This window comes from Pseudonocardia alaniniphila (assembly GCF_022524485.1).
In the GTDB taxonomy this organism is placed as follows: domain Bacteria; phylum Actinomycetota; class Actinomycetes; order Mycobacteriales; family Pseudonocardiaceae; genus Pseudonocardia; species Pseudonocardia alaniniphila.
Genome location: NZ_JAKXMK010000003.1, coordinates 228,387 through 284,994 on the forward strand (window position 1 = coordinate 228,387; position 56,608 = coordinate 284,994).

The following is a 56,608-nucleotide window of genomic DNA, read 5'->3' on the forward strand; positions in this document are numbered from 1 at the left end:
CCGAGTACAAGGTCACGGCCGTCCAGGTCGGCCTCACACCGGAGCAGGCCGCCGTGCGCGAGGATCTGGCGCAGCGACCGGTCGTCACGGCAGGAGACTGATCGATGTCCATCAGCACAGTCCCTCCGCACGTCCGGCTGGCCAACGAGGTCGCGGAGCAGTTCGGCCACAAGCCGCTCGAGGTGGCCGCCGCCGAGGTCGCCGCGCACCTGCGGGACTTCTGGGAGCCGCGCATGAAGAGGGCGCTCCGGGAGCACGTGGCGGAGGGCGGCGACGGGCTCGACCCGGTGGCGCTCCGCGCGGCCGAACTGCTCGGCCGGGCGAGCTCATGAGCACCGCGTTCGCGCCGCCGACTACGTCCCTCGCCTGGGACGCGGCCCGCGAGCGCGCTCACGCTGCCGGGCAGCCCCTGCCCGCCCGGTCGGTCCCCCTCGCCTCTGCCGTCGGCACGGTCCTCGCCGCCCCTGTGGTGGCGCCGGCGAACGTGCCGCCGGTGGACCGCTCGGCCATGGACGGCTACGCCGTGTGCGGTTCGGCCCCATGGACGATCGTGGGCCGGATCGACGTCGACGGCGTGCCGTCCGTGCACCTGCGCGACGGCGAGGCGTGCGCCGTGGTCACCGGCACCGCCGTCCCGTCGGGCACCACGGCGGTGCTGCCCGACGAGGACGCCGTCCTTGACGGGCACCTGCTCGCCGGCGCGCTCAGACCGGGCGCAAACGTGCGACGTGCGGGTGAGGAGTGCTCGGCCGGTGAGGAGCTGCTGCCGGCCGGCACGCTCGTACGCCCCGCTGTGCTCGGGCTCGTCGCCACGCTGGGCCTGGGCCGCTTGCCGGTCCGGCCGCGCCCACGAGTCGCGGCCATCATCACGGGCAACGAGCTGGTCACCGAGGGTGCACCGGGCCCCGGCCGCGTGCGCGACGCCATCGGCCCGATGCTGCCCGGTCTCCTGGCACGGGCCGGTGCCGACGCGATGCCCGACGTCCGGCTGCCCGACTCCCGCGCTCTGCTTCTCGAAGCGCTGGCCGGCACCGACGCCGACCTCGTGCTCATCTCGGGGTCGTCGTCGGCAGGTCCGGCCGACCACCTGCGTCCGGCGCTCGACGCGCTCGACGCGGAACTCCTCGTTGACGGCGTGTCCTGCAGGCCCGGCCATCCACAGGCGCTCGCCCAGCTGCCCGACGGCCGGCTGGTCGTCGGGCTGCCCGGCAACCCGTTCGCCGCGCTCGTCGCGTTCCTCACCCTCGCGCTCCCGGCCATCACCGCGATGCGCGGGGAGCCGCTGCCTGCGCTGGTCGCGGCGCCCGTCCCGGGCGGTCTTCCCCGCCATGCGATGAGCACCCGGCTGGTCCCGGTGCTCGTCGGCCCGCAAGGCGCCGTTCCCGTCGGGCACGCCGGATCGGCGATGCTGCGCGGAGCCGCGGTCGCCGACGCGCTCGCCGTGATCGACCCTGGTCCGGCCGCGGCAATCGCCGCGCGCCTCCTTCCTCTCGACCCGGGAGCCCGCCCATGGGGCGTCTGATCGCTCGTCGTCCGGTACTCCGCGTGACGGCGAAAGGGGCCGTGCGACGGCCCGACTCCATCGCCGTCGAGGAGCCACTGGAGCTGCGGGTCGGTGGCCGCGCTCTGGCGGTCACGATGCGCACGCCGGGCCACGACGTCGAGCTCGCCCACGGCTTCCTGCTCACGGAGGGCGTGATCGGGAGCGCCGCCGACATCCGCGACGCGCGCTACTGCGACTCCGTCGACGACGAGGGCCGCAACACCTACAACGTCCTCGACGTCGGCCTCGCGCCGGGCGTGCCCACCCCGGACCCCGGCGTGGAGCGCAACTTCTACACCACGTCCTCGTGCGGTGTGTGCGGCAAGGCGTCGCTCGACGCCGTGCGCCTGCGCTCCCGGTACTCCCCGATCGCCGACGAGACGCGAGTGGCCGCCGAGGTGCTCGCCGACCTGCCCGACGAGCTGCGCCGGCGCCAGCAGGTGTTCGACCGCACAGGCGGGCTGCACGCTGCGGGGCTGTTCAGCGCGACGGGTGAGCTCCTCGTCGTGCGCGAGGACGTCGGTCGGCACAACGCCGTGGACAAGGTGCTCGGGTGGGCGCTGCTGCAGGGCCGGGTGCCGGCGAGCGGCCTCGTGCTCACCGTCTCCGGACGCACGTCGTTCGAGCTGGCCCAGAAGGCCGTCATGGCGGGCGTGCCGGTCATCGCGGCCGTGTCGGCGCCCTCGTCCCTCGCCATCGAGCTGGCTGAGGAGTGCGGCCTGACGATGGTCGGCTTCATCCGCAACGGCTCGATGAACATCTACACACACAGCGACCGGGTCCTACTGCCCGAGAGCGCCCCGGAGCCCGCGCGCAACCCGGTCCTCAGCACGTCCTAGCCGACCCCGCCGATCGACGACATCGCCAGGGCCCGCCGGGGAAGCACTCGATGTCACCGCCAGGGACCCACAACCCTCCGGACACGCGGGCCCCAGGGCCCTGGCTACCTCGGTAGGCCGTACATGGCGGCGACCGCCACCTCGACGGCTTCCATCTGTTCCGGGGTCGCCGTGCCGACGTGCTCGACGAGCCGCCGGCGCATCACCGCCTCGGAGGACATCGCTGACGCCCACCCGTGTGGGTCGATCCGGGCGGACAGCAGCCCGCCGGGATCGGTGGCGTTGATGTGGAGCCCGCGGACGGTCGGTGTGGTCTCGTCACGGTTGATCCCGTCCGCGGAGACGATCAGGCGGAGCGTGGACTGGCCAGGACGTTCGAGGACGGGCCGATAGACCCAGATTTCGCCGCGCAGCACGGCGGCGATCGTGTCAGGCCGACAGGGAAGCGATCCGCTCGGCCTCGGCGTCCTCGATGTACGTGGGGTGCTCGGCGTACCAGGCGGCGTGCTGGCGCACGGAGTCGGCAAGCGCCAGCTCGTGCAGCTGGCGGGCCGCAGCCTCGGCCATGGAGCCCCCGCGCGTGCGGGCGCAGGTGCGCAGCCAGCGCGCGGTGGCCGCGTCGACCTCGACCTCGATGCGCTCCACTTCGTGTGCCATGAGCGCGAGGATACGGCACTCGGCGCTTCAGGCAGATCGCTCACGAGGCGTTCGGAGCAGGAACCGACCGACGCCGCACCGTGACGCGAGCGACCGGCTACCTCGACTGGACGGCCACGCCCTGGGCGACCGGCACGTCCTGGGGGAACTCCTCGTCGAACACCTGCGCCTTGCGCATCCCCCACTTGCCCGTGGTCACGACGCCGATCACGAACATCGCCACACCCGCTCCGGCCATGATCAGCCAGCCCAGATGGGCGGCGGCGACGAAGCCGGTCGACAGCGGTCCGACGATCCGCGCGGTCACCACCGAACCGAGCACCGCCACGCCGAGCGTGGCCCCCACCTGCCGGCTCGTTGATGCCACCGCCGCCGCGACCCCCGCCTGCGAGGCGGGCATCCCCGAGACGGCCGCGTTGGAGACCGGCGGGTTGATGAAGCCGAACCCGATGCCGAACACGGTGTAGGCGAGGACGACCTCCACCACCGACGACTGTGCCGTGAGCACCGAGAGCAGCAGCGAGCCCGCTGTGATCGCCACGGCTCCGGCCGCCAGCGGGATCCGTGGACCGTGGGTTCCGACGAGCCGGCCCGACAGCGGCGCGAGCACCCCGGTCATCACCGCCATCGGCAACGTGAGCAGTCCTGCGTGCAGCGGCGAGTACCCACGCACTTCCTGCAGGTACAGGGCGTTGAGGAAGAGGAACCCGGACATCACGGCGAACGATCCGATCGCGATGAGCGTGGCGCCCGTGAACGGCGGGCTCGCGAAGAAACGCATGTTCAGCAGCGGCTCGTCCACTCGCCTCTCGTAGCCGACGAACGCGATGGCGGACGCGACCGCCACCAGGAAGCTCGCGATGATCCACGGCGACTCGATGCCCTGGCCGGGCGCCTCGATGATCCCGTACGTCAGGGTGGCCAGCAGCACGATCAGCAGCAGCTGTCCGACCGGGTCGATCGGCCGGGGCCGGGCCGAGCGGGACTCCGGGACGAACCGGGCGACGAGCAGCACGGCGGCCAGGCCGATCGGAACGTTGATCCAGAAGACCGACCGCCAGCCGATGCTGTCCACCAGGAGGCCGCCGAGCACCGGCCCGAGCGCCCAGCTCAGACCGACGACCGCACCCCAGACACCGATGGCCTTGGCGCGCTCACGACGGTCCATGAAGACGTTCGTGATGATCGACAATGCGACCGGGTTCAGCATCGACCCGCCCACCGCCTGCAGCATCCGGAACACGATCAGCAGTCCGATTCCGGGGGCGATGCTGCACAGCAGTGATCCGAGGCTGAAGAGCACCAGGCCCGTCTGGAAGACCCGCTTCCTGCCGATCCGGTCGCCCGTCGAGCCGGCCAGCATGAGGAAGCTCGCGAGCACCACCGTGTAGGCGTCGATCACCCATTGCAAGCTCGACACGGAGGCCTGCAGCTCGTTGCCGATCGAGGGCAGGGCCAGGTTGACGATGGTGTTGTCCAGCCCGACGATGAACAGCCCCATGCAGCAGATCGCCAAGACCGCCATCTTGCGGCGCTGGTCAAGTTCGGGCATGCCCACCCCAAAAAATCGCGGATAGTTAGCACGCTACAACGACTTTCCCAGCGCAGACCGTCTCAAGCTGGGATGTCCGTCACCCCGCGACGCGGTTGCGCAAGATCCGTTTTTTGCCCTGCCCGCGCCGTCAGCGGGACGAATCACCCGTGCTCCGGCCTGCCTGTTCGACCGGTACGGACGGCGCACCGTTCGCGCGCGCGGCCCCACGGCCGAGCTCGACGAGCATCTCGGGGGCGTCGGAGGGATCCAGAACCGCTTCGATGAGCACCAGCCGGTCCGTGCACTCCCGGGCCTCGACGAGCGCCTCGGCGAGCTCCGCTCGGGTACGGACCGTACTGGTGAGCGAGGGCACGCCAGGTGCGAGCACGGACGGCAGGGCCGACCAGTCCCACGGGGTGATGTCCTGGTACACCGCTTTGGGGCTCTGGATCGCGCGTTCGATCGTGTACCCGGCGTTGTTGATGAGCACGATGATCGGGGTGTGGCCGCGGTGCAGGATCGTGGCCAGCTCCTGCACCGTCAGCTGGGCGGCACCGTCGCCGATGAACAGCAGGCTGCGGCTCTCCGGCCTGGCCAGGCAGATCCCGAGGGTCGCCGGCAGGGTGTAGCCGATCGAGGACCAGATCGGCTGCGCGAGCAGGTCGCTGTCGTGCGACATCTGCAAGCCCAGCGCGCCGTACAGGGCGGTGCCCGCGTCGGCGATCGCGGTCACCCCGTCCGGCATCCACTGCTGGATCTCCGCCCAGAGCTGAGCCTGCGTCAGCGCGTCCGACGCCGGTCCCTCCGCGACCTCCGGCCTGGTCAGCGGCGGAAGCGGAGGCAACGGAGCGAAGTCCCGCTCGGCGGCCGTCTCGTGCAGGATCCGGACGGCGTCCTCCATCCGCACGCCGTGGAAGAGGGAGGCGCCGATCCGGGCGGTCTCGAAACCGAGCTCGACGGCGTCCTCGGGCGTGAACCGGTGGGTGAAGAGCCCCGTGAGGACGTCGCTCAGCGTCGTGCCGGCCAGCACCAGCAGCGGCGCGAAGTCGACGGCGTCCCTGGTGATCTCCGACCTGGTCATGCCTCCCATGTAGGTGCCGAGGCTCGCGGGATGCGCCTCGTCGAGCATCGCCTTCGCGCCGGCCTGCGTCGCGATGCGCACGCCGGGAAGGTCGGCCAGGGCGGCGAGCTCACCCTCCAGCCGCCGCCGGTGCACCCGCGGACCGGCGAGGACCGTCAGTGAGGGGTGCTGGGCGAGCAGCGCCGTCAGTGCGTCGCGGAACTGCTGCACGGAGGTCGGGTCGCTGGGCGAGCGGCGCAGCGGGAGGGCCAGGTTCGCAGCCGGGACGCGCGCCACCGCGACGTCGGCCGGAATGCCGAGGTAGACGGGCTTGCACTCGTTGATCGCGGTCAGCAGCATCCGGTCGATCTCGGCCACCGCTGTTGCGGCACGCAGGACGGCGCCCGCCGCGGTCACCTCCCTGTAGGCGCGGACGAAGTGGTCGTGGTCGCCGTCCACCAGGGTGTGGTGCAGCAGGAGCCCGTCGGCCCGTGCGCGACTCGGCGGCATCCCCGACACGAGCACCACCGGCACGTCCTCGGCGTAGCTTCCGGCCACGCCGTTCATCGCCGACAGCTCGCCGACGCCGTAGGTGGTGAGCACCGCAGCGACGCCACGGCGGGCCCTGGCGTAGGCGTCGGCGGCGTACGCCGCGTTGAGCTCGTTGGTGCAGCCGACCCACTCGACGCCTGGGACCGTGAGCATCTCGTCGAGCATGCTGAGACTGAAGTCTCCGGGGAGACCGAAGACGTGATGGCCGTCGAGCTGGCACAGGCGGGTGGCCAGGTACGCGCTCACGGTGACCGTTTCACCCTGGTTCGGAACTGCGGCCACGGTGGTGTCGGGCATGGTTCCCCTCGGCTCTGTCATTACCGCGGGATTCCGCGTACAGACGAGCCTGGCCGATCGGAGAGCTCCTGTCGTCCGACCGTGACGACGGTCGCCCCGTACAGCCGCCCGAGCCGGGGGCGGTTGATCACGACAAATACCTGCCCATATGATCAGTCGATCAACTGTCGCGCAGGGTGCGGTTGCGGGAGCGGGAGGCATACCAGGTGACGGGCGTACGCGTTCGGGGCCGCCTGAGGACGCCCGCCGTGCTTGCCGTGCTCACCGTCCTGCTCGTCGTGGCGGCGATCCTCTCCGCCGGTGTAGGGGCCGAGACCCTGCCGCCCGGTGCGGTGCTGGATGTCCTGCACTCCCGGTTCACCGGCGGCGTGCCGCGGGATCTCGCCGAGGACACGATCGTCTGGGACCTGCGGGCACCGCGCTCGCTGCTGGCGATCATCGTCGGGGCCGGGCTCGCGATCGCGGGCGCGGGGATCCAGACGCTGGTCCGCAACCCGCTCGCCGACCCCTACGTGCTCGGGGTGTCCTCGGGCGCCGCTGTCGGCGCCACGGCGGTCATCACGTCAGGAGCGCTGGCGGCGGCCGGCACCTGGTCGCTCTCGGCCGGTGCGCTGCTCGGAGCGCTGGCCGCGGCGCTGCTCGTGTACGCCGTCGCACTGGCGCAGGGCGGGTTGACGCCGCTGCGGCTCGTCCTCACCGGCACCGTTCTGGGCTCCGCGTTCTCGGCGGTGGCGAGCTTCCTGGTGTTTCGCAGCGCCGACCGCGCCGCCGCCGAATCGGTGCTGTTCTGGCTGCTCGGGAGCCTGTCGGGGGCCGCGTGGGACGAGCTGTGGCTGCCCCTCGCCACGGTGGTGGTGCTCGGTGGGCTGCTGCTCGCAGGCAGCGGATGGCTCGACGCCCTCGCCGCGGGCTCGGACACGGCGGCCGCGTTGGGTGTTCCGGTCCGGGCGGTCCGCAACGTGCTGTTCGTGCTGCTCGCCGCGCTCGTCGGCGTGCTCGTGGCCGTCTCCGGCGGCATCGGCTTCGTCGGGCTCGTCCTGCCGCACGTCGCGCGGCTCCTGGTCGGCGCGCGCCACCGCGCGATGCTGCCCGTGGCCGCCCTCGCCGGAGCCGTCTTCCTCCTGCTGGTGGACATCGCGGCCCGGGTGCTGGTGCGCCCCGTCGAGGTCCCGCTGAGCGTCGTGACCGGCCTGATCGGTGCTCCGGTCTTCCTCGTGCTGATGGGGCGGCGCCGCTACCGCTTCGGCTCGACGTCATGACGCCCCACCTGAGCGCGAGCGCCGTGTCGTGTGCGATCGGGCGCCGTACGGTCCTCCGCGACGTCGATCTCGACGTCGCCCCCGGCGAGACGATCGGCATCGTCGGCCCGAACGGCAGCGGGAAGTCCACCCTGCTGCGCGTCCTCGCCGGCATCCGGCCCGCCACGGCCGGTGAGGTCCGGCTCGACGGCACGCCCGTGCACCGGCTGACGGCCCGGGCCCGGGCGCGCTCGATCGCCTTCGTCGGCCAGGAGGAGGAGCTTCCCGCCGATCTCCTCGTCGGGGAGTTCGTGGCCCTCGGCCGGGTGCCCCACCGCTCACCGTGGGCGGGTGGCGACACCGCCGAGCGCGAGGCAGTCGGCCGGGCGTTGCGTGCGGTCGAGATGGCCGACGCCGTGGAGCGACCCGTCGAGCAGCTCTCCGGCGGGGAGCGCAGACGGGTCGTGCTGGCCCGCGGTCTCGCCCAGGACGCCGCCCTCCTGCTGCTCGACGAGCCGACCAACCACCTCGACGTGCGCCATCAGTTCGCCCTGCTGCACCTCGTGCGACGGCTCGGCCGGACCGTCGTGCTGGCCATGCACGACCTGAACCTGGCTGCCGACCACTGCGACCGCATCCTCGTGCTCCACAACGGCAGAGCCTGCCCGGCAGCCGCGCCGCACGACGCCCTCACCCCCGAAACCGTGCGGACGGTGTTCGGGGTCGACGCGACCCGCGTCACCCACCCCGTCACCGGCGCCACCCATCTGCTGCTGCAGCCCCACACCTGGAGGAACGATGCCTCGACGACCCCGCCTCCGGACGGTGCTGGTGTCGGTCTGCTCGATGGTCGCGCTGGCGGCGTGCGGAAGCGGTGAGACCACCGCGCCCGCCGGCGCTCCCCCGGACGGCACCGTGACCGTCACGAACTGCGGGGCGCCCGCGGAGTTCCCCGCACCGGCGTCGCGGATGTTCGTCAACGACGGCAACCTGATCTCGATGGTGCTCGCGATCGGGGCGCAGGACCGCGTCGCTGCGGTCTCGAGCATCCAGCGCGACGCCGACACGCTGCGCCGTCACTACGGCGCGCCGGCGGTCGACGGGCTGCACGACGTCTCGCCGCAGTCGTACCCGGGGCGTGAGACGGTGCTGGCCCAGCGCCCGGACGTGATGGTGGCCGGCTGGAACTACGGCTACGCCGAGGACGACGGCCTCACCCCGAACTGGCTGCGGGCCCAGGGCATCGCCCCGTACGTCCTCACCGAGAGCTGCCGCTCCGGGGACACCGGGGCCCGCGGAATCGTCGACCCGTGGACGGCGCTGCGCGACGATCTCACGAACCTGGGCACGATCACCGGCCGGGAAGCCGAGGCACGAAAGGTCGTGGACGACATCAGTGCCCGCCTCGCCGCCCTGCGGCAGGCCCCGCAGGCCGGCACCCCGCCGACGATCTTCCTGTTCGACAGCGGCACCGACACCGTCTACTCCAGCGGTCGCTTCGGCGCGCCCCAGGGGATCATCACGGCCGCGGGCGGCCGCAACGCACTCGACGACGTCGCCGACACCTGGACCTCGGTGTCCTGGGAGCGCATCGCGGCGAGCCGGCCCGACGCGTTCCTCTTCGTGGACTACCCCCCGCAGTCCTACAGCGAGAAGGTCGCCGTGCTCCGCGCCCGTGACGGGATCAAGGACCTGCCCGCGGTGCAGCAGAACCGGTTCCTCAACCTGCCCTACGGCCTCTGGACGTCGGGCCCCTTGAACATCGACGCCGCCGAGCAGGTACGCAAGGCGCTCGAAGGATGGGGCCTGGTGCCGCCATCGGCGCTGCAACCGGCATTCGACGACACCGCTCCCTGAGGCCCCGGCCGCCCGGACCTCAGTTCACGCTGACGGCCGCCCTGGGCTTCGCGACGAGGGACAGGGCGGAGTGCAGCGGATGACCGACCACCGCGGCGAGCAGATCGCGGGCCTCCGCCAGCTTCACCGGGTCGATCCCGGTGTGCACACCCTCGCGGTGGAAGAAGTGCACGAGGTCGTCGGTGGCGATGTTGCCCGACGCGCCGGGAGCGAAGGGGCATCCGCCGATTCCGCCGAGCGCCGCGTCGAAACGCCTGATCCCGAGCCCGAAAGCGGCCCACGCGTTCGCCGAGGCCATGCCGTAGGTGTTGTGGAGATGCAGGCCGAGTGGCACCTCGGGCACCGCATCGCGGGCGGCCATGACGCCGCGGGTGATCGCGCCCGGGTGTGCCGCACCGATGGTGTCGGCGAGATGCACGACCTCGGCACCGAGCTGGACCAGCCGCTTCGCCGTGCTCGCGACCTGCGCCGGCGGCGTGTCGCCGTCGAACGGGCACACGAACGCGGTCGCGATGGACGCCTCGATCCTCACGCCTGCGTCCTGCAGCACCTCGGCGGCCGGAGCGAGACGGTCGAGCGCGACGTCGGTGGTGACCCCGGCGTTCGCCCGGCTGTGGCCGTCGGTCGCCGAGACCACGAACCGGACGGAACGGGCCCCGGCCTCGACCGCCTGCTGGGCGCCGAACTCCGTGAACACCAGGGTGTGCAGCGCAGCCGCGGCATCCCGTGCGAGGACTTGCAGCACCGCGTCGGTTCCGGTCATCTGCGGAACCTTGCGCGTGCTCACGAATGCGCCGATCTCCAGGGAGCCGAGACCGGCGGCGAGCAACAAGCGGCCGAGCCGAACGCGGTCCTCGGCAGCCACTATGGTCGGTTCGTCCTGCAATCCGTCACGGAGCACGACGTCGGTGATCAGCACGTCACGGTCGGGTTCCATGTCAGATCACCCCCTCTGCGCGCAGCCGCTCGCGCTCCGCGGCATCGATCCCGATGGCGCCGAGCACCTCGTCGGTGTCGGCACCGAGCTCAGGACCGAGCCATCGAGTCTGGCCAGGACGGTGTTCGAGACGCGGTACGACACCGGGGAACACGACGTCCCGCTCGTCGTCGGCGGCGATACGCACATGGTGGCGCTCGTGCATCCCGCGCTCGGTGAAGTGCGGGTCCTTGGCGATCTCCTCCGCCGTGAGAATGGGACCGTTCGGCACGTCGGCCGCGACGAGCACCGAGGCGACCTCGTCCTGGCTGTGGGCCGCGGTCCACGTGCCGATCGCCGCGTCGAGCTCGTCGGAGTGGGCAACCCGGCCTGCGTTGTCGGCCAGCCGCGGGTCGGTGGCGAGATCGGGCCGCCCGATGGCGTGCATGAGCCTGACGAAGATGCCGTCGCCGTTGCCGCTGATGACGATGTAGCGGCCGTCGGAGCAGCGGTAGGTGTTCGACGGTGCGATGCCGGGAAGTCCGGAACCCGCCTGCTCGCGCACGACGCCGAATGCGTCGTAGTCGGGCACGAGTGACTCCATGAGGGAGTACACGGCCTCGTAGAGCGCGACGTCGACGACCTCGCCGCCCGCCCGCTCACGAGCCAGCAGGCCCATCAGCGCCCCGATCACCGCGTAGAGACCGGCCACGGAGTCGGCGAGGCTGATGCCGACCCGGGTGGGAGGCAGGCCGGGATTGCCGGTGAGGGCGCGCAGGCCGCCGATCGCCTCGGCGACCCCGCCGAACCCCGGCCGGTCCCGGTACGGCCCGGACTGCCCGTACCCGGAGACCCGCACGACCACCAGCTGCGGGTTCTGCTCGCGCAGCCGGTCGGGGCCAAGACCCCAGCGCTCGAGTGTGCCCGGCCGGAAGTTCTCGAGGACGACGTCCGATTGCGCGGCCAGCCGCAGGACGATGTCACGGCCTTCGCTGCTGCGCATGTCGACGGTCACCGATCGCTTGTTGCGCCCCAGCGTGCGGAACAGCAGGGATGTCTCCCCACCGTGCAGGCGCCATCGACGCAGCTCGTCGCCACTACCGGGACGCTCGATCTTCACGACTTCCGCGCCGAAGTCGCCGAGCAGCCGCCCGGCAGTCGGTGCGGCGATGAAGTTCCCGAGCTCGAGGACGCGGATTCCGGCCAGGGGGCCCGCGCTCGCAGTGCCGGTCGCGTCGAGCTTCGCCTCAGCGATCGTCATACGACCATCTCCCATCGCCCACTTCATGAAGGTTCGAACCAGAATGTGAGTCTACGGTCTGGTCGTCAAGCGACAGGTCGATACGATGCGGGAGGTCACACTCGGGACAGGAGGTGGAGGCATGGCGGAGGATGACAGCCGCGCGTCGGTGGTGCCCGTACTGGTGCTTCGCAAGATCACGCAGATTCTGCGGTCTTTCAGCGTCGACCAGCCGGAACTGACGCTGCAGCAGATCATCCGCACGACCGGCCTCCCCGCGAGCACCTGCCAGCGGCTCGTCCGCAACCTGGTGGTCGAGGGGTTCCTGGATCGCGAGGACGACCATTACCGCATCGGGCTGGACTTCGTGCAATGGGCGGCGCCCGGCACCTTCGGGCTCGACCTCGTCCGGCTCACCCGGCCCGCGCTGCAGGCCTTGCGTGACCGCACCGGGGAGACGGCCTGCCTCTACGTTCGCCACGGCCCGTTCCGCACCGTGGTCTCGCTCGCCGAGTCCCGCCACCCCGTGATCCGCCTGTTCGTGGTCGGGATGGTCATGCCGCTGCACGCAGGATCCGCAGGTAAAGTGCTCCTTGCCTGGGATCCGACCGCGCGCCAGGAAGCGGTTCGTCACGGTTTGGGCAGATTCACCGATCACACCGTGGTCGACATCGACGAACTCACCGACCAGCTCGCCGCCATCCGGCGGGCCGGCTTCTCGGCCAGCTTCGAGGAGCGCGACGCGGGCGCGGCGTCCATCAGCGCTCCGGTATTCGGACTCAACGGCGAACTCGTCGCCGCCCTCGGGATCGGGGCACCGCTGCAGCGGGTGAGCCCGGCCGACGTCGAACGGTTGGCGCCGATCGTCATGGAACTCGCCCGCGACGCCTCCCGCCGCATCGGCTTCCGCGCCGATGCCCCCTTCGCGGTCCGCTCCGCCACAGAGCTCTGACCGACGCCGCGCAGACCCGTCGCCGCGGCCGGCCCCGGGCGCGCACACCGATCCCGCGAAGCTTCTGCACCGGCTCGTCCCTTGTGTCCGGTGTGCTTTCCGCAATGCCGGGCAACGCCCTTGACGGTCGTGATCCCTCACCCGCAGCATGAAAGACAGCGTTCACATCGTGGTTCTAACAACCAGCGCTGTGTCCGACTGTCCGACCGTTCAAGGAGGATCGATGCCCGAGACACGTGGGACGCAGAGGCTGCCTGAGTCTCCGCTGCTGACGACCGGGGATGTCGCAGAGCGGATCGACCAGCTGCCCGTCACTCCCACACAGCGGCGCGCCACGATCGCCGTGGGTCTCGGCCTATTCTTCGAGTTCTACGAGGTCTTCCTCACCGGCGTGCTCACCAGCGTGCTCGTCGGCGAGTTCGGGCTCACCAAGGCGGAGCTCCCGCTGGTCCTCGCGTCCACGTTCATCGGGATGTTCATCGGCGCGCTCGTGCTGGGCCGGCTCGCCGACCGTCTGGGCCGGCGCGGAGCGTTCCTGCTCAACCTCGCGGTCTACTCGGTCTTCTCGCTGCTCGGGGCGTTCAGCATGAACGCGGCATGGCTCGTGGTCACCCGGTTCCTCGCCGGAGTCGGGCTCGGGGCCGAGCTGCCGCTCGCCGACACCTACCTCACCGACCTGCTGCCGGCGCGGCGACGCGGCAAGTACATCGCCTGCGCCTACACGATCGGATTCATCGGAGTGCCGGTCGTGGGTTTCGTCGCCCACTCCCTCACGGCGACGACCTGGATCGGCATCGAAGGCTGGCGCTGGATGTTCGTGATCGGCGGAGTGGGCGGCTTCATCGTGCTCCTCCTGCAGCGTGGACTGCCGGAGTCACCGCGGTGGCTCGAGTCGGTGGGACGCACCAAGGAGGCCGATCGGATCGTCTCCCGGCTCGAGGCGGAGGCGGGGGGCGCGGCCGAGCCGCCCCTGCCTGCCACGGAGACCGTGACCACCGAGGCGCCGCCGGCGCGAGTAGCCGCACCGCGGCGGACGGGAGCACGAGCGCTGCTGGTACCGCCCTACAACAAGCGCACGGCCATGATGCTCGTCTTCCACGTGTTCCAGACGATCGGCTACTACGGCTTCGGCACGATGGTGCCGCTGGTACTCGCGGCGAAGGGGTACCCGGTCTCGGAGTCGCTGCTCTTCACCGGGCTGACCTACCTCGGCTATCCGATCGGATCGGCGCTGTCGCTCCCCCTCGTGGAACGGTTCGAGCGCAAGTACCTGGTGGTGGCCGCCGGGCTCGCGATGGCGGTGTTCGGCGTCGCCTTCGGGTTCTCGAACACGATGGTGCTGATCCTCGTGTTCGGATTCCTCTACACAGCGGTCAGCAACGTGTTCTCGAACGCGTACCACATCTACCAGGCGGAGATCTTCCCGACGCATCTGCGCTCGACGGCATCGAGCGGGACGTACGCCCTGTCCCGCCTGGTGACGGCGGCCATGCCGTTCGTACTCGTCCCCGTGCTCGCCGGGGCGGGCGTCGGTGCGCTCTTCGCGATCGTGTGCGCGGCGATGGTCGTGGTCGCCGTGGACGTCACCGCGCTCGGGCCACGCACCACGGGCCTTCGCCTCGAAGCGGTCAACAACGAGTCTTTCGTGGGTCACTGAGCCCCCGACGGCGACGAGAGACCGGCCCGCACCCCTCCCGGCTGCCCTCCGGGAGGGGTGCATCTCACCCTCCCCACCGTCGTCAACGCTCCTAACGTGGCTGGCGAGGAATCGGTCAGCGTCGATCCCAGGTCCTCGGTTCGGTCTCGAGGAGAACAAACGACGTGAAACCTGTCGACGCGACCGCGGCCACGACAAAGGCCCCGACTGAACGGGATGGGGCGCCCGGCATGCGGCGGGCGCCCCTGTCCCGTGGCCTCGTGCTGCTGATGGCCCTCGCCAGCGGGGCGGCCGTCGGCAACCTGTACTACACCCAGCCGCTGCTGGACGTGATCGCCCGCGATCTGCACATCGGCCAGGGCACGGCGGGCCTGCTGGTGACCACGACCCAGGTCGGGTACGCCCTGGGGATCATGTTCATCGTCCCGCTCGGGGACATCCGCAACCGCCGGCGCCTGGCACCGGCGATGATGCTGCTCTCGGCGGTGTGCCTGGCCGCCTGCGCCGTGGCTCCGGGCATCGTGATCCTGCTCCTCGCTCTCGTCGCGGTGGGCGCCACGTCGGTGGCCGGGCAGATCTTCATCACGTTCGCCAGTGATCTGGCCGACAACGCCCGGCGCGGCGAGGTGGTCGGGATCGTGCTCAGCGGAGTCCTCACCGGCATCCTGGCCGCCCGTGTGGTCAGCGGGCTCATCGCGGGTGCGCTGGGCTGGCGGGCCGTGTTCGTCATCGCGGCGGTGCTCATGCTGGTGCTCGGCCTGGTGGTGGCCCGGCTGCTCCCGCACGACATCCCGCACGCCCACCAGCCCTACGGGGCGCTGCTGCGCTCGATCTTCGGGTTGGTCCGCCGCGACACGTCCCTGCAGATCGTGATGATCTACGGAGCGATCAGCTTCGGCTCGTTCTCGCTCTTCTGGACCGGCCTGACGTTCCTGCTCAGCGGTCCGCCCTACGGCTACTCGACGTTCGTCATCGGGCTCTTCGGCCTCGCCGGGCTCCTCGGCGCACTCGCCGCGCAGGGTTCCGGGCGACTACACGACCGGGGCTGGTCCACCCGGGCGACGGGACTGTCCTGGCTGCTCGTGATCGTGTCCTGGGCGATCTGCGACCTCGGCAGGCTCTCCCTCCCGTGGCTGTTGATCGGGATCGTCCTGCTCGACGTCGCCACCCAGTCCCAGCGCATCCTCAACCAGGCCCAGATCTTCGCCGGGTCGCCGGAGGCCCGCAGCCGCGTCAACACTGCCTACGTCACCACCAACTTCGTCGGCGGTGCGATCGGGTCCGTCGTCGCCTCCGTGCTGTGGGCCTCCGGCGGGTGGAGCGCGGTCTGCCTCGTCGGCGGCGTGCTGTGTGCCGCCGCGTTCGTACTCTGGCTGGTGACCGTCCTCCGGTCCCGGGCGGTGGCGGCCCGCGTCTGACCCCTACGTCCCACGCACGACCTGCTCGCCACATCTCAGAAAGGTGCACTGCGATGAGGAACGCCTCCATCGGCGACCTGTCCGTCTCGGCCCTCGGCCTCGGCTGCATGGGGATGTCCGGCATCTATACCGGGGCCGGAACGGATGACAACGAGTCGATCCGCACGATCCACCGGGCCATCGACCTCGGCATCACCCTGATCGACACCGCCGACGTCTACGGCCCCCACATCAACGAGGAGCTCGTCGGCCGCGCCCTCGCCGGCCGCCGTGACGAGGTCGTACTCGCCACCAAGTTCGGCCAGCTCTCCTACCGCGAGGCGCCCGCCCGGGTACGCAGGTTCGACAGCAGCCCGGAGAACATCCGACTCGCCGTGGAAGGGTCGCTGCGGCGCCTCGGCACCGACCACATCGATCTTTACTACCAGCACCGGGTCGACCCCGAGACCCCGATCGAGGACACCGTGGGCGCGCTCGCGGAGCTCGTGACGGCGGGCAAGGTCCGCTACATCGGGCTCTCCGAGGCCGCCCCCGCCACGATCCAGCGCGCCCACGCCGTGCATCCGATCACCGCCCTGCAGTCGGAGTACTCGCTGTGGACGCGCGACCCGGAGGCCGAGGTCCTGCCGCTGGTGCGCGATCTCGGCATCGGGTTCGTGCCCTACTCCCCGCTCGGGCGCGGCTTCCTCACCGGGCAGATCCGCTCGATGGAGCAGATGGCCCAGGACGACTTCCGCCGGACCATGCCGCGGTTCGCCGAGGAGGCGTTCGCCCAGAACCTGCGGATCGTCGACGCGGTCGAAGCCGTGGCCAAGGAACTCGGGGCGACACCGGCCCAGGTGGCGCTCGCCTGGCTCCTGGCGCAGGGCGACGACATCGCCCCGATCCCCGGCACCAAGAGGGTGCAACGCCTCGAGGAGAACGCGAAGGCGGCGGACATCCGGCTCAGCGCCGAGCAGCGCGACCGCCTCGGATCCGTGCAGCCCCCTGTCGGTGCCCGCTACGCCGACATGACTCCCATCGGACGCTGATCGGCCACCCGTCACGACCAGGCGTTTTCGTGCCGCAGGCCGGCTGGGGCACGTACGTTGGCCTGATGGCAACGACAGCATCGGCCCCGGCCGCGGCGGCGGTGTCGGCCGCCCGCGAACTGCGCGCGGGATACCACCAGGACCTCGGGCCGGGCGAACGATCCACGTTGATCTCCTGGCTGGCCTTCACCGCCACGTTCACCGCCGTGCGGGTGATCACCTACAGCATCCGCGACGGGGTGGGGCCGTTCCGCAACGTGAGCCTCGGTGGGGCGCACATCCACCACTACATGTGGGGAATCGCGGGGCTCAGCGCCGTCGGCGCCGTGGCCGTGCGGGGTGATGACCGGCTGCGCCGCCACCCGCTGCTCGCGGGGACCTACGGCTCGGCGCTGGCCCTGATCGTGGACGAGCTCGCGCTGCTCCTGGACCTGCAGGACGTGTACTGGGCCAAGCAGGGGCGGCTGTCGGTGGACATCGGCGTCGGAGCGGTCGCGGTGGGCGGCGTCGGCTTCGCGGCTCTGCCGCTCCTGCGACGCGTCGCCCGCCGCTGCTTCGGTCGCTGAGGCGCGACCTCAGCTCCCGTTGAGCGCTGCCCGGAGGAATGCGACCGCCTCCGGCGGCGCCGTCCGCGGCGAGCCGCTGTCGAACGGCGGCTCGGGGTCGTACTCGATCGCGAGCTGGATCGTCCTGGCCGTCATCTCGCCGAACAGCGTGGCGGCCAGGGTGAGACCCATGTCGATGCCGGCGGACACACCGGCGGCGGTGATCACGTTGCCGTCCACCACGACGCGGTCGTTGCAGACGACGGCGCCATCGGCGGCCAGCGTGTCCACCACCGCCCAGTGGGAGGTGGCACGGCGCCCGGCGAGGATGCCCGCCTTCGCCAGCAGCGTCGACCCGCTGCAGACGGACGTGGTCCAGGTGGCGGTCTTGTGCACCGAGGCCAGCCACGCGATGAGCACCTCGTCGTCGAGCGCGCTGCGCCACTGCGAACTGCCGGGCACGACGATCAGATCAGGCGCGGGCACGTCGTCGAACGCGAAGTCGGCATGCAGAGTCAGGCCGTTGTCGCAGCGGACCTTTCCCGCCCGGGCCGCGACGAAATGCGGCGTCACCTCCGAGTGGCCTGCCAGCACTTCGTAGGGCCCGACGATGTCGAGCGCGGTCAGGTTGTCGTACAGCACGAACGCGGCGTTCACGACCGTCCTCGTTGCTCGCTCCGGCAGGACATGCACCCAGCATGGCCGCGCGCGGCGGCGGCAGCCATGACGCGCACCCCTCTGATCAGGACGCGCTCCATGCGTCGGGCTCGCCTGGCGGCGACACGGTCGACGCCAGGTCGCGCAGGTGGTCGCCGTCGAGGCGCAGGATCTCGATCTCGTCGAGGCTACGCGCGTGCAGGCGGCGGTAGAAGCGCAGGGCGTGCTCGTTGGTGCGCAGCACCCACCACTCCAGCCGGCCGCAGCCGCGCTGAACCGCGAGCTTCGCGAGATGGGCGAGCAGCGCCTGCCCGATGCCTGCACCCCGATGCTCGGGCGCGACGTAGAGATCTTCGAGGTGGATCCCGCGGCGGCCCAGGATGGTGCTGTAGGTCGGATAGAACAGCGCGAACCCGGCCGGCGCGCCGTCGATCGTCGCGACGACGGCCTCCGCCACGGGCCGGGCGCCGAACAGAGCCTCGGCAACGTCCTGCGGCCGGGCAGAGACCTGCCCGGGAAACTGCTCCACCTCGGCGAGCTCGACGATGAACCGGTGCAGGACGTCGACGTCCCCGGGCTCGGCCGCCCGGATGACGAGCGGCGCGGTCACCGATGCCGCCGTCGCAGCCGGACGCCACAGTGGATCACCGGATCAGGGTAGACGTTCTCCGCGTACCACCCGATCGTCGCGCGGGCGACTGCGGCGGTCTCCGCGCGATGGCACGATCGCCGGATGTCGAGCCGGATATCTCCGCTGCGGGGAGGCCGCAGCCACGGGGGAGCCCGGCGGTGGACCGGGGCACTCGCGGCGGCGCTCGTCGGGATCGCCGTGCTCGCCGGCTGCGGGTCGGCATCGACCGGAGAGCCCGTCGTGACCAGCAACCCGGCGGCCCCTGTGACTCCCGTCCCGTTGTCGCTCGGTCCGGACTGGCCGACCTATCACGGCAACGGCACCCGGGCCGGTTACGTACCTGAGGGGCCCGACCCCGCTTCCCCCACCGTCGCGTGGCGGGCGCCCCTCGATGGAGCGGTCTACGCCAGCCCGATCGTCGTGAACGGGCTGGTGGTCGCGGCGACCGAGGGTGGGTCGCTGTACGGGCTGGACGCGGCGACAGGGGCGGTGCGCTGGCGCACCCACCTGGCCGATCCGGTGCCGGGCTCGGCCCTGCCGTGCGGCGACATCGATCCGATCGGGATCACCGGCACCCCCGTCTACGACTCGGGCACCGGCGAGGTGTTCGCGGTGGCCACCGAACAGGGCATCGAACATGTCCTCTTCGGCGTGGACCTGCGGAGCGGGCAGGTCCGTGACCAGCGCAAGGTCGACGCCCCGGGCAGCGAGCCTGCCACCCACCTGCAGCGCGGGGCACTGTTGCTCGCCAACGGGATGGTCTACATCCCCTACGGCGGCAACTACGGCGACTGCGGCCAGTACCTGGGCCGCGTCGTGGGCGTCCCGGTCACGCGGAACGGGCCCGAGGTCGACTTCGCCGTCCCCACGACCCGGGAGGGTGGCATCTGGGCGCCCTCCGGTCCGGCCGTTCTGCCCGGCGGCGACGTTCTGGTGACAACCGGCAACGGTGAGGCCGTGGGAGGGGCATGGGACCACAGCGACTCGATCCTGCGGTTGTCGCCCCAGCTGCGGCTGCTCGACGGCTTCGCCCCGTCCGGCTGGGCACAGGAGAACTCCGTCGACGCGGATCTCGGCTCCACCGGCCCCGTGCTGCTGCCGGGCGGGCGCCGGGTGCTCGCTGCAGGCAAGGGCGGCGGGGTCTATCTGACGAACGTCGATGCGCTCGGAGGCGTGGACGGGCAGCTGGACCGGCTGGAGCCGTGCCACTCCTACGGCGGCGCTGCCACGGCTCCGGGGCGAGACGGCGGCGCGGTCGTCTATCTCCCGTGCACCGAAGGGCTGCTGCAGGTGCGCGTCGGCACCGATAACCGGATGAGCCGCGGCTGGCAGGCCCCCGCCGTCACGGGATCACCGATCCTGGTGGGCACGACCGTGTGGTCGGTGCAGCAGAACGGCACCCTCGACGGCCTCGACTCCGCAACGGGGCAGGTTCGGGGCACCGTGCAGGTCGGTGCCGCCACCCGGTTCGCCACCCCCGCGACGAGCGGCACCGCGCTGTTCGTGCCCACCCGAGACGGCGTCACAGCGGTGGCGCTGCACCACTGACGGTCAGCGGGCCTCGCGGACGACGGCCAGGACCTCGGCCCGCCGTGGGCCCTCGGCCGCGTAGCTCGGCAGGGCCGGACCGATCGCCTCGAGCTTCTCCCGCACGCCGGGCGTCGCCAGGGCGTGCTCCGGCGTGTCGAGCAGGTACGCCACACGCAGGAAGGCCCGCAGCACGTCGGGATCCTGGGCCGCGACGTTCATGAAGCGGCGGTTGATCGCCCAGTCCGGATCGGACGTCTCATAGGGCGTGCCCACGATGTCGGCCTGCATCTCGGCCATCCGGTGCCGGGCGCCCCGGACCGAGATGTCGTACAGCGGCCCGACGACCTCGTCGGTCACCTCCGCGAAGCAGCGCACGAGCTTCTCCGGATCGCTCGTTCTCACGGCACGCAGCACGTCACGCAGAGCGGCGACGTGGAGCAGCCCGATCGTGGCCCCGCGTCCGAGCGTCGGACTCGTGCAGGCCCAGGCGTCGCCGACCGCCACGAGCCCGGTGACCACCGGCACGTCGTCGACGACCAGCTGTCTCTGTCTGTCCTCCAGGCAGGACAGCACCTGCACGTCGGTCAGCGCGATCCCGGCGGCGCGGCTCTCCGCGGTGCCGGGGAACAACGCGAGCACCCGATCCCAGACCGCCGGACTGCGCAACGCACGCAGCTCCTTGTCGTTCGCGGCGGTGACCAGCGACCAGCCCCAGGTGTCGTTGTCGCCCGGGACGGTCATCAACGACATGCCCTCGACGTGGGCTACCGCGTTCGGCAACGGAGCGGGCCGCCCGTCGGCCGTGCGGAACTGCCGGGAGTGGTAGGCGAACCCCTGCTCCTCCTGTTCCTCCCCGGGCCGACGGGCACCGATGGCGCAGAGCATGCGCTGAAGCGGTGAGCGCCTGCCCATCGCATCGACCACCAGATCGGCCCCGACCAGCTCCCCGCGCGCGGTCTCGACGCCGACCACGCAGGGAACGCCCGCGGTACACGAGCCGGTCACCAGTCCGGTGACCCTCGTGCCCCTGCGGACGACCAGCCCGCGCGTGCGGGCGGCGACGGCCGCCAACGCGGCCTCCAGCACCGGTCTTCGCGCGATCACGGCCCTGAGCTCGTCGTCCCCCTGCCGGGGACCGCCGCTCACGGCGGCGGGCAGCATCTCGATCGGGCTGCGGCATCGGCCACCCAGGCGCTCGAGCTCGTCGAAGAACTCGGGGATCTCCTGCTCCATCCGGCTGCGCCAGCGCCCGAGCATGAGATGGAGCTGCCGGAACTGGTTCACCCCGGGTCGCTCCCAGTGGTCCCACAGCTGACGCGCGTCGCCCTCCGGCTCGTCCGGATCACGTTCCAGGACGGTGACGTCGTGCCCGTCGCGGGCGAGCAGCACACCGGCGGCCAGACCGTTCAGTCCGGCCCCGATCACGAGAACAGCTGCCATCGACAATCTCCTCGGAGAGGGTCAGGGACGACTCGGCCCGGTGCTGTTCAGGACTTCCGGGACAAATGCCGAAACACCCCACCGCAGGTCCCGCCGCGCATTCGGACCAGCCGCCATCACAGTGACGCCCAGAACCGGGTGAGCACAGCCGCTCCGCGCTCCGCGTCGCGCGTCATCCACCAGTGGCCGAGTCCGTCGAGCACCTCCACCCGTGCGCCCGCACGGGCCGCGGAGCGTCGGCGCTGCTCGTCGGTGCCCGCGACACGGTCCTCACTCGCCAGGATCGCGAGCCCCGGCCGCGCGGCTGCCGCCTCCAACCCCGCGCCGAGCTCAGCCATCACCGGCTGTGCCGCCGACCGGTAGAGCCGCAGGATGCAAGAGCCCATCACGTCGTCCATGGCGGGAGCAATCCGTTCGGCGATGCTCCCGTCCATTCCGCGGTCCACGAAGAACGACACCTTCTCCTCCACCGGGGGCCGGACGAGCCGGGCGACCGCGGCCTCCCCGTCCTCGGGGCTCTGCCAGCCCTGGGCGAGCTCGTGCCACACGTAGTCCGGGTCGAAGAGGCCGATGACGTCGGAGCACCAGCTCCGCAGCAGGTCGGGGCGCGTCATCGCGACGTTCACGGCGTGGCCACCGCCCCAGTCGTGCCCCACCAGATGAACCGGCCGACCCAGCCCTTCGAGCTCGGCCACCAGCCAGTCGCGGTACTCACCGATGGTGGCGCCCCACCCCGTCGGCACGGGCGCGCCGAAGCCGGGAGGCGAGAGGCAGAGCGGCTTGTCATGACCCTGGGCGACGAGCTGCTCGACCAACAAGTCCCACACCGCTGTGGTCTCGGGGTTGCCGTGCACGAGCACCACCGGCGTCACCTGGTCTGTCGGCATCGTTGATCGCGACCTTTCGCTCGAGTGAGAAGAAAAGCGACAGGAAATCGGTCAATTCGAACGAACAGGCGCCCGCGGACAAGGCTCAACCATCAATGCAACGAAATCTGCACCGCACGTCACAGGATGGTCAACAGTTTTGTCGGTGGCGTCACCGAGCATTCGGCGATCCGTCGCCCGCTTTTCGTGTACGTATCGGTGTCACCAGGTCAGAGGGTCGAGGTCCAGGTAGAACCGCAGCCGCTCCCGGTCGACGGTCTCGATGTCATACGATCGGAAGAACTCGTCGTCGGCACAGCCGGCTTCGTCCTCGTCGCGCCACGTCTCCCGCGAGCTCGCCAGCAGCAGAGCGATGTCCGCATAGCGGTCGGCGGTACCGAGCCGTCCGAGGTCGATCAGTCCCGTGCACTCGGCGGTGCGCGGGTCCAGCATCAGATTCGGCAGGCACGCGTCACCGTGGCACACCACGCGATCGTGCGTCTCCTGGAGCAGGCGCCGCTCCAACTGCGGCCGGAGCTCCGCGAGCAGCTCGGACGGCGGTGTGTGCCGATGCTCGTGGGGGAGGAAATCGGCATTCACCGCGCCCCGCCCGACCACGTCCTCTGCCAGCCGGAACGTCCTGGCCAGACTGCGGTCGAACGGGCAGTCGGGAGCGGGGAGCGCGTGCAGCCTGCGGAGCATGTCCGTGATCGACGGCCACGCCCGCCGGAGCTCCACCGCGGACACCCGGCTCGCCGGCACTCCCGGCACCGCCGTCGTCACCAGACAGGCGCCACGGTCGGAGGCGGACCAGTGCCCGACGTCGGGCCCGGGGATGCCCGTGCCGCTGAGCCACTCGATCCGGCGGCACTCCGCGTCGAGCGCGTCGATGCCGCCCGGACCGATGCACTTCGCATAGGCCCAGCCGTCCTCGCGCCGGAACACCTCGGCGTTCGACTCCCCCGTGGTGACGGCTATCCACGCTCCGGATCCCCGCACCTCACGGGGGAGGAGATCGAGCAAGGACGACGGCTGCCTCATGGTTCCTCCACGGACGACGCTACGGCAGCGCGCCGCGATGGCCGGCGCCCGAGGGGGTGCGTCCATCGAAGGGATGACCGCGGGTCACCGCGGCGCGATCTGTCGCGTCCGGTTCCCGGTGATCTCCGGATCCGCTCGCTGGTGAGGCAGCCTCCGCTACTGTCGAGGTGAACCTCCGCCAGTGTGGCCGGGCGCCGACCAGGCCGATGCACGGATGCTCCCCGCGAACGCGCTGCGCCTGCATCCCCCTCGGCGACCGGGGCCGGCGAGCCCTTCGCCGCCGTGCCCGTGGGAGCGCTGCAGGAAGGAGAACGTCATGCTGGTGCTCAATGGCTGAGTCGACACCGTCACGCACGATCTCGGTGAACGGACGACGGCACGAGGTTCACACCGAGGACGACACCGCACTCCTGTACGTGCTGCGCAACCACCTCGGGCTGAAGGGCACCAGGTTCGGCTGCGGCCTGAGCCTTTGCGGCGCCTGTTTCGTGCTCGTCGACGGGAGCCCGGCCTACTCGTGTGACACACCGGTGTGGGCGGTGGAGCACAAGGAGGTCACCACGGTCGAAGGGCTGGGCACGCCGGAGGATCCGCATCCCGTGGCGCAGGCCATGATCGAGGGCCAGGCCGCTCAGTGCGGCTATTGCATGTCCGGGCTCGTGGTCTCCGCCGCCGCCCTCCTCGCCGAGAACGACGACCCGTCCGAGGACGAGGTGCGCGCCGCCCTCGACCGCAACCTGTGCCGGTGCGGCGCCCACAACCGCGTTGTCCGGGCCGTGCTCGCGGCGGCCACGCAGATGCGAGCGAACCGAGAGGCCGTCCGATGACCACAGCACCCGAGAGCGCACCGGTCCTGTCGCCCTCCCTCACGGCCAATCCCCTGCTCCTCGACTGGCTGCGCGTCCTGCCCGCCGGGGTGGTGGAGGTGCGTTCCGGGAAGGTCGAGCTCGGCCAGGGCGTGCTCACCGCGCTCGCCCAGGTGGCCGCCGAGGAACTGGACGTCGACGTCGCCCGCGTGCGGATGACCGCTGCCGCCACCGACACCAGTCCCGACGAGGGCTACACGGCGGGCAGCCTGTCCGTGCAGACCTCAGGTGCCGCGATCCGCACGGTCTGCGCGGAGGCGAGGGCCGTCTACCTGGCGGCGGCCGCCGACAAGCTGGCCGTTCCCGAGGAGGCGCTAACCGTCCGCGACGGCGACTTCGTCGCTCCCGACGGGCGATACACGAGCTACTGGGAGCTTGCGGACGACACGCTGCTCGACCGCGCCGCCACCGGCCGGGTGCCGGTCAAGTCACCGTCGTCCTACCGGGTGGTCGGCACCGACCTGCCGCGGACGGACCTGCGGGACAAGCTCACCGGACAGCCGCGGTTCGTCCACGACCTCGCACCGGAGGGCCTGCGCTACGGCCGCATCGTCCGGCCGCCGTCGCGTGGCGCCACACTGGCCGCGCTCGACACCGCACCGACCCTGGCGATGCCCGGCGTCGTGACGGTCGTGCGTGACGGCGACTTCGTCGGGGTCGTGGCGGAGCGGGAGGAGGTGGCGTTGCGTGCCGCCGACCGCCTCCGTGCGGACGCCACCTGGCACGAGCGGCCCACACTGCCGGACGAGGACGACCTCCCGGCCTTCCTGACCTCCGCGCCTGCCGAGACCGCGGTGCTCGCCGAGAAGGACGAGCGGCTCCCTGACACAGCGGTCGCGAGGTCGATGGAGGCCTCCTACCACCGGCCCTACATCTCGCACGGCTCCATCGGTCCCTCCAGCGCCACCGCCCTCGTCACCGACCGGGACGGCGTGCGGCTCGAGGTGTGGACCCACAGCCAGGGCATCTTCGTGCTGCGCCGCGTGCTGGCGCGCGCACTCGATCTGGGCGAGGACCAGGTCACCGTCCGGCACACCGAAGGGGCCGGCTGCTACGGCCACAACGGGGCCGACGACGCCGCCATGGACGCGGCCCTGCTCGCCCTGGCGGTTCCGAACAACCCGGTGCAGGTGGTTTGGTCGCGGCAGGACGAGCTCACCTGGGCCCCCTTCGGCCCGGGCGCGGTGGTCCGCATGGCGGCGGACGTCGACGCCGACGGCGGGGTGCTCTCGTGGCGTCACGAGATCTGGGGCAACGGCCACATCTCCCGGCCCGGCTTCACCGACACCATTGCGCTGCTCGCGGCGAGCCACCGCAGCGGCGGTGGCGAGATCAGGACCGCACCGGAGCCACCGTGGCAGCGGGGCGGGGCCGCCGGGCGCAATGCGGTGCCGGGCTACGACTTCCCGGCCTATCAGGTGGTCAACAACCACCTGACGACCATGCCGCTGCGGACGTCCTCGCTGAGATCACTCGGTGCCTTCCTCAACGTGTTCGCCGCCGAGTCGTTCATGGACGAGCTCGCGGAGGCGGCGGGGCGCGATCCCGTCGAGTTCCGGCTCGCCCACCTGAGCGATCCGCGGGCACGTGCAGTGGTGGAGGCGGCAGCCCGGCGTGCGGGCTGGGGGCAGTGGGCGCCCTCCGAGACGATCGGGCACGGCATCGGCTACGCCCGCTACAAGGGCACCAGCGCCTACTGCGCCGTGGTCGCCGAGGTCGAGGCGATCAACGACGTGCGGGTGCGGCGGCTCACACTGGCGGTCGACGGCGGGCTCATCATCAACCCCGACGGTGCGGCCAACCAGATCGAGGGCGGCGCGATCCAGGCGACCAGCTGGACGCTCAAGGAACGCGTGCGCTTCGACCGTCTGACCGTCACGAGCGAGGACTGGGAGAGCTACCCGATCCTGCGGTTCTCCGAGGTGCCCGCGGTGGACGTCGAGCTGATGCCAGGAGACGGGAACCCGGCTCTGGGCGTGGGTGAGACCGCGCAGGGGCCCACCGCCGCGGCCATCGCCAATGCCGTCAACGACGTGCTCGGCGTGCGCGTGCGATCCCTGCCCCTCACCCAGGAGCAGATCGTCGCCGCCATGCCCGACTGACCACGAGCCACGCGCGAACCGCGCGGGGTCAGACCGGGAGCCGGATCCCCTTCGCCTCCAGCCGAGGCAGCACCTCCTGGGCGAAATAGCCGAGCTCGGAGATGTAGTCCACGAACGAGAGGGTCATCCCGCCGAAGCCCGCGCGGTGGAAGCGCTCGATCTCGTCGGCGACGTCGTCGGGTGTGCCGATGAGAGGGCAGCTGCCGTGGCCCGCGGCGAAGCGGGACCGGAAGGTCTGCAGCATCTCGGGCGTGAACGACTGCGCGTGCAGACCCTGCAGCGCCATGAGGTTGTCGACGGCGGCCCAGTCGGCCCGATCGCCCGCGTAGTCGTGCAGGAACTCCTCTGCCTCGGCGCGGGTCGGACGGCACACCACGTGCCCGAGCGTGAACACCCCGACGCTTCGGTCGTAGTGGTCGCGGGCGGACGCCTGCACCGTGCGGACGATCTCGGCGCCGTCCTCGGGCCCGCCGACGATCGTGAACGCGAAGTTCGCGTTGCGCGCGGCGAAGTCACGCCCCTGTGGCGACGATCCGGCGTTGAGCACCGGCACCTGGCCCTCGTACGGCTTCGGCATTCCCTCCACGTGACGGAGGTGGAAGAACTTGCCGTCGTGGTCGAACTGCCCGGGCGTGCTCCAGATCTTCCGGATGACGTCCCACCACTCCTGCGCGAGTGCGTACCGCTCGTCGTGGTCGTCGGGCAGCTCGATGCCGAAGGCGTCGTACTCGGGCTTGTTCCAGCCGGCGACGATGTTGATGCCTGCCCGGCCCTGGCCGATCTGGTCGACCGTCGCGAGCTGCTTCGCCACGACGATCGGGTGGTTGAACGCCGTGTGGACCGTGGCGAAGACGGCGATCCGCCGCGTGTGCGCGAGCAGACCCGCGGCCCACACCGTGGGGTCCAGCACCCCCTCATGGAAGTTCGTCTCGCCGCCGTAGCCGATCCAGCGCGCGATGGGGAGCAGGAAGTCGATCCCGACATCGTCGGCGAGCCGCGCGAGCCGCAGGTTGTCCTCCCAGCTTCCCGACCACCGGTCCGGCACGGTGGTGACGGCCATCCCTGAGGAACAGTTCGCGGAGAACAGACCTAGCTTCAACGACTTGCCGTCCAGGATCGCTTTGCTCATGGGGTGCCTCCTCGGGCCGAACGGGGGGTGCGGTGCTGGTAGCGCTCGACCGCCTCGGCGGTCGCGGGATCATCGAACAGATCGCCGAACACGTCGACGCTGCTACTGACGCTGGTGGTGATCCCGTTGTTCAGCCACGTCTCGAACAGAGATTTCTGTGCGGCGATCACCTGCGGGGTGTGCCCGGTCAGCTTCTCGAGCATCGCGAGGGTCGCCGCCCGCAGCCGCTCGGGCTCGGCCACCCGGTTGGCGAACCCGGGACCGAAGGCCTCGAGGTCGTACAGGTCGCCGGTGAGGATCATCTCGCGCGCCCTGGACAGACCGACGAACGCAGGCAGCAGTGCGGCGTCGGCCACCGACGGAATCCCGAGCTTCACCTCCGGAAGCCCGAGCCGGACGGCCGGGTGCGCGATCCGGATGTCACAGGCCAGCGCGAGTTCGAGCGCGGCACCGAGACATGTCCCGTTGAGCATCGCCACCGTCGGCACCGGGCTCCGCCGCACGGCGCGCAGGAAGTCGGCCACTCTCGCGATCAGCCGCCGCGCGGTGATCGGCGTGAGGTCGCGGAACGCGTCGAGGTGCATCCCGGCGGAGAACGTGCGCTCGCCCGCGCCCGTGAACACGATCGCCCGGATCTCCCCACCGAGATCGCGCACGGCGTCGGCGACGTGATCCAGGTCCTCGACGCGTAGGGCGTTGGCGGTCTCGGGCCGGTTGAAGGTGATCCAGCGGACCCGATCGAGGTCGGCAACGGTCGGCAAGCCCATGAGGTCCCTTCGTTCGAGAGCGTGGTGCCCGGGCCCGGACCAGTCCGATCCTGTCAGTGGACGGTGCTCGACGGAGCCGGTCAGTCCGGTTCGACCGGAGAGTCCCAGTCGATGTGGTGGTCACGGATCCAGTCGCCGTCGCCCTGGCTGCGCTTGCGCGGCTCCTGCTGGGGCTTGCGGCTGCTCAGTGCCGCTGCGGCTTCGACCAGCCGTTCCACACGGGGGCGGCGCAGCGCCTCGTAGGTGGCGAACGCGCGCGGCACGCCGGGCACATCGCGCAGGCATTTCGCGAGCACCACGGAGTCCTCGATCGCCATCGACGCGCCCTGACCCGCAGACGGCGAGGCCGCGTGGGCGGCGTCGCCCGCAATCGTCATCCGGCCGCGATGCCACAGGGGGACGGTGGCGATGTCGTGGTCGTTGTGCCCGACGATCCGGTCGGTGGCCGCGACGACCTCCACGGCCGGGCCGCCGTCATCGCCGAACACGCCGACGAGCCGGTCCTGCCACCACTGCGTCGTCATGTCGGCGAGCTCGGTCTTCGTCAGCTCCGGGGCGGGCACCCTGGCGAACCACCACAGCCCGCCCCGAGGCCCCCCGATGACGCCGAAGAACGCGCGACGGCCACGGACCATCCGGTACGTGTCGGCGGGCACCGCGACCGGCGCCACCGTGCTGAAGCCGTAGACGATGTGCTGGCCGGTGTAGCGCGGCGCCGGTGCGTCCGCGTCGAGGAGCCCACGGGTCACCGACCACACGCCGTCGGCGCCGACGAGCAGGTCACCGTGGGCGTGGCTGCCATCGGCGAACACGGCGTGCACCTGCCCGTCCGACGTGGTGGCGTCGACGAGCCTGCGCCCGCGTTCGACCCGCACCCCGCGCCGCTCGGCCTCGTCCAGCAGCACCCGGTAGAGCGCGGAGCGCAGGAACGTACGGGGCACCAGGTCGTGTGAGTCGGCGCCGGTCAGCGGGCCTTCACCGACCTTCGCGCCGTCGGCGTCATAGACCTCGATGCGGCGTGCCGGCTCCCCCGCTGCCGCGACCGCGCCGTCGAGCCCCACGGCCGCGAGTGCGTCCATGCCGTTGACACCCAGGGTGAGGAAGGCGCCGACGTCGTCGGCGAGGGTCGGGTACGCCTCGTAGACGGTGGAGCCGATGCCGGCCTTGTGCAGCGCCACCGCGGTGACCGCGCCGGCGATGCCCCCTCCGATGATCACAGCGTGCGTCATGATCCCCCCGGCCGTGACAGTAGCGCCGGTACTCGTCGACGGCGCTGAACGCCGTTTCCGTGGGTCGTGCGGGGCACGCGGTCCACCGGTACCACGCGCCGGGTCGGCCTGCCACCCGCCGAGCTGTCGCGACCGTAGCTGTCACGACGACGAGACGTCACTGCGCGCGCAGGCGAGCGTGGTCGAGCGCCTTCCATTGCGCGGTGGTGAGCCGGTCGGGCCTGGCGGTGACGGTGTAGGCCCCCGCCGGGGTGCGCCGGAGCGCGACGGGATCGGCGATCTCCGGGTGCTCTTCCGCGTCGCGCAGCGCGTCGGCGACACGGTCGAGAGGCCAGTCCAGCACGGCGGCGAGCTCGTACGGCGTGAGCGGCTCGGCCGAATGCACGAGAGCCGCGAGGACGGTCAGCGCGTCCCCGGCGTCGACCATCAGGTCGCCGCCGAGCATGCCGTAGTAGATGCGCTCGAAGAACTGGCCCAGCGCCTCGAGGCGGGAGCCGACGGGTGTGCCCGCACCGAAGACCTCGACGCCGCGCCGGGCGGTCTCCACCCACATCGCGTTCGCCCGGACGCTCGCCGACCACGACCGGGACCACACGTCGTCGTCGATGATGTACCGCTCACGCCGCTGCAGCGCATCGCGCTCGCGTCGGACCAGCTCCAGACCTTCGAGATAGCTGATGGCGGTGGAGATCGACGCCGGGCTGACCCGCAGCCGCGCCACCAGCTCGGCGGCGGTGAGGCTGGCCGAGTCGCTGATGTAGAGGCATGCGAGCACCCTCGCCGCCATCCTCGGGAGCCCCGTCTGGACCACCATCATCACGAACTGTTCCTCGAAGCCGCGTACCGTCTCGGCGTCATCCCCGTCGGCGCCTGAGACGGCCAGGGCACCGCCCGGCGGAACGGACGCCCGGCGGCGGGCGCGCCGGGTCGTCAACCGGGTCGCCTCATCGGCGCGATAGCCGTGGAGCCCACCGTTGCGGGCCACCTCGCGGCTGACGGTCGACGTCGGACGCGCCAGACGCCGGGCGATCTCGGCGTAGCCGAGCCCCTCGGCCAGACCATCCGCGATCAGCCGGCGGTCCTGGCTCGTCAGCCTGCCTCCCGGCATCCGCACTCCCCCGCTCGTCGATCGTCGCGCCCAGTGTGCGTTCACGATCAGCACATTGCAATTCGGACACCTCCAGCAGTTGCGTTCGTCGGCAAGTTCATTGCAACGATCTGCAAAGGAACACTGCTAGATGCGACGATCTAGCGTTGACGGTTCTTCAAACGCAACGTAGCCTTCGGCCTCGTCTGAAAGATCGACGACTGAGGGCCGAGATGACGAAACTCCTTTCACTCCCCACCACGCGGCCGGCAGGGCGCCCCTTCGACCCGCCGGAGGAGCTCGCCCGGATCCGCGAGCAGGAGCCACTGAGCCGGTTGGTCTTCCCGGACGGGCACGAGGGCTGGCTGGTGACCAGCCACGCCCTGGCGCGTGCCGTGGTGGGCGACCGCCGCTTCAGCGCGCGGCACGAGCTCCTCCACATCCCGCTGCCCGGGCCCAGTGCCACGCAACAGCCCCCGCCCGCGCCGCCGGGGCTGTTCATCGGGATGGACGCGCCAGAGCACACCCGCTACCGGCGCCTGCTCACAGGCAAGTTCACCGTGCGGCGGATGCGCCTGCTCGCGGATCGGGTCGAGGAGATCGCCGCCGAGCAGCTGGACGCGATGAACCGCAACGGCCCGCCGACAGACCTGGTGGAGGCCTACGCCCAGCCCATCCCCGCGTTGACGATCTGCGAGCTGCTCGGCGTCCCGTACACCGACCACGAGTTGTTCCAGCGGCATGCGGCCACGGTGAACAACCACGACGCCACGATGGAGGAGCAGTACGCGGCCATCATGGCGATTCAGGAGTATCTGCAGGGGCTGGTCTCGGCCAAGCGCACGGAGCCCACCGACGACCTGCTCAGCGACCTGACCACGAGCGATCTCACCGACGAGGAGCTCACCAACGTCGGCACCTTGCTGCTGGGCGCCGGCCTCGACACCACCGCCAACATGATCGCGCTGGGCACCTTCGCGCTGCTGACCCATCCCGACCAGCTCGCCGCCCTCCGCAGCGACCCCGGCCTCGTCGACCAGGCGATCGAGGAGCTGCTGCGTTACCTCTCGATCGCCCACACCGGGGCACGGTCAGCGCTGGAGGACGTCGAGCTCAACGGCCACGTGATCAAGGCGGGCGAGACGGTGGCCCTCTCGATGCAAGCCGCCAACCGCGACCCGGAGAAGTTCCCGGACCCCGACACGCTCGACATCCGCCGGCACGCGGGTGGTCACCTGTCGCTCGGCCACGGCATCCACCAGTGCCTCGGCCAGCAGCTCGCACGCGTCGAGATGCGGGCGGCCTTCCCGGCGCTTCTCGCCCGATTCCCCACCCTGCGTCTCGACGTCGCTGCTGAGGACGTGCCATTGCGTACCAATTCGGACATCTACGGCGTGGACCGGCTCCCGGTCGCGTGGGACGCCTAGAGCGCCGCTCGATTTTCCGGGCCGATGCGCCTAGCGTCGCGGGCTGAACGTGCACACGGGGGGCATCCATCGTCTCGGGGACCGGCATCGGTGCGCGCCGGTCGTGGCCCGCGGAGGAGTCGCCATGGCCTCACTGCTGTCGGTCAACGTCGGCATGCCGAAAGACGTGCCGTGGGAAGGCAGGACCGTCCACACCGGCATCTGGAAGTCACCGGTGCCCGGCCCGTGCATGGCGCGCCGCCTCAACCTCGACGGTGACGGCCAGGGCGACCTCGCCGGCCACGGCGGCGAGAACCGGGCCGTGCTCGTCTACCAGATGCAGTCCTACGACTACTGGCGCACCGAACTCGACCGCGACGACCTCGCCTTCGGAGAGTTCGGCGAGAACCTCACCGTCGACGGGCTGCCGGACAGCGAGGTCTGCATCGGCGACCGCTACCGCATCGGCCATGCCGAGTTCGAGGTCACCCAGCCACGAGTGACCTGCTACCGCGTCGGCATGCGCCTGGGCAGGCCGGACATGCCTGCGCTGCTCGTCGCCCACCACCGTCCCGGCTTCTACATGCGGGTGATCACCGAGGGCGTCGTCGAGGCGGGCGACGAGATCGTCAAGACGTCCTCCGGCAGGCACGGGATGAGCGTCGCCGACATCGACGCCCTGCTCTACCTGCCCGACCGCGACGTCGAGCAGATGCGGCTCGCGCTCGACATCCCCGCGCTCAGCCCGGGCTGGCAGGGCTCGTTCCGAGAGCTCGTCGCCGCCGCCGGCTCGCCGGCAGCCGCACGGGCTGCGGTACACGAGCCCGCGTGGCCCGGGTTCCGGACCTTGCGTGTCGCGGATGTCGTGCCGGAGAGCGGCACCGTCACGTCCATCTATCTCACCGCCGACGACGGAGCGCCGTTGCCGCCGGCGCTTCCCGGGCAGTACCTCACGGTGCGGGTCACCGGCGCCGGGACCCCCGCCCCCGTTCGCAGCTACTCGCTCTCCTCCGCCCCGGGGGCGCAGCAGTACCGGCTCAGCGTCAAGCGCGAGAACCACGGCGTCGTCAGCGGCTACCTGCACACGGCGCTGCGCCCCGGCGCAGTTCTCGACGTCGCTGCGCCGCGCGGCGACTTCGTCCTCACCGACCGCGACACCCCCGTGCTCCTGATCTCGGCGGGGATCGGCGTGACTCCGGTGGTGGCCATGCTGCACCGCCTCGCCGCGGAGCACAGCGATCGCGAGGTCTGGTGGCTCCACGGCTCTCGCGGACCCACCGAGGACGCCCTCGCCCGAGAAGCCCACGGCCTCCTCGAGACGCTCCCGCACGCGCACCGGCGCGTCTTCTACAGCGCCGCCGGCCCGGGCGATCTCGCGGCCGCTCACGCCACGAGTGGCCGCCTGACACCCCAGGCGCTCGCGGACCTGGACCTCCCCACGGACGCCTCCGCCTACATCTGCGGGCCCTCGGGGTTCATGGCGGACATGCAGGACGCGCTCAGATCGCTCGGGCTGTCCGCCGACGACATCCACGTCGAGCTGTTCAGCGCACTCGACGCGATCACCCCGGGCGTCACCGACCACCAGCGCGTCGCACCCCATCCGCCGCAGGGGCCGCCCGGCACGGGTCCATTGACCACCTTCGCCCGCAGCGGGATCTCCGTGCCCTTCGACACCGGGCAAACCAGCCTGCTCGAGTTCGCCGACGCCTGCGATGTCCCGACGAGGTGGTCGTGCCGCACAGGCGTCTGCCACACCTGCACCACTCCCCTCCTCTCCGGGGAGGTGGACTACTCGCCCGAGCCGCTCGAGCCGCCGCCGCCCGGCGAGATCCTCATCTGCTGTTCGCGCCCCACCACGGACGTGGTGCTGGACATGTAGCGGCTCGTCGCCGGATCACGAGCGGGCGCGCAGGGTCTCGACCCCGGCACCCGTGAGGTGGTCGCAGTACTCCACACGTCCGGTGGTCGCCATCGTGATCGCCAAGGTGGTTCCGGACACGAGCGGACCCACGCCTGTGGTGAACGGGCCGTCCGTCGCGACGAGGCGCAAGCCGGCCACCCGGCTCTTGCCGACGAGCATGAGGTCCGAGCTCGTGTAGAAGGTCGCCAGCTGCGTGACCAGCTCGATCGGGTAGTCGTGATCGATCCCCAGTGGGCGCCGGATGTCCTCGCCGTGGACGACGATCTCGCCGAGCATCGCGACCTTCGGCAACGGAGGCGCCGTCGTGCTGCGAACGACGCCACGGAAGCGGGCGAGGGTCTCGGCAGGCGTCGCACCCAACTGCTCGGCCAACCGCATCGCCACCTGCTTGTCGAAGTCGAACCGGCAACAGACCACGCCCGCGAACCACCGCAGGGGGTTCAGGCTCGCGCCCGCGGTGAGATGAGCGAGGACGTCGCGCACCGACAGGCCGGGGCACAGTGACGGCGTCGCCCACTGTTCGTCGGTCAACCCGGTGAGATCCGCGGCCAAGGCCGCCCGCTCGGCATGGACAGCCGCCCAGGTGGGCCGTCCGGTCGTGCCGGAAGGGACTGCGTTGTTGCGGTCTCGAAACAGTGCCATCAGAGTCCTCACGCCGGGAGCGGGTCGAGCACAACCGGAGACTGAGACTCCCGCCGCGGCGCGGAATCATCGCCGCGCCGAACCGGACTCGATGCCGGCTCGGACACACCGGCTCATACGGGTGAGCCAGGGAAGTGCCTATGTGTAGTCGGAGCGGTCCCAGCAGTTCACGAACTCCGTCTCACCGAGCCGGGTGTTCCACACCCTGCGAGCGCCGCCCGGGCGGAGCTGCCGCATGCGACGGGGCTGGGCTGGGTCGAACCAGGAGAACGTCTCGACCTTGGCGGACTGGAGAGCGATCGCTTCGTCGAGCGCGGGCTCGAGGTCGCTGTCATGGGACGCGAGGATGACGAGGTCGACGTCGGGGCGGCGTGCCTCACGAACCATCGCGAGCGCGCAGAGGACGTCAACGCCCTTCTCGCTCTTGCTTTCGACGACGCGCTTACCGTTGGCGTCGTACATGAGATTGCCGCCTGCGTCCCGCTGGTAGCGGTACTTCAACGGCCTGAGCTGCACGGTGACGCACTTCTCGCGTTCCCAGTGCGCCTTCTGTGCCTGGTTGCGGGCGTAGGCCTTGGGGTCGTGCTCGGGCGAGGGCTCACCCCGGTAGACGAGCACCGCGGACAGCTCGGCGAGATCCATCCCCGGCCGCTGGGCCCGGTTGCGGGCGCTGATCAGCTGACCGGCGAACATCCAGGGGTCTATGAGCGACTCGTGGCGCTGCAGGTGCCGGCTGGCCTGGAACAACTCGTGCCCGGTGAGGTGCACGTTCTGGTAGTCGACGACGACTGCCGCTCGCAGCGTTGCGATGCCATCCCCCACAAAAAACCCCACCAGTCCCAGAGGGACGGTGGGGAACTAGGCCACGGACACTACACCACCCTCACAGTGCCTAACTCCACGCGAGTGCGATTGGTTCCCGATCCGTGATCAGGCCGCGACCTGGGGTTACGCAAGGACACGCAGTCCGCTGTGGACGCTCACGTGTGTGGGGAGGTGTGCAGCCGGCCGCTGAAGATGGTTACCGCGTGGCCGGCAAGGCTCACCTGATCCCCGTCCAGCCGTACGCGCAGCATCCCGCCGCGTTCGGAGGCCTGCTCCGCGAGGAATTCGCCGACACCCAAGCGTGGGCACCACCAGCTCGCCAGCGTGCAGTGTGCCGACCCGGTCACGGGATCCTCCGGAATCCCCGCATTGGGAGCGAAGAACCGGCTGACCACGTCCGACCGGCCGTTGTCGCCGGGCGCGGTGACGACAACCCCACGAGCGCTGACCCGAGCGAGCATCGCCAGGTCGGGGCGCAACGATCGAACCTCGTCGGCCGAGCCCGCCTCGACCAGGACGTCATGACGACCGCGCCACGTCGAACGCACGGTGACCCCGGGCAGTCCGGCGAGGAGTTCCTCCGACGGCACCTCCGGGCGCGACGGGTCAGCCGGAAGCTCTGTCCTCACGGAGCCGTCAGGACCAGCGCTGCAGGTCAACGTCCCGCTGCGCGTCTCGAAGCTCTGATCGCCACCGAGCACATGTGCGCTCGCCAACGTTCCGTGCCCGCACAGCGCCAGCTCGGTGGTCGGGGAGAACCAGCGCAGGGGTTTCGGCGCGTCTTCAGCGCCCGACACGTCCACGAACGCCGTGGCGGTCTGGTTGAGCTCTCCGGCGACCGATTGCATCCAGCCCTCGTCGGCTGCTCCGGCCAGCAGCACCACACCCGCCGGATTGCCCCGAAATGCCGTTTCGGCAAAGACGTCCACCACGTATGCCCGCACGGCCAACCCTAACCAGTGGCTGCAACCGGATAGGTTAGCGACGGCATGTGGGAGCCGGCAGAGGCCGCGCGGCCGGGGCGCCTCGGGCCTCAGGGTTACAGCAGGGTGCCGCCCGCCCGCCACTCGAGCGCCCGCCCCACGAACTGACGGAGCTTGTCGGGGTCGGCCGACAGTCCGAAGTGGTCGTGGAGCCGTTGGGTCAGGTACCGGATGAGGTCGTCGGCACCGTCCCCCCGGTCCAGCCGCTCCACCAGCGGATCGATCAGGCAGTCGTACTCGTCGGGCGGCGCGGGGCCGGGGATCGAGAACACACCGATGGGGTCCCAGCCGCGCAGCAGAGCTCGCATCGCGGCGGCTCGCTCCGCATCGACACCAGAAGGCCGGCCGCACACGCGACCAGAGTAGGACGATCCTCCCCCGACGGCGGAGGCGTTCGCTGCGGCTCAGCGGGTGGGGGCGAGCTTGCGCAACCTGCGGACCCGCAACGTCTGGCCCGCCGCGGCCGGGCGCTCCACCACGCCACGTTTCTCGCGCAGTGCCGGCGACCGATCCATGGTCGCGGTGAGGTCCGCGCCGAGCGCATCCTCGAACGCCGACACCTCCCGCGCCCCGGCCCCGGAGCACACGATGTCGATCAGTCCGTTGATGAGGTCACGGTTGTCGATCAGCACGGCCGCGGCGTCGATCGTGGGGCTCAGCGCGCACACGATCGTGTTCTCCTGGTAGGAGTGATCGCCGATCTCCACCGCGCGCGTACGGATCACAGCGACGGTGCCGTTGAGCGCGTCGGCGGTCGGTGTGCGTGCCACGGCGCCAGTGGCCGAGTACGCGGCCTTCCCGTCCCTCCTCGACTGTGTGCGCAGGCCCGCCACGGCGTCGGCGGCAGCCTCCCGGAGGTCGGTGTTGGCCGGATCGCGGGCCAGCGCGGCGAGGGCCGCCGACACCGCGGAGTCCCCGAGGACCCTGCCGAAGTCGATGCCCGGGTTCTCGACGGTGTGGAGGAAGACGTTGCGCTGCTCACCGGCGGCGTGGCCGTGGCCTGCCGACGACCCGTCGACCTGGATCGCGACGATCCGGCCGGTCTCCTGCACCTGCTCGGGCGAGCCGACGTCGGACGCCCGGGCATCAGGAGGTTCCCACACGGTCCACCACCGTCCCGTGGTCGAGTCCTGCGACAGCACGACATGGTCGGGTGGGCGGCTACCGAGCGCACCGAGCCTGCGCTGCAACGACCAGACCTCTTCGCGCAGCGTCGAGTCGTCGACCACGCGGCACACCGTGAGCTCTCGGCGGATCACGTCGAGGTGTCTGTCCGGGTCCCAGCCGAGCCGGTTCACCGACTTGTAGGCGCCCGGCGCGGTGTTGCGCACCGCATCCGCGAGCCCCGCGTACGGGACGTGCGCGCGGACGGCCTTCTCGAACGTCTCGACCGCGGCTTGGATCAGCTCCGGCGTCAGCGGCTCCTCGACCAGGGGTTCCGGGAGCGAGGGCTCGCTGTCTCGCACCGGGCGCGGGGACTCTCCGGTCTCCGAGAGGACGCACGCGTGGATCCAGTGGGTGCCCGCCTCGAATCGTCCGATGCTGATCCGCGCCACCGCCGCTCCGCCGGGCGCGATCTCGTCCGACTGCCACTCGTCGAAGAATTGATCATCGATCGTGACCTGAACGCGCACGGGACGTGATTCGTCGCCGATATTGCGAACCTTGAACGAGATCAACACCCCGGAGTCGGTGTGCGGGACGCCGTGCCCGCCCGGGTTGTCACCGGGGTCCGGCATCACACTGATCCCACCGCTGGCGAACTCGAAGACCGCACCCATGTGCCATACACCTCCGCGCCTCTACCGGTTCACCGAAGGTGCTGATCAGTGCGTCGTTCGCGGCCGATGGCCCCGCCTGCCGAGAGACGACCCGGTGGTCGGACCGCCGTACCGGAGTCCAGGCGGCCCCTCGCCGCCGGCTGCACAATGACGTTACTGGCACCGTTGCGCGGACGCACCGTACGGCTGCGAGGCACTCGCCCTCCTGGTTCGACGGACAGGCAAAGATCGAACTACAAAATCACATTGTCATGACAGATCCGGGCGTCCAACTTTCAGGTGTTTCAGAGTAGGGCCCGATCACCAGGAGTGACAGACGGTCCGCAACTTCTCGAACGTCGTGCGTCGAAACCGCCGTTCGAGGGAAGCCATCTCGAAACACCGAGATATCGGCCGCGTCCTACGTGCCGTCTCCGGGCTGACCGGAGAGACCAGCGGGCATGTCGCCGTCGGGTGGGTCCTCCGGCAGCGCCGTCAAGGCGTCGCGCAGGGCAGCACGCGAGGTGATCCCGAGTATCGGATAGATCTGGTACAAGCGCGCGCCGACGGTGCGGTGGGACAGGAAGAGCCGCTCGCCGATCTGCTTGTTGGTCAGACCCGAACCCGCCAGCTCGGCGATCACGCGCTGCTGGGGGGTGAGGACGGGCGACGTCGTCGTGCACCCACGCGGCTTGCTGATCCCGGTGGCCCGCAGCTCGTTGCCCGCCCGCTCCAGCCATGGCTGTGCGCCGAGCCGTTCGAAGATCTCCGCTGCGGCGGACAGCTGGAGGCGGGCCCCCGCTGTGGCGCGTGCGCGGCGGAGCCGCTCGCCGTAGGCGAGGCGCACGCGAGCGAAGTCGAAGGGCCAGCGGGGGTTGCCGGGGAGCGCGAGCGCGGCGTCGAACGCATCCACGAACTGGTCGTCGTCGGCCACCATGGCACCGGCACCTGCGGTGAGCAGCGCCAACCGTGTCGAGAGTGCCGGCAGGTCGGCCTCGCGCATCGCAGCGGCATGGGCGCCGGCCTGCGCTGTCCGCTCGGTCTTGAAAGCCGCTTCGACCAGGTCGAAGCTGGTCCACATCGCGTGCGGGATGTGCGAGGCGATGGTGCCCGGCTCGTTGTGGACGATGGCCTCTCGGTACGCGGCCTCGTAGTCGCTCTGCCCGATGTAGTTGAGCGTGCGGGCATGGATGACGACCCACTCCACGCCGCGTGCACCGCGGGCCCCTGCCCAGCGCATGAGCTCGTCGGTGACCTCCTGGCTCGCCTCGTGGTCACCACGGACCGCGGCGTGCAGCCCGCGCGCGTGGCGGAAATACCAGATGAAGAACCGGTAGCCGTGCTCCTCGCACAACCGCGCACCCTCGTTGGTGAGCTCGGCCATGGTGTCCCACCGGCCGGTGTGGAACGTGTCGTGACACAGGTGCATGAGCGCAGCGACGTGACGGCGCACCGCGATGCGTCCCTCTCGACCCTCGCGCACGATCCACCAGTGCCCGTCCCGGGTCGCAGGCAGCCGGTCGAGATAGAACGACGCCGCGCCCAACCGCACGATCCTCGTCGGGTCGGTCTCGTCGCACACCACGTCCAGCAGCGCATCCAGGACAGGCGTCGCGGCCTGCGCCATGCGAGCAGGGTCGGAATACGTCCGGCTCAGGATCCACAGCGACTCCGGCACGTTCGGCGTCAACCGGTCGATAGCGGCGAAGGCCGGCTCCCACAGCTCGCGGCGACCGGCGAACCAGCACAGCAGCAGCAGCGTGTACAGCGCCTCGACCAGCGCCTTTTCGGGTGCGTCGGCACGCTTCGCGCTGGTCTCGATCGCCTCGGCCAACAACTTGTGCGCGGTCAGCACGTCACCGTCGCCGTCGATCAGCAGGATCGCGGTCGCGATAACCGCATGCAACGACGCGCCCCCGGCCGGGTTGGTACGGCGCGCCTCGTCCAGCAGGTGCGACGCACTCAGCAGCTCCCCCACCGAGTCGACACCCAGATAGGCGGCCTCGGCAAGCCGCGACGCACGGACGACCGAGTTCAGGCTGAGGTCCGCGGCGCGGGTGAGCGAGGCGATCGCGCCGACGGCGTCGCCGCGGGACTGCGCGAGGTGCGCCGCCTCCTCCAGGCGCTGCGCGACATGCTCGTCGGGACCGACCACGCCTTCGCCCAGGTGCCACGCCCGACGCTCCGGGTGCTCACCCATCACCTCCGCGAGGCGCCGATGGGCGCCCCGCCGCTCGACGGCGGTGGACACGTCGACCACTGCGGAGCGGATCAGAGGGTGTCGGAACTCGAAGCGCCCGGCTACCTCGTCGACGTGGACCAACTGGTCGTGCTCGGCAGGGGCAACGCTCTCCAGGCCGTAGCACGCCGCAGCAGCGCGCAGAGCATCGCGGCCGCCGCTGCGATCCAGCGCAGCCAGCAGCATGATGTTCCGGCAGGCTTCCGGCAGAGCCGAGATCCTGGACGCGAACAGGGCCTGCAGCCGCTGGGTCAGCGGCAGTACCGCCGGCAGCGATTCCACCGCCTGCTGCTGGGGACTCGTCAAGGCCTGCGGCAGCTCCAACAACGCCAGCGGGTTGCCGCGCGCCTCGCTCAGCAGCCGCTGCCGCACGCTCGGCGCCAGTGCGGGAAACCGCCGCGCCACGAGCTCGCTCGCCGCGGTGCCGTCCAACGGCCGCAGCTCGTGATCCGGCAGGTCGCCACCTTCGAAGGAGCTACCCGTGTGCGACCGCGCCGCGCCGAGGAAGCCCACCCTGCTCCCCGCCAACCGGCGGGCCACGAAGCCGAGCACCGTGGCGCTCGCCCGATCGAGCCACGGCAGGTCGTCCACCACCAGCAGCAGTGGACGCCGCACCGCGGCATTGCGCACGCACAGCAGCGCCGCGTTGGACATCAACAGCCGATTCGGTGGCCGGCCCCCACCGAACCCCAACGCCACCTCCAGAGCCTCGCGGTGCACGTCGCTGAGCTCGCCGAACGACTCACGGAGGGGGAACAGCAACTGGTTCAGACCCGAATAAGCGACCGAGGCCTCGAACTCCACACCCCCGGCCCGCAGCACCCGGATGCCCCGGGCAGCAGCCATGGCGATCGACTCGTCGAGCACCACCGTCTTTCCGACACCCGGCTCCCCCACCAACAACAGAGCCCTGCCATTGACCGAAGCCTCGTCGAGGAACGCGCCGATCAGGGCGAGGTCATCGTCGCGGCCGACAAGCTGCGCAGGACACTCGACACCGAAGTTCACATCTCCCCCGCCCTGGATATCCATGACCTGATCCAATGCTACGCATTACCTATCGGCACATCCATCGTTGTACAGATCTTGGCGAGCCAATGTTTTCAACGGAATTTCGAAATTCACGAATCGTCACATTCGTTCGGATCCCCGGTCAGAATCTATGTGAGCCTGACAAGTCGGGCATTCCGATCACAGCCCGGCGTAGCGGACCTCCCGACGTCGGCGCACATCGCGAGGCAGACCTCTTGCACGAACGGCAGGAACTCAGGCCCCTGCCACTCAGGGACCCGCCGCCCGGCCCGTCGGCCGCTGGTCCTGCGTGGGTTCGACCGATGAGTTCGGCGTCTCCAGCGGGTCCCAAGCCCTGACGGAGCTCGACACGGGCAGACACGGGAGACCTCATGAACACGCAGCAGAACCCCCCGGCCACGACCACCGGCACGGGGCGCGGGCAGGCGCCGGGGCGGCGCGTGCACTGGGCCCTGTGGGTGGCCCAGGTCCTGCTCGCGCTGGTCTTCCTCGCCGTCAGCTATCCGAAGGTGACACTGGATCCGGTAGCCGTCGGCGGCTTCGCGGCGATGGGCTTCAGTGCGGCAGGCACAATGATCATCGGCTGCCTGGAGATCGCCGGGGCGATCGGACTGCTGGTGCCGCGGCTGTCGGGGCTCGCCGCTCTCGGCCTGGTGGCTCTGATGATCGGAGCCACGGTGGCGACCGTCCTCACGGTGAGCGTGGCAGGGGCACTCATGCCGGTGGTGCTCGGCGTGGTGGCAGCCCTCGTCGCCTGGGGCCGCTGGTACCGGACGGTGGAGCTCACCCACTGGCTCCGCGGTCTCGCCGGGCGATGACCTCATCTCGCTCGCGGCCCTGACGAGGCCGCAGGATCACTGGGGCGACGGAAGCGATACCGAGGACGACATCCGCATCTCGCGTGCGGGGTTCCCGGCCCACCGCGCGCGTTCCGGGACGTCCTCACCCTTCATCAGGAACGCGTCCGCACCGAGCACGGAGCCATCGCCCATCGTCACGCCATAATGGACGAAGGCCCCGACCCCGAGCGTGCACCCGGCACCGATCGCGGTGCGGTCGGACTTGAAGGTGCCGTCCTCCTGCGAGTGACACTGGATCACGCTGCCCGCATTCAGCGTGCAACCGTCACCGATGGTGGTGAGAGTTTTCTCCGTCATGGCGCAGCCGTCGTCGAAGACCCGCTTGCCGATGCGGACGCCCAGCACACGCGAAAGGATGTTCTTGAACGGGGTGCCGGCGAGCATCTTGTCGATCCCCGGCAGCACGAGCTTCCAATAGCGTTCGTGCCACCAGAAGTACGGGTCGTAGATCGAGCAGATCCGAGGCTGCAGTCGCCGGAACCGCGCGATTCCACGCTCGACCAGCACGAAGTAGACCATGCTGAACAGCAGCATGATGATGAGCTGCACGGCGATCGCCTCGGCGCCGAACGCCTGATAGTTCCCCGCTGCGGCCATCGCCAGCAACACGACCGCGAAGATGTAGACCCAGCGCACCAGCATCACCACCGCGACGGTGCGCAGGTTGTAGCGGTTCTTGGCGCTGAGGTTGCGGCGTAGCTCCTCCCCTTTGGCCATGTGGTCGAACCGGCCGTCGCGTTCGACGGAACGCGGAATCTCGAAGCTCGGCGACCCCAGGAGTCCGACCCCTTCCCGGATCTTCCCGTCGATCGGGACCATGACCTTCGTCGCCAGCAGGCAGTTCGCGCCCGTGCGGCCCTGCGACGGATAGGCGATGTTGTTGCCGAGGAAGTTGTGCGGTCCGATCGATGTCGGCGAGGCGCGGAAGGATGTGCTCGAGTAGTCGGCATTGATGACCGACAAACCGTCGGCGACCATCGTCCCGCGCCCCACGGTGGTCAGATACGGGCTCTCGTGCACCACCGTCATGCCGAAGTTCGAGCCGGTCTGCTCCGCCCGGGACAGCTTGAATCCGAGCCCCTGCAGGTAGTGGACGATGTAGGAGCTGTCGCCGAAGAGGTACATGTAGAACTTGAGGTTGGTGATTCGCGCGATGGTCCGGTGGATCGAGTAGCGGATTCCGTAGAGCGGATAGACCGCGCCCGGCTTGATCCCGTACCGGAGGAGGCGCGGCACGGTGTAGACGAAGACGATCCCGAAGAGCGCGGCTCCGAAGTACAGCATCGTGGACAGGACCAGTACCTCGCGCCAGAACGCCCAGCCCGTGGGGTGCAACAGCTCCTGGCTGAAGTTCTCACCGAGCTTGGGGATACCGGTGAGGATGATGTTCACCCCGGCGAATCCCAGCGGCACCCACAGCACCAGGACGCTCACCAACTGCCATGTCGAGTAGCAGATTCTCCGCAAGAGACCGCAGCGGGCGGGCTCGACCACCTGGTAGTCGACATCTGCCGGCTGGGCCGGTGAGCCGTGCCAGTGCTCGCCGTCGGGCACGGCCTGGCCGGAATGCAGCGACGACGCGTGGCCGATCTGCGATTCGTCACCCAGCGAGCTTCCGATGTCGAGCACCGTCTTCTCGCCGACGAACGCGTTCTTCCCGATCGTGATCGGGCCCGTCTGGATCCGGCCGGCGTGGGCCCGGTAACCGGGGAAGACCGCCTCCTTCCGGATGACGGTGCCCTCGCCGATGGTGAGCAGGTCGGTGCAGACGGGCACGCTGCGCGAGAAGATCGCCACGCGCTTGCCCACCTTCGCGCCCAGCGCCCGCAGATAGAACACATAGAGCGGTGAACCGATGCACACGAGGACCAGCGGGTTCGCCCGGATCAGCGACTTGACGAACCAGAAGCGGACGTACGCGAGGCTCCAGACGCGGATCTCCTGCTGTTTCCAGCGACCGATGAGCACCCATTTCATGATGATCGGAAGGATGGCCGTGGTGAGGAAGAGCACCCCGCCGACCACGACCGAACGCAGGTACTCGCGCAGGATGCCGACGTCCGCGGACACCCAGTCGTACGACCTGGCAGTGATGAACGAGGTGAGGGACATGTACGCCACGAAGAGCAGGAACTGCAGAGTGCCGCAGAGGATGTAGGCGAACTTCCCGCAAGCACCCTGGGTGTCATCGGGCTCCGGCGGCGACGGCTCGGCCGGGCTCTGCTCGCTCTCACCGAGCGCGGCCGCCAGCTTGCGGATCGTCGGTGTCGCGTAGATGTCCTTCATCGACACCGATGGCAGATCGGACCGTTTCCTGACCCGGGCGCAGAAGCGTGCCATCACCATCGAGTCGGCGCCCAGGTCGTCGAAGAAATGGTCATCAACGGAAACACGATCAACGGACAAGATCTCGGCCAGAGCCTCGGCCAGGGCTTGCTCGACGCTGTTCTTCGAAGCGACTTGGAACGACTGCGAGATCGCGGACTGTGCCGTATCGGCGGCCGGCGCCTCGGCAGTTTTCTCCGTCGTCATCGAACCCCCCATCTCCTTCCGTTCGAGATCGGCCGGGCAGCAGCCCGCGAAGTGCGCTCCGACGATCTCGCGGTGCACGCACAAATTGCGACGTCTCCGTTTGAGGTGACGTCGCCGCCAGTTCGAATACATGACTCGGAAAGAGACGGGGTGACCGTTGCGGGTTCCGCTCGGAACCACCTGAACGGAGCGTGACGGGTCACCCGCCTGGCGAAGATTCAGGACTCTCCGCAACCGCGTTACTCCCGCACGACCAGGTATTACTCCGGGGTGGACAACCGGAGGAACCTTCGGCCACGGGTAGCGGTTTCCGAGGTACTGTCACACCCCTCGCGAATATGATCGGTTCACGCCCTCGCCCTGCGCGGTGGCATCGGGATGAACCCGCTGGTGCGGCGCACGTAGTCGGCGTAGCCGGGGCGGCGCTCGCCGATCGTCGACTCGAGCAGTTTCTTGCCGGTCCCCTTCACCAGCAGCCACGTCATCAGCGCGGTGCCCACGAGCCCGATGAGGCCGGCGTAGTGGTGCAGGGCCAGCACGGTCAGGCCCCACCAGACAGCCGCGTCGCCGAAGTAGTTCGGGTGGCGGGTGTAGCGCCACAGGCCACGGTCCATGACCTGGCCCCGGTTCGCGGGATCGGCACGGAAGGCGGCGAGTTGGGCGTCCCCCACCGTCTCGAACGTGAAGCCGGTGGCCCACAGCACCACCCCCAGCACCGTCACGACGACCGAGAGGGCGCCGGAGGCGAACCCGTACTGGCCGAGCTGGACCGGCAGCGACACGATCCACAGGATTACGGCCTGCAGCAGATAGACCTTGCGGACCATGTGCAGCGTGGGGTTGCCCCTGGCTGCGGAGATGATGTCGGCGTACCGGGGATCCTCGGGCCTGCCGTGGTTGCGACGACCGATGTGCCACGCCAGCCGCAGCCCCCACACGCAGGTCAGCACGGTGATGAGCCATCGGCGCCACGCATCGCCGTCACCGGCGGACAGCAGCAGCGTGGTGACCGCGACGATCGCGAAACCGCCGCCCCACACGACGTCGATCCCGTCGTGCCGCCCGCCCCGCACGACCACGGCGACGACGAGCGCCACGGCGAACACCACCGCGACGACGATCGCGGTGACCGCGAAGTTGGTGAGGGCCGCGCTCCACGGGTAGGCCGTCATGCGGGCCTCGCGACAGCGCGATGGCCGTTCACCGCGCCGTTGTCCGCCACCGGGGCAGCGGACTCCATGCCGAGCACGGCCTGCCTGCGCCGCGGGAGGCCGGTGCTGCCCCTGGTGCCGGGACGCACCATGAGGATCTGGTGCACACCCATCCGGTTCTCCTCGAATGCCAGAGCTGCCCCTGCGAGGTACAGCAGCCAGACCCGGTACTGCTCCTCACCGATCAGGGCGACCGCTTCGGCCTTGCGTTCCTGCAGGGTCGCGAGCCACGGTCGCACGGTCCAGACGTAGTGCTCGCGCAGCGAGTGGACGTCGACGACCTCGAGACCGGCTGCTTCGAGCATGTCCAGTGTGGAGCCGAGGGGGCGCATGTGCATGTCCGGGGCGACGTAGCGCTCCATGAACGGACCGCCGCCCGGCGCGCTGTTGCGGCCCGACGCCCCACGCGACATCTGCTGCACGAGCAGCCGGCCCTTGGGCCGCAGCAGCGTGTGCAGGGTGGCGGCGTAGACCGGGTAGTTGTCCTGCCCGACGTGCTCGCCCATCTCGATGGAGGCGATAGCGTCGAAGGGGTCCGAGCCGGATCCGGTGGAGATCGCGCGGTAGTCCTGCATGCGGATCTCGACCTGGTCGGTCAGCCCGAGGTCGCGCACGCGCGCGAGCCCGTAGGACTGCTGCTGCGCGGAGAGCGTGACGCCCACGGCGCGCACCCCGTAGTGCTGCGCGGCATGGATCAGCAGGGAGGCCCACCCGCACCCGACGTCGAGCAGGCGCGTCCCCGGCGCCAGGCCGAGCTTGCGGCAGATCAGGTCCAGCTTGTCGCGCTGGGCGTCGACCAGGCCGTAGGTCGGCGAGTCCTCCTGGGTCCAGTAGCCGCAGGAGTACGCCATCTGCGGGTCGAGCAGGAACTCGTAGAACTCGTTCGACAGGTCGTAGTGGTGCGCGATCGCGGCACGGTCGCGGCGGCGGGTGTGCAGACGGCCGGAGAGCCGGGCCTCGGACGCCGGGGGCTTCGGGCGCGGGCCGATCGCCCGGAGCCCGGCCGCGACGCCGACGGCGTCCACGATGTCGGCGCGGCTGAGCCGCATCCCGGCAAGGCCCTGGGTCTCCGCGAGCTTCCAGAACCGGGAGAGCCCCTCGGCGATGTCGCCGTCCACCTCGAGCTCACCCGCCACGAACGCCCGGGCCAGGCCCAGCTCGCCGGGGTTCCACAACAGCCGCCGCAACGCCCGGCGGTGCCGGACGACCGCGACGGGCGCGTCCGGGTCGTCGACGGGACCGGCTTCGGTGCCGTCCCAGGCGCGGAGGCGGATCGGCAACGGCCCGCCGATCAGGCGCTCGACGAGTCCGGCGAGCTGCGGGGCCACGGCACGGGGCATGGGTTTCTCCTGGAGTGGGGAGGACGGACGTCAGCGGCGCTGTAGCGAGAACTGGAATACGTCGAGGTAGCCGACGCGGAACCCGGCCTCGCAGTAGGCGAGGTAGAACTCCCACATCCGGCGGAAGGTCTCGTCGAACCCGAGCGCGGCCACGGACTCCCAGCGGGTCAGGAACGTGGTGCGCCAGTGCTCCAGCGTGCGGGCGTAGTCGGGGCCGAGGCTGCGGCGCTCGACGACCCGCAGGCCGGTGTGGTCGCGCAGGTTCTGCTCGATCGCCTCCACCGAGGGGATCAACCCGCCCGGGAAGACGTACTTGGAGATCCACGTGTAGTCGTTCTGCGTCACGAGCATGCGGTCGTGCGGCATGGTGATCGCCTGCAGCCCGACGCGCCCGCCCGGGCGCAGCAGCCGGTCCAGCGCCGCGAAGTAGGTGGGCCAGTACTGCGCGCCCACCGCCTCCACCATCTCGACGCTGACCACGGCGTCGTAGCTGCCCCGCGCCTCGCGGTAGTCGCGCAGCAGCACCTGCACCCGGTCGGCCGTGCCCGCGGCGTCGATCCGTTCCTCGGCCAGGCGCGCCTGCTCGGCGGAGATCGTCATGGTGGTGACCCGGGCCCCGCGCTGTGCCGCGCGGATGGCGAGCCCACCCCAGCCGGTGCCGATCTCCAGGACGTGCATCCCGGACCTCACCCCGGCCAGGTCGAGCACTGCGTCGATCTTGCGGCGCTGGGCGTCGGCGAGGTCGTCGCTGCCGTCGGCGAACCAGGCCGCCGAGTAGGACATCGTCTCGTCGAGGAAGACGCCGAACAGCTCGTTGGACAGGTCGTAGTGGCGGTGGATGTTCTCCCGGGCACCGTCGACCGTGTTCATCTCGGCGCGCGGGCGCCTGGCCTCGGCGATGCGACGCCCGATGCGCTGCAGGGCCGGGGGGATCAATGTGGACAGCTGCGCGGCGAACGGCGTCAACAGGTCGGCCGGGCGGGTGCAGGTCCAGTCCCCGACCATGTACGACTCCCCGAACCCGATCTTCGATCCGGCGCCGAGCCGATGGAAGAACGCCTCGGGCCGCACGATCCGCATCACCGGGGAGTCGCTCCCGCCCGCCCCGATCCGTTTCCCGCCCGGGAAGACCACGCGGACCGGCACGGACCGCACCGCGCGCCTGAAGAGCATCTCCGCCACCAGCGCCCTCATCGGCGCGTGTGGTGGGGTCGCGAGACCGGGCCACACGCCCTCGTTCGGCCTCGGCACGTTCCTGGTCCGGCGGATGGCGGTATCGGGTGCGCGGTGCGCCCGGGACCTGCTCATGGGATCAACGATCACTGGACGCCCTCCTGAGGATCGTGCTCGGGTCGGGAGACCACGGGCAGCCTGCGCAGCCACAGGGCGATCCCGTGGCGGCGGATCAGCGCCGTGATCCGGTGCGTGACGAGAGGCCTGCGCAGCAGCATCCGAACCAGCGACGCCGAGGTGGCCGGCCTGCGGACACCGGTCAGGGTGGCGGCGAGGGCAGTGCTGCCCTGCTGACGCAGCGACACCGACACCGCCAGCCGCTCGCCGGGCACCGGCAGGGACATCGAGTAGTGCCCGTCGACCGACAGGAACGGCGAGACGTAGAAGTCCTTGACGGTGCTCGCCCGGCCCGCGGCGTCGGGTCGAAGCAGATAGCAGTGCCGCTGCCCGTAGGTGTTGTGCACCTCGGCCACCACGCACTCGAGCGCGCCGTCGGGCTGGTGGCACCAGTAGACGGAGATCGGGTTGAACACGTAACCGAGCACCCTGGCGTTCGTCAGCATCAGCACCTGCCCGCCGCGCAGGTCGACATCGTGCAGGGCCAGGAAGGCATCCAGGTTCTGCCGGATCGAACGCCGAGGGTCTCCGAGGTGATCTCGGGCGCTGAAGCGAGCGAACGGCCGCAGCCAGAGCGGCAGTTCGGGCAGCGCGTCGACGTCGATCAGCCACAGATAGATGCCGTGCCGGAAGGAGCGTTCCATCCGCTGCCTGCGGACGTGGCGCACGCTCGCCTCGTAGAGCGCAGGCACCAGGCAGGTCGCCGGCGTGCCGGCGGCTGCCGGTCGGGTCGCGCTGTTCACCACTCCACACCCAGCGCCGCGGCCGCGCGCACGCCCGCAGCGCACCCGTCCTCGTGGAAACCCCAGCCGTGGTAGGCGCCGGCGAAGGCGAGACGACCGTCGTCGAGCTGCGGCAGCCGGCGTTGCGCGGCCAGTGACTCCGGCGTGTAGACCGGGTGCTCGTAGGTCATCCGTGCGATCACGCGGTCCGGGTCGATCCTGTCGGCGCCGTTGAGGGTGACGACGTAGTCATCGGGCTCGGTGAGACGCTGCAGCCGGTTCATGTCGTAGCTGACCAGCACCGGCGCGCCAGTGGAGGAGCACTCGGGCTTCAGGTAGTTCCACGAGGCCCGCGCACCGCGCCGCCGGGGCAGCACCGAGGTGTCGGAGTGCAGCCACGTCTGGTTGCACGAGTAGGTGAACGCCCCGAGAACGGCCCGCTCGGCCGTGGTCGGTTCGGCCAGCAGCGCGAGGGCCTGGTCGGGGTGGGTTGCGACGACAACCCGGTCCGGCCGGTGGACGACGTCGGCATGGTCTCGGATCTCGACCCCGTCGCCGGCACGCACGAGCGCCCGGATCGGCGTCGCGACCCGGACCGCGCCGAGGTTCTTCGCCACCTGCTCCACGTAGCTGCGCGAACCCCCGACGACCGTGCGCCACTGCGGCGACCCGCCCACCGACAGCAGCCCGTGGTGGTCGAGGAACGTGAAGAGGTAGCGCGCCGGGTAGGCGAGCGAGACCTGCTCACCCGCCGACCACACCGCGCTGACCACGGGAAGGAGGAAGTGCTCGGTGAAGTAGCGCGAGTAGCCGCCGACCGCGAGGAACGCACCGAGCGGCACGTCACCCGCCCGCTCGTCCGCCAGCAGGCGCCGCGCGTGCCGATGGAACCGCAGAACCTCGGCGAGCATCCGGCCGTAGGCGGGCCGGGTGAAGTTGGCGGCCTGCGGGAAGAGCCCGCCCAGCCCACGAGCACCCGCGTACTCCAGGCCGCAGCCCTGACAACGCACGCTCATCGACATGTCCGAGGCCTGGGTCGCCACCCCGAGCTCGCCGAACAACCGGATCAGGTTCGGGTAGGTGCGTTCGTTGTGGACGATGAATCCGGAGTCGACGAACGCCGTGGCGCCGTCGGAGCTGACCACCTCGTGGGTGTGCGCGTGCCCGCCCAGGCGCCCGTCGGCCTCGAAGAGCGTGACCTCGTATCGGCGCTGCAGCAGGTAGGCAGCGGTCAACCCGGCGATGCCGGAGCCGATCACCGCGGCGGTGGGCCGGCTCATCGTCCGTCTCCGGTGGAGCGAGGACGGGTGTCGGAAGCGAGGATCATGATCGACTCCAGGTCATCGCGGGGAGACGGGAACCACGGTGCGGAGGCCGCCGGGAGCGGGTTGTCGCAGAGCGTTCGTGATCACGGGGTCCTCCGGTTCGATGCCGAGTGACCCGAGCACGAACCGGCGCACCAGCGACTGCCACGCGCGGGCGCGGAGGAGCATGTAGTGACCGGCGCCCGGCAGTTCGAAGCGCGCCGTCCGGCCGGTCACGTGCTTGGCACGCACCGCGTAGGCGTAGGACTCGGCGGGGTCGGTGTAGCGCTCCCGGTCGCCGTGCGCGATCAGCACCGTCCGCCCGGCGAGCTGCTCGACCGGGTCGGAGTCGTCGAGCCACGGCGCAAGGGCACACACCGCCACCACATTCGGCGCGCCCCCAGCCGTCAGCGCCGCGCGCCCTCCCATCGAGTGCCCGACCAGCACCACCGGGACGCCGGCATGCCGCCTTGCGATCTCGCCCAACGCCCAGTCGGCGTCGAGCGCGGGGTCCTTGAACGGTGCGTTCCAGCCCCGGTAGCGGTAGCGAAGCAGGTACACCGTGGGACCCGCCGCCGCGAGCGTCCACGCGAACGGCAGCATCCGCGCATACGTCAACCTCTTGCGCTCGCCGCTCTCGCGACTCCTCGACCGGCCGCCGTGCAGCACCAAGACCACCCCGGGCGGGGCGGCGACGGGACGGCCGACGACGTCCAGACGGGGTAACTCCTGATTCTCGGGCACGCAGGGTCCTCAGCAGCGATGGAACGGTTCGCATGGAGTTTCGGATGAACGGCCTCGACGGATCACCGTTGCGATCGACGTCACAAGCGAGCCACGGCCGTTCCCATCTCTTTTCGGATACGAAAACCTCTTCGTGTCCGTTTGTCCATGGGCCGGCCACCGACCCGACACCGGGCCGCCGTTCACGACCGAGCACCGACGTCGGCGACCCGCGGACCGGTGCAGCCGGCCCCGACACCTTCGAGAACCGAAAAAATTCAGGCATGGAATGAGCCGAAGCCGACCCGATCGGGCGCCATATGCCGGGTAGCGGTCGAGTTCGCCGCACATGAGCCTGCGGCGTACCGTTTCCACTGCTCGGCCGACCGCACCTCCGGCGGCTCGCTGTCACCATTACTCATAGCAGTTTCCATGCTCGAATCGTTTCAGCACATTGGTGTAATGAATAGAGACTTCCCTGTCACCGATCCCCAGCACTTCGACAACGAGACTGCGCGCTTCACAATCGACATGACTACTTCGCTCCAGTATGGTTGTCGACCATCGGCCAGCGCTGTCAGCCGAGCACGGAACACCCTTGAACGGTCGTCGGCCACCTAACAAATCCGGTTCTCCCCGGTCGTCGCAGCACACTCGCGGACAACGACATCCGACGTCAGGCCGGTGATCCATCGTGCCCCCACATCATGAGTCCCGTCGGGAAGGTCGCAATGAGCAGCACAGCCGTCATCCACAGACTCGTGGAGCTCGCCCGCAATGCGCGGCGCGGCCCCCGGCCAGGAGGACGATCAGCGTCGCGGCGAACGGGATCACAGCCGCGAAGACCTTGTTCCCCGACGCCCACACCGAATGCACCCGGCGTATCCGGAGTAAGAGCCTGGTGGATCCGCCCGTGGCCGTTCGACGAGGATCTCGACATGCCGGCGCCGAGTGCGCTCGTGCAGTCGAGCCACAACGAGATGCGCTGGATCAAAGTGCGCGGGTGTTGGCTGCTGAGGGGCTCGTTCCTCCCTCCCGACGTACCCAGCGACGAGCACCTCGACTGCCGCTGACACTCGTGGCCGGTGCGGTGACGGCCACCGGATGAGTTGAGGAACTTCTCGCCAGGAGAAGAACTCTTTCCCGATCGTCGGACCGGGCGTCGCATCGGGTGTGACGACAGCGGCTCCGCCACCCGCCGACTCGAGCGACGAGCCGGCGGCCGCGGTCCCGAATATCTCGATTGTCCGCGGCCAGATCATGCACTGCTAGGCGATTCCGGCGATCACCTGGCACTACCGACGTCCGCCTGTGCGGGCGAGGTCGGCCGAGCGTGCACCTCTGACTCTGATTCCGGACGTCCCGCCTGCCCGTCCGGTCACCGAGGTCGGACCGAGCGGCGCCCGAATCAGCAGCGACGTGCCACGTGCACCCGCGGTATGACTGCGGCGGGCGCGAAGCCGCCCCCACGGCAGCGCGTGACTCCGCACCAGCCATGTGACGCCGTCGGCGCCGCTCCCGGCCCGGCTCACCGATCTCAGCGGCGATCGTTCCGCAGTCCCGGTTTGCGAGCCGCGGTAGGCGCCTGCGTCCGAATGCCGGTCACGGGTACGGGGTCACTGGCTGGTGCCCGAGCACGCGAGAAGGAGAGCCAGGTGGCGACGATCACCGGTCCGGATTCCCCGGCGGCCCAGCCGCGAAAGCGCTTTCGCGCCTGGCTCCTCGAAGGCCTCGTCGAGCGCCCGAGCCAGCAGATGGGACCGCACGCCCGGCCGAGCCCCGAACACGTTCGCCACCCGTGGTGGAAGGTCATGTGCCTCACCGGGCTGGACTACTTCTCGACGCTGGGCTACCAGCCGGGCATCGCCGCGCTGGCCGCGGGGTTGCTGTCGCCGGTGGCGACGGTGGTGCTGGTCCTCGTGACCCTCGCCGGAGCGCTCCCGGTCTATCGGCGGGTCGCGGCGGAGAGCCCGCACGGGGCAGGGTCGGTCGCGATGCTCGAGCGGTTGCTCACGTTCTGGCAGGGCAAGCTGTTCGTCCTGGTGCTGCTCGGCTTTGCGGCCACCGACTTCCTGATCACGGTCACGCTGTCCACGGCGGATGCCACCGAGCATCTCGTCGAGAACCCTCACGTGCCGAGCGCGCTACAGGGACACGAGGTCGTGATCACGCTCGTGCTCATCGCTCTGCTGGGTGCCGTGTTCCTCAAGGGTTTCACCGAGGCGATGGGGGTCGCGGTCGTCCTCGTCGTGGCCTATCTCGCGCTCAACGCCGTCGTCGTGGCGGTCGCGATCTGGCACGTGGTCAGCGCGCCCGCCGTCGTCGGGGAGTGGACCGCGGCACTGACGACCCAGCACAGCAACCCGCTGCTCGTGGTGGGCCTGGCGCTGCTCGTGTTCCCGAAGCTCGCTCTGGGACTGTCCGGGTTCGAGACGGGCGTGGCCGTCATGCCGCACATCCAGGGCGACCCGACCGACACCGAGGAGCGCCCGCGCGGCCGCATCCGGGGCGCCACGAAGCTGATGACCACCGCGGCCATCATCATGAGCGTCTTCCTGGTCACCAGCAGCGTCGTCACCACGCTGCTCATCCCGCACGCCGAGTTCGAGCCGGGCGGTCAGGCCTACGGACGCGCCCTCGCCTACCTCGCCCACGCGTATCTGGGCGACGGGTTCGGCACCCTTTACGACCTGTCCACCATCGCCATCCTGTGGTTCGCCGGGGCCTCGGCGATGGCAGGCCTGCTCAACCTCTTCCCCCGCTACCTTCCTCGCTACGGGATGGCTCCGCACTGGGCTCGTGCGGTGCGCCCGATGGTGCTGGTGTTCACCGCCGTGGCCTTCCTCGTCACGTGGCTCTTCGACGCCGACGTGAACGCGCAGGGCGGCGCCTACGCCACCGGTGTGCTGGTCCTGATCACCTCGGCCGCGGTGGCGGTCACCATCGCCGCCCGCCGGGCCCGCCAGCGCGGCTGGACGATCGCCTTCGGCGTCATCTCCGCGATCTTCGTCTACACGACGCTGGCCAACGTCATCGAGCGCCCGGATGGCGTCAAGATCGGGGCCTGCTTCATCGCCGCGATCCTGCTCATCTCGATCCTCTCCAGGCTCCTGCGCGCTTTCGAGCTGCGCGTCACGGCGGTGAGCCTCGACGAGGTGGCAGCCGGCTTCCTCGACAACGGCACCGGCGGGACGCTGCGGCTCATCGCCAACGAGCCGAACAGCCGGGACGTGGCCGAGTACGAGGAGAAGCTGGAGGAGATCCGGCAGGACCATGACATCCCGGCGAGCGCCGACGTGCTCTTCGTCGAGATCACGCTGCGGGACCCGTCGGAGTTCGAGACGGAGCTCGACGTCCGCGGCGAGCTCATGCACGGCTGCTACCGCGTGCTCGCGCTCGAGAGCGCCGCGGTCCCGAATGCGCTCGCGGCGCTACTGCTGCACCTGCGAGACCGCACGGGGCGGCGCCCGCACATCTACTTCGAGTGGACCGAGGGAAACCCGATCACACACTTCGCCCGATTCCTGATGTTCGGTCAGGGCGAGGTGGCCCCGATCACCCGCGAGGTGCTGCGGGAGGCCGAACCCGACAGGTCGCACCGCCCGCACGTCCACGTCGGCTGACGCGGCCTGGTCAGTCCGGCGGAGCCTGTCCGTTTCCGCCGGGGGTACCGGTGAACGCGGGCAGGGTCCGCACCAGATCGGGCGGCAGCCCGATGCCGTCCTCGCTCGTGGGGTTGACCGCCAGCCAGATGTCGTCCGACGGCCAGTTCGCGGCGAGCTGCGCGATGGGGATGCGAATCGCGGTGCCTACCTCCGCCCCCGCCGACTGCAGCGCCTCCACCGAGGTGAAGACGGGGACGTAGCGCCTGCCGTCATGCTCGATGACGGGCAGCGAGATCGCGCCCTCTGGCGGCTCCTCGCCGTCGGGCGACGGCGCTTGTGGCAGCAGCCCGATGGTCGTCGCAAGGCCGCGCAGAATCTCTGTGGTATCCGCGGCCCGGCCGGCGGCCGTGTCGTTCGTTGCGGCATCATCCGGGGTCGACGTCATCGTCTCGTCCTTTCCTGGGAAGGCGCTTCACGCCGTGTGCAGATTGGACGTGTACTCGCGGGTCGGCCTCGCGACCCAGAGACGATTGGTGCGGTCACGTACGCGGAAAGAGTACCGCCGACGATAGCGGGCACTCCTGCAGGCGGAATGCGCGTTGGCCGGGCTTCTTTACGCCGGACGGCCCAGGGCCGTGTCGACGGGCTCCCGCCCGACAGCGGCGCGGGAGCCCGTCGAGCGGTCGCCGGGGCCGCACGGGACCCGGGCGGCCGCTGGGACAACAGGGCTAATGGCTCACACCGCGGCGGCTGTACGCCCCCACCGCGATCGCCACGCCGACCGCCGCCACGACGACCTGCAGAATGATCTGTATCCACGGGATGCCGCCGTTGGCGTTGCTGTAGCCGAAGGCCGCGGCGATGAAGCCACCGATGAAGGCGGCGATGATGCCGATGACGATCGTCAGCCAGATGGGAATCGGCTGACGGCCGGGCACGACCAGGCGCCCGAGGGCGCCGATGATGAGCCCGACAATGATGGCAGAGATGATGCCGGTGATCGCCATTTCCACTCCTGTCGTCGGAACAGTCGGGATACCCGATCCGCTGATTCCTACTCACGTTCGTCGGCCGGCACCGGCATTTCCGGGGACGAACGGCGCAAATGTGCACGAGGCGGACGGCGGTGGGGTCACCAGCTGCTCTCCGCCGGCCTGCGGGGTGGCGCCCAGGGCTTCGGGCTCAGCTCCCGAGGAGCTTCGCCTTCGCGGCCGCGAACTCCGCGTCGTCGAGCACCCCGGCCGTCTTCATGTCGGCCAGGCGCTGCAGCTGCGACATGAGGTCGTCCCCGCCTCCTGCGGGAGCGGGCGTGGGAGGCGCCGCGGGCGTACTCGCGAGCTCGGCCTGAGCGGAGGCCTGGTCGGCCTGGGTCGCCTGCTGGTCCTGTTGGGCCTGCGCCCTGGCGTCGGCCCGGCGGCGCACCCCTCCCGACACCGCCGTGGCGGTGCCGGCGATGACGGCCGTCCTGG

The 56,608-nt window shown here is 70.4% G+C and carries 51 protein-coding genes (2 of these 51 only partly in view); 20 read left to right on the plus strand and 31 right to left on the minus strand.

The window, feature by feature from the left end:
• The 4 genes in view from fdhF to fdhD are tightly spaced (at most 3 nt apart) and all read left to right on the plus strand, a layout consistent with a single transcriptional unit that may run on beyond the window.
• Positions 1-101: the 3' portion of a formate dehydrogenase subunit alpha gene (gene fdhF, locus MMF94_RS03925; protein WP_277398641.1), read on the plus strand. The gene continues 2,725 nt to the left of window position 1, outside the view; only the last 101 of its 2,826 coding nucleotides appear in the window; the start codon falls outside the window, past its left edge; it ends in the stop codon at positions 99-101.
• Between the two features lie 3 nt (positions 102-104).
• Positions 105-332, plus strand: coding sequence for a formate dehydrogenase subunit delta (locus tag MMF94_RS03930; RefSeq protein ID WP_241034846.1), 228 nt, complete (start codon positions 105-107; stop codon positions 330-332).
• Positions 329-1,522 carry a molybdopterin molybdotransferase MoeA gene (locus tag MMF94_RS03935; protein WP_241034847.1) on the plus strand — a complete coding sequence of 398 codons (1,194 nt, stop codon included), beginning with the start codon at positions 329-331 and terminating at the stop codon, positions 1,520-1,522. Before MMF94_RS03930 ends, MMF94_RS03935 begins: the two co-directional genes overlap by 4 nt.
• Positions 1,510-2,382 carry a formate dehydrogenase accessory sulfurtransferase FdhD gene (gene fdhD / locus MMF94_RS03940; protein WP_241034848.1) on the plus strand — a complete coding sequence of 291 codons (873 nt, stop codon included), beginning with the start codon at positions 1,510-1,512 and terminating at the stop codon, positions 2,380-2,382. Before MMF94_RS03935 ends, fdhD begins: the two co-directional genes overlap by 13 nt.
• A 104-nt stretch (positions 2,383-2,486) precedes the next feature.
• On the opposite strand, the gene MMF94_RS03945 is transcribed toward fdhD, so the two are convergent.
• The 4 genes from MMF94_RS03945 to MMF94_RS03960 form a co-directional block, all read right to left on the minus strand.
• Complete coding sequence (locus MMF94_RS03945; protein WP_241034849.1) at positions 2,487-2,798, minus strand: hypothetical protein; 312 nt, start codon at positions 2,796-2,798, stop codon at positions 2,487-2,489.
• A gap of 13 nt (positions 2,799-2,811) precedes the next feature.
• Positions 2,812-3,039, minus strand: coding sequence for a hypothetical protein (locus MMF94_RS03950; protein ID WP_241034850.1), 228 nt, complete (start codon positions 3,037-3,039; stop codon positions 2,812-2,814).
• Positions 3,040-3,136: 97 nt separating this feature from the next.
• Complete coding sequence (locus MMF94_RS03955; protein WP_241034851.1) at positions 3,137-4,591, minus strand: MFS transporter; 1,455 nt, start codon at positions 4,589-4,591, stop codon at positions 3,137-3,139.
• Positions 4,592-4,721: 130 nt separating this feature from the next.
• Positions 4,722-6,482, minus strand: a complete 1,761-nt coding sequence (locus tag MMF94_RS03960; protein ID WP_241034852.1) for an alpha-keto acid decarboxylase family protein — start codon at positions 6,480-6,482, stop codon at positions 4,722-4,724.
• Positions 6,483-6,730: 248 nt separating this feature from the next.
• Between MMF94_RS03960 and MMF94_RS03965 the strand changes: the two genes are divergently transcribed.
• From MMF94_RS03965 to MMF94_RS03975, 3 genes are read left to right on the plus strand one after another with little or no spacing between them, the layout of a single operon-like run.
• A complete protein-coding gene (locus MMF94_RS03965; RefSeq protein ID WP_241034853.1) occupies positions 6,731-7,741 on the plus strand; it encodes a FecCD family ABC transporter permease in 1,011 nt (336 codons plus the stop codon).
• Positions 7,738-8,598, plus strand: coding sequence for an ABC transporter ATP-binding protein (locus tag MMF94_RS03970; RefSeq protein WP_241034854.1), 861 nt, complete (start codon positions 7,738-7,740; stop codon positions 8,596-8,598). The genes MMF94_RS03965 and MMF94_RS03970 overlap by 4 nt, the downstream gene beginning before the upstream one ends.
• Positions 8,519-9,577 carry an ABC transporter substrate-binding protein gene (locus MMF94_RS03975; RefSeq protein WP_241034855.1) on the plus strand — a complete coding sequence of 353 codons (1,059 nt, stop codon included), beginning with the start codon at positions 8,519-8,521 and terminating at the stop codon, positions 9,575-9,577. Before MMF94_RS03970 ends, MMF94_RS03975 begins: the two co-directional genes overlap by 80 nt.
• Positions 9,578-9,596: 19 nt before the next feature.
• Here MMF94_RS03975 and MMF94_RS03980 read toward each other — a convergent pair whose 3' ends face one another.
• Both MMF94_RS03980 and MMF94_RS03985 read right to left on the minus strand, forming a co-directional pair.
• Positions 9,597-10,514, minus strand: a complete 918-nt coding sequence (locus MMF94_RS03980; RefSeq protein WP_241034856.1) for a hydroxymethylglutaryl-CoA lyase — start codon at positions 10,512-10,514, stop codon at positions 9,597-9,599.
• A 1-nt stretch (position 10,515) separates the two neighbouring features.
• Entirely contained in the window at positions 10,516-11,754 is a 1,239-nt protein-coding gene (locus MMF94_RS03985) for a CaiB/BaiF CoA transferase family protein (protein ID WP_241034857.1), read from the minus strand.
• Positions 11,755-11,875: 121 nt separating this feature from the next.
• Between MMF94_RS03985 and MMF94_RS03990 the strand changes: the two genes are divergently transcribed.
• The 5 genes from MMF94_RS03990 (at position 11,876) to MMF94_RS04010 (ending at position 17,357) form a co-directional block, all read left to right on the plus strand.
• Positions 11,876-12,685, plus strand: coding sequence for an IclR family transcriptional regulator (locus MMF94_RS03990; protein WP_241034858.1), 810 nt, complete (start codon positions 11,876-11,878; stop codon positions 12,683-12,685).
• A gap of 223 nt (positions 12,686-12,908) precedes the next feature.
• Positions 12,909-14,342, plus strand: a complete 1,434-nt coding sequence (locus MMF94_RS03995; RefSeq protein WP_241034859.1) for an MFS transporter — start codon at positions 12,909-12,911, stop codon at positions 14,340-14,342.
• Between the two features lie 164 nt (positions 14,343-14,506).
• On the plus strand, positions 14,507-15,760 hold the full coding sequence (locus tag MMF94_RS04000) for an MFS transporter (RefSeq protein WP_241034860.1): 1,254 nt from the start codon (positions 14,507-14,509) through the stop codon (positions 15,758-15,760).
• A 53-nt stretch (positions 15,761-15,813) separates the two neighbouring features.
• Entirely contained in the window at positions 15,814-16,791 is a 978-nt protein-coding gene (locus MMF94_RS04005) for an aldo/keto reductase (protein WP_241034861.1), read from the plus strand.
• A gap of 65 nt (positions 16,792-16,856) precedes the next feature.
• Positions 16,857-17,357 (plus strand): hypothetical protein, encoded by a 501-nt coding sequence (locus MMF94_RS04010; protein ID WP_241034862.1) that lies wholly within the window; start codon positions 16,857-16,859, stop codon positions 17,355-17,357.
• A 9-nt stretch (positions 17,358-17,366) separates the two neighbouring features.
• Here MMF94_RS04010 and MMF94_RS04015 read toward each other — a convergent pair whose 3' ends face one another.
• Positions 17,367-17,993 carry a DJ-1/PfpI family protein gene (locus MMF94_RS04015; protein ID WP_241034863.1) on the minus strand — a complete coding sequence of 209 codons (627 nt, stop codon included), beginning with the start codon at positions 17,991-17,993 and terminating at the stop codon, positions 17,367-17,369.
• 85 nt (positions 17,994-18,078) lie between these two features.
• The gene (locus MMF94_RS04020; RefSeq protein ID WP_241034864.1) at positions 18,079-18,603 is read right to left on the minus strand and encodes a GNAT family N-acetyltransferase; all 525 of its coding nucleotides are present in this window, start codon (positions 18,601-18,603) and stop codon (positions 18,079-18,081) included.
• A gap of 123 nt (positions 18,604-18,726) precedes the next feature.
• Between MMF94_RS04020 and MMF94_RS04025 the strand changes: the two genes are divergently transcribed.
• Positions 18,727-20,172, plus strand: a complete 1,446-nt coding sequence (locus MMF94_RS04025; protein WP_241034865.1) for an outer membrane protein assembly factor BamB family protein — start codon at positions 18,727-18,729, stop codon at positions 20,170-20,172.
• A 3-nt stretch (positions 20,173-20,175) separates the two neighbouring features.
• Here the strand turns inward: MMF94_RS04025 and MMF94_RS04030 are convergent, their stop codons facing one another.
• The 3 genes from MMF94_RS04030 to MMF94_RS04040 form a co-directional block, all read right to left on the minus strand.
• On the minus strand, positions 20,176-21,594 hold the full coding sequence (locus MMF94_RS04030; protein WP_241034866.1) for an FAD-dependent oxidoreductase: 1,419 nt from the start codon (positions 21,592-21,594) through the stop codon (positions 20,176-20,178).
• A gap of 116 nt (positions 21,595-21,710) precedes the next feature.
• Positions 21,711-22,481, minus strand: a complete 771-nt coding sequence (locus MMF94_RS04035) for an alpha/beta fold hydrolase (RefSeq protein WP_241034867.1) — start codon at positions 22,479-22,481, stop codon at positions 21,711-21,713.
• Positions 22,482-22,682: 201 nt separating this feature from the next.
• Positions 22,683-23,501, minus strand: coding sequence for an APH(3'') family aminoglycoside O-phosphotransferase (locus tag MMF94_RS04040; protein ID WP_241034868.1), 819 nt, complete (start codon positions 23,499-23,501; stop codon positions 22,683-22,685).
• A gap of 329 nt (positions 23,502-23,830) precedes the next feature.
• Between MMF94_RS04040 and MMF94_RS04045 the strand changes: the two genes are divergently transcribed.
• Both MMF94_RS04045 and MMF94_RS04050 read left to right on the plus strand, forming a co-directional pair.
• Complete coding sequence (locus MMF94_RS04045) at positions 23,831-24,328, plus strand: (2Fe-2S)-binding protein (protein ID WP_241034869.1); 498 nt, start codon at positions 23,831-23,833, stop codon at positions 24,326-24,328.
• On the plus strand, positions 24,325-26,469 hold the full coding sequence (locus MMF94_RS04050; RefSeq protein ID WP_241034870.1) for a xanthine dehydrogenase family protein molybdopterin-binding subunit: 2,145 nt from the start codon (positions 24,325-24,327) through the stop codon (positions 26,467-26,469). The genes MMF94_RS04045 and MMF94_RS04050 overlap by 4 nt, the downstream gene beginning before the upstream one ends.
• A 28-nt stretch (positions 26,470-26,497) precedes the next feature.
• On the opposite strand, the gene MMF94_RS04055 is transcribed toward MMF94_RS04050, so the two are convergent.
• From MMF94_RS04055 to MMF94_RS04070, 4 genes are all read right to left on the minus strand, one after another.
• Entirely contained in the window at positions 26,498-27,598 is a 1,101-nt protein-coding gene (locus MMF94_RS04055) for an LLM class flavin-dependent oxidoreductase (RefSeq protein ID WP_241034871.1), read from the minus strand.
• On the minus strand, positions 27,595-28,365 hold the full coding sequence (locus MMF94_RS04060; protein ID WP_241034872.1) for an enoyl-CoA hydratase/isomerase family protein: 771 nt from the start codon (positions 28,363-28,365) through the stop codon (positions 27,595-27,597). Before MMF94_RS04060 ends, MMF94_RS04055 begins: the two co-directional genes overlap by 4 nt.
• An 80-nt stretch (positions 28,366-28,445) precedes the next feature.
• Positions 28,446-29,594 (minus strand): FAD-dependent monooxygenase, encoded by a 1,149-nt coding sequence (locus MMF94_RS04065; RefSeq protein ID WP_241034873.1) that lies wholly within the window; start codon positions 29,592-29,594, stop codon positions 28,446-28,448.
• A 157-nt stretch (positions 29,595-29,751) separates the two neighbouring features.
• The gene (locus MMF94_RS04070) at positions 29,752-30,702 is read right to left on the minus strand and encodes a GbsR/MarR family transcriptional regulator (RefSeq protein WP_241034874.1); all 951 of its coding nucleotides are present in this window, start codon (positions 30,700-30,702) and stop codon (positions 29,752-29,754) included.
• A gap of 212 nt (positions 30,703-30,914) precedes the next feature.
• On the opposite strand from MMF94_RS04070, the gene MMF94_RS04075 reads away from it, so the two are divergent.
• Complete coding sequence (locus MMF94_RS04075; RefSeq protein ID WP_241034875.1) at positions 30,915-32,108, plus strand: cytochrome P450; 1,194 nt, start codon at positions 30,915-30,917, stop codon at positions 32,106-32,108.
• 124 nt (positions 32,109-32,232) lie between these two features.
• Positions 32,233-33,969 (plus strand): MOSC domain-containing protein, encoded by a 1,737-nt coding sequence (locus MMF94_RS04080; RefSeq protein ID WP_241034876.1) that lies wholly within the window; start codon positions 32,233-32,235, stop codon positions 33,967-33,969.
• A gap of 15 nt (positions 33,970-33,984) precedes the next feature.
• Here the strand turns inward: MMF94_RS04080 and MMF94_RS04085 are convergent, their stop codons facing one another.
• The 6 genes from MMF94_RS04085 to MMF94_RS04110 all read right to left on the minus strand — a co-directional run bounded on the left by MMF94_RS04085 (position 33,985) and on the right by MMF94_RS04110 (position 41,492).
• Positions 33,985-34,653: a maleylpyruvate isomerase family mycothiol-dependent enzyme gene (locus MMF94_RS04085; RefSeq protein ID WP_241034877.1), complete on the minus strand. Its 669-nt coding sequence runs from the start codon at positions 34,651-34,653 to the stop codon at positions 33,985-33,987.
• A 138-nt stretch (positions 34,654-34,791) separates the two neighbouring features.
• The gene (locus tag MMF94_RS04090; protein WP_241034878.1) at positions 34,792-35,475 is read right to left on the minus strand and encodes an NYN domain-containing protein; all 684 of its coding nucleotides are present in this window, start codon (positions 35,473-35,475) and stop codon (positions 34,792-34,794) included.
• Between the two features lie 158 nt (positions 35,476-35,633).
• On the minus strand, positions 35,634-36,422 hold the full coding sequence (locus MMF94_RS04095; protein WP_241034879.1) for a PhzF family phenazine biosynthesis protein: 789 nt from the start codon (positions 36,420-36,422) through the stop codon (positions 35,634-35,636).
• A 95-nt stretch (positions 36,423-36,517) separates the two neighbouring features.
• A complete protein-coding gene (locus MMF94_RS04100; RefSeq protein WP_241034880.1) occupies positions 36,518-36,769 on the minus strand; it encodes a hypothetical protein in 252 nt (83 codons plus the stop codon).
• Positions 36,770-36,865: 96 nt separating this feature from the next.
• Positions 36,866-38,242 (minus strand): hypothetical protein, encoded by a 1,377-nt coding sequence (locus tag MMF94_RS04105; RefSeq protein ID WP_241034881.1) that lies wholly within the window; start codon positions 38,240-38,242, stop codon positions 36,866-36,868.
• Between the two features lie 400 nt (positions 38,243-38,642).
• Positions 38,643-41,492: a helix-turn-helix transcriptional regulator gene (locus MMF94_RS04110; RefSeq protein ID WP_241034882.1), complete on the minus strand. Its 2,850-nt coding sequence runs from the start codon at positions 41,490-41,492 to the stop codon at positions 38,643-38,645.
• 371 nt (positions 41,493-41,863) lie between these two features.
• Between MMF94_RS04110 and MMF94_RS04115 the strand changes: the two genes are divergently transcribed.
• Complete coding sequence (locus MMF94_RS04115; RefSeq protein ID WP_241034883.1) at positions 41,864-42,310, plus strand: DoxX family protein; 447 nt, start codon at positions 41,864-41,866, stop codon at positions 42,308-42,310.
• A 36-nt stretch (positions 42,311-42,346) separates the two neighbouring features.
• Here MMF94_RS04115 and MMF94_RS04120 read toward each other — a convergent pair whose 3' ends face one another.
• From MMF94_RS04120 to MMF94_RS04150, 7 genes are all read right to left on the minus strand, one after another.
• Positions 42,347-44,884, minus strand: a complete 2,538-nt coding sequence (locus MMF94_RS04120) for a Pls/PosA family non-ribosomal peptide synthetase (RefSeq protein ID WP_241034884.1) — start codon at positions 44,882-44,884, stop codon at positions 42,347-42,349.
• A gap of 347 nt (positions 44,885-45,231) precedes the next feature.
• Positions 45,232-46,056, minus strand: a complete 825-nt coding sequence (locus MMF94_RS04125; protein WP_241034885.1) for a DUF1295 domain-containing protein — start codon at positions 46,054-46,056, stop codon at positions 45,232-45,234.
• Positions 46,053-47,435, minus strand: a complete 1,383-nt coding sequence (locus MMF94_RS04130; RefSeq protein ID WP_241034886.1) for an SAM-dependent methyltransferase — start codon at positions 47,433-47,435, stop codon at positions 46,053-46,055. Before MMF94_RS04130 ends, MMF94_RS04125 begins: the two co-directional genes overlap by 4 nt.
• A 30-nt stretch (positions 47,436-47,465) precedes the next feature.
• Entirely contained in the window at positions 47,466-48,743 is a 1,278-nt protein-coding gene (locus MMF94_RS04135) for an SAM-dependent methyltransferase (protein ID WP_241034887.1), read from the minus strand.
• Between the two features lie 11 nt (positions 48,744-48,754).
• Positions 48,755-49,528: a DUF1365 domain-containing protein gene (locus tag MMF94_RS04140; RefSeq protein ID WP_277398642.1), complete on the minus strand. Its 774-nt coding sequence runs from the start codon at positions 49,526-49,528 to the stop codon at positions 48,755-48,757.
• Complete coding sequence (locus MMF94_RS04145) at positions 49,525-50,787, minus strand: NAD(P)/FAD-dependent oxidoreductase (protein ID WP_241034888.1); 1,263 nt, start codon at positions 50,785-50,787, stop codon at positions 49,525-49,527. The genes MMF94_RS04140 and MMF94_RS04145 overlap by 4 nt, the downstream gene beginning before the upstream one ends.
• A 60-nt stretch (positions 50,788-50,847) precedes the next feature.
• Positions 50,848-51,555 (minus strand): alpha/beta hydrolase, encoded by a 708-nt coding sequence (locus MMF94_RS04150; protein WP_241034889.1) that lies wholly within the window; start codon positions 51,553-51,555, stop codon positions 50,848-50,850.
• A gap of 917 nt (positions 51,556-52,472) precedes the next feature.
• On the opposite strand from MMF94_RS04150, the gene MMF94_RS43250 reads away from it, so the two are divergent.
• Positions 52,473-52,607, plus strand: a complete 135-nt coding sequence (locus MMF94_RS43250) for a hypothetical protein (RefSeq protein WP_277398643.1) — start codon at positions 52,473-52,475, stop codon at positions 52,605-52,607.
• A gap of 582 nt (positions 52,608-53,189) precedes the next feature.
• A complete protein-coding gene (locus MMF94_RS04155) occupies positions 53,190-55,157 on the plus strand; it encodes an APC family permease (RefSeq protein ID WP_241034890.1) in 1,968 nt (655 codons plus the stop codon).
• A 10-nt stretch (positions 55,158-55,167) separates the two neighbouring features.
• Here MMF94_RS04155 and MMF94_RS04160 read toward each other — a convergent pair whose 3' ends face one another.
• From MMF94_RS04160 to MMF94_RS04170, 3 genes are all read right to left on the minus strand, one after another.
• On the minus strand, positions 55,168-55,584 hold the full coding sequence (locus MMF94_RS04160; RefSeq protein WP_241034891.1) for an SseB family protein: 417 nt from the start codon (positions 55,582-55,584) through the stop codon (positions 55,168-55,170).
• A 283-nt stretch (positions 55,585-55,867) separates the two neighbouring features.
• Entirely contained in the window at positions 55,868-56,146 is a 279-nt protein-coding gene (locus MMF94_RS04165; RefSeq protein ID WP_241034892.1) for a GlsB/YeaQ/YmgE family stress response membrane protein, read from the minus strand.
• A gap of 175 nt (positions 56,147-56,321) precedes the next feature.
• Positions 56,322-56,608 carry the 3' portion of an SHOCT domain-containing protein gene (locus MMF94_RS04170; protein ID WP_241034893.1) on the minus strand. The gene runs 43 nt beyond the window's last position, so the window shows 287 of its 330 coding nt (coding positions 44-330); its start codon lies off the right edge, out of view — the gene reads right to left on this strand; its stop codon occupies positions 56,322-56,324.

Excerpts from the sequence above, each read along its gene's own strand:
- MMF94_RS03930 (WP_241034846.1), top strand. The coding sequence starts at position 105 with ATGTCCATCAGCACAGTCCCTCCGCACGTCCGGCTGGCCAACGAGGTC.
- MMF94_RS03935 (WP_241034847.1), top strand. The coding sequence starts at position 329 with ATGAGCACCGCGTTCGCGCCGCCGACTACGTCCCTCGCCTGGGACGCG.
- fdhD (WP_241034848.1), top strand. The coding sequence starts at position 1,510 with ATGGGGCGTCTGATCGCTCGTCGTCCGGTACTCCGCGTGACGGCGAAA.
- MMF94_RS03950 (WP_241034850.1), bottom strand. The coding sequence starts at position 3,039 with ATGGCACACGAAGTGGAGCGCATCGAGGTCGAGGTCGACGCGGCCACC.
- MMF94_RS03955 (WP_241034851.1), bottom strand. The coding sequence starts at position 4,591 with ATGCCCGAACTTGACCAGCGCCGCAAGATGGCGGTCTTGGCGATCTGC.
- MMF94_RS03960 (WP_241034852.1), bottom strand. The coding sequence starts at position 6,482 with ATGCCCGACACCACCGTGGCCGCAGTTCCGAACCAGGGTGAAACGGTC.
- MMF94_RS03970 (WP_241034854.1), top strand. The coding sequence starts at position 7,738 with ATGACGCCCCACCTGAGCGCGAGCGCCGTGTCGTGTGCGATCGGGCGC.
- MMF94_RS03975 (WP_241034855.1), top strand. The coding sequence starts at position 8,519 with ATGCCTCGACGACCCCGCCTCCGGACGGTGCTGGTGTCGGTCTGCTCG.
- MMF94_RS03980 (WP_241034856.1), bottom strand. The coding sequence starts at position 10,514 with ATGGAACCCGACCGTGACGTGCTGATCACCGACGTCGTGCTCCGTGAC.
- MMF94_RS03985 (WP_241034857.1), bottom strand. The coding sequence starts at position 11,754 with ATGACGATCGCTGAGGCGAAGCTCGACGCGACCGGCACTGCGAGCGCG.
- MMF94_RS03990 (WP_241034858.1), top strand. The coding sequence starts at position 11,876 with ATGGCGGAGGATGACAGCCGCGCGTCGGTGGTGCCCGTACTGGTGCTT.
- MMF94_RS03995 (WP_241034859.1), top strand. The coding sequence starts at position 12,909 with ATGCCCGAGACACGTGGGACGCAGAGGCTGCCTGAGTCTCCGCTGCTG.
- MMF94_RS04005 (WP_241034861.1), top strand. The coding sequence starts at position 15,814 with ATGAGGAACGCCTCCATCGGCGACCTGTCCGTCTCGGCCCTCGGCCTC.
- MMF94_RS04010 (WP_241034862.1), top strand. The coding sequence starts at position 16,857 with ATGGCAACGACAGCATCGGCCCCGGCCGCGGCGGCGGTGTCGGCCGCC.
- MMF94_RS04025 (WP_241034865.1), top strand. The coding sequence starts at position 18,727 with ATGTCGAGCCGGATATCTCCGCTGCGGGGAGGCCGCAGCCACGGGGGA.
- MMF94_RS04030 (WP_241034866.1), bottom strand. The coding sequence starts at position 21,594 with ATGGCAGCTGTTCTCGTGATCGGGGCCGGACTGAACGGTCTGGCCGCC.
- MMF94_RS04035 (WP_241034867.1), bottom strand. The coding sequence starts at position 22,481 with ATGCCGACAGACCAGGTGACGCCGGTGGTGCTCGTGCACGGCAACCCC.
- MMF94_RS04040 (WP_241034868.1), bottom strand. The coding sequence starts at position 23,501 with ATGAGGCAGCCGTCGTCCTTGCTCGATCTCCTCCCCCGTGAGGTGCGG.
- MMF94_RS04045 (WP_241034869.1), top strand. The coding sequence starts at position 23,831 with ATGGCTGAGTCGACACCGTCACGCACGATCTCGGTGAACGGACGACGG.
- MMF94_RS04050 (WP_241034870.1), top strand. The coding sequence starts at position 24,325 with ATGACCACAGCACCCGAGAGCGCACCGGTCCTGTCGCCCTCCCTCACG.
- MMF94_RS04055 (WP_241034871.1), bottom strand. The coding sequence starts at position 27,598 with ATGAGCAAAGCGATCCTGGACGGCAAGTCGTTGAAGCTAGGTCTGTTC.
- MMF94_RS04060 (WP_241034872.1), bottom strand. The coding sequence starts at position 28,365 with ATGGGCTTGCCGACCGTTGCCGACCTCGATCGGGTCCGCTGGATCACC.
- MMF94_RS04065 (WP_241034873.1), bottom strand. The coding sequence starts at position 29,594 with ATGACGCACGCTGTGATCATCGGAGGGGGCATCGCCGGCGCGGTCACC.
- MMF94_RS04070 (WP_241034874.1), bottom strand. The coding sequence starts at position 30,702 with ATGCCGGGAGGCAGGCTGACGAGCCAGGACCGCCGGCTGATCGCGGAT.
- MMF94_RS04075 (WP_241034875.1), top strand. The coding sequence starts at position 30,915 with ATGACGAAACTCCTTTCACTCCCCACCACGCGGCCGGCAGGGCGCCCC.
- MMF94_RS04080 (WP_241034876.1), top strand. The coding sequence starts at position 32,233 with ATGGCCTCACTGCTGTCGGTCAACGTCGGCATGCCGAAAGACGTGCCG.
- MMF94_RS04085 (WP_241034877.1), bottom strand. The coding sequence starts at position 34,653 with ATGGCACTGTTTCGAGACCGCAACAACGCAGTCCCTTCCGGCACGACC.
- MMF94_RS04100 (WP_241034880.1), bottom strand. The coding sequence starts at position 36,769 with ATGCGAGCTCTGCTGCGCGGCTGGGACCCCATCGGTGTGTTCTCGATC.
- MMF94_RS04105 (WP_241034881.1), bottom strand. The coding sequence starts at position 38,242 with ATGGGTGCGGTCTTCGAGTTCGCCAGCGGTGGGATCAGTGTGATGCCG.
- MMF94_RS04110 (WP_241034882.1), bottom strand. The coding sequence starts at position 41,492 with ATGGATATCCAGGGCGGGGGAGATGTGAACTTCGGTGTCGAGTGTCCT.
- MMF94_RS04115 (WP_241034883.1), top strand. The coding sequence starts at position 41,864 with ATGAACACGCAGCAGAACCCCCCGGCCACGACCACCGGCACGGGGCGC.
- MMF94_RS04120 (WP_241034884.1), bottom strand. The coding sequence starts at position 44,884 with ATGACGACGGAGAAAACTGCCGAGGCGCCGGCCGCCGATACGGCACAG.
- MMF94_RS04125 (WP_241034885.1), bottom strand. The coding sequence starts at position 46,056 with ATGACGGCCTACCCGTGGAGCGCGGCCCTCACCAACTTCGCGGTCACC.
- MMF94_RS04130 (WP_241034886.1), bottom strand. The coding sequence starts at position 47,435 with ATGCCCCGTGCCGTGGCCCCGCAGCTCGCCGGACTCGTCGAGCGCCTG.
- MMF94_RS04135 (WP_241034887.1), bottom strand. The coding sequence starts at position 48,743 with ATGAGCAGGTCCCGGGCGCACCGCGCACCCGATACCGCCATCCGCCGG.
- MMF94_RS04145 (WP_241034888.1), bottom strand. The coding sequence starts at position 50,787 with ATGAGCCGGCCCACCGCCGCGGTGATCGGCTCCGGCATCGCCGGGTTG.
- MMF94_RS43250 (WP_277398643.1), top strand. The coding sequence starts at position 52,473 with ATGCCGGCGCCGAGTGCGCTCGTGCAGTCGAGCCACAACGAGATGCGC.
- MMF94_RS04160 (WP_241034891.1), bottom strand. The coding sequence starts at position 55,584 with ATGACGTCGACCCCGGATGATGCCGCAACGAACGACACGGCCGCCGGC.
- MMF94_RS04165 (WP_241034892.1), bottom strand. The coding sequence starts at position 56,146 with ATGGCGATCACCGGCATCATCTCTGCCATCATTGTCGGGCTCATCATC.